This is a genomic window from Mycobacterium sp. NGS56 (assembly GCF_059812425.1).
In genome coordinates this window covers 457882-513731 of the sequence record NZ_JCALCQ010000001.1, presented here as the reverse complement: position 1 = coordinate 513731, position 55850 = coordinate 457882, and the positions used below count along the sequence as shown (strand labels likewise).

54 protein-coding genes, 1 pseudogene and 1 riboswitch (2 of these 56 only partly in view) are annotated in these 55850 nt (G+C 66.2%); of the genes and pseudogenes, 30 read left to right on the top strand and 25 right to left on the bottom strand.

The window, feature by feature from the left end; all coding sequences use genetic code 11:
• Positions 1-860: the 3' portion of a polysaccharide deacetylase family protein gene (locus tag AC5Y4F_RS02385; RefSeq protein WP_499994952.1), read on the top strand. It extends 16 nt beyond the left edge of the window; the window shows 860 of its 876 coding nt (coding positions 17-876); its start codon lies beyond the left edge, outside the window; its stop codon occupies positions 858-860.
• Between the two features lie 153 nt (positions 861-1013).
• Complete coding sequence (locus tag AC5Y4F_RS02380) at positions 1014-2450, top strand: adenylate/guanylate cyclase domain-containing protein (RefSeq protein ID WP_499995753.1); 1437 nt, start codon at positions 1014-1016, stop codon at positions 2448-2450.
• Positions 2451-2466: 16 nt separating this feature from the next.
• Here the strand turns inward: AC5Y4F_RS02380 and AC5Y4F_RS02375 are convergent, their stop codons facing one another.
• Genes AC5Y4F_RS02375 through glpX form a run of 3 tightly spaced genes read right to left on the bottom strand, consistent with a single transcriptional unit; the run spans position 2467 to position 6059 of the window.
• On the bottom strand, positions 2467-3480 hold the full coding sequence (locus tag AC5Y4F_RS02375; protein ID WP_499994950.1) for a hypothetical protein: 1014 nt from the start codon (positions 3478-3480) through the stop codon (positions 2467-2469).
• 53 nt (positions 3481-3533) lie between these two features.
• Positions 3534-4949 carry a class II fumarate hydratase gene (locus AC5Y4F_RS02370; protein WP_499994949.1) on the bottom strand — a complete coding sequence of 472 codons (1416 nt, stop codon included), beginning with the start codon at positions 4947-4949 and terminating at the stop codon, positions 3534-3536.
• Positions 4950-4979: 30 nt separating this feature from the next.
• On the bottom strand, positions 4980-6059 hold the full coding sequence (glpX, locus tag AC5Y4F_RS02365; RefSeq protein WP_197520577.1) for a class II fructose-bisphosphatase: 1080 nt from the start codon (positions 6057-6059) through the stop codon (positions 4980-4982).
• A gap of 55 nt (positions 6060-6114) precedes the next feature.
• On the opposite strand from glpX, the gene AC5Y4F_RS02360 reads away from it, so the two are divergent.
• The 3 genes from AC5Y4F_RS02360 to AC5Y4F_RS02350 are packed head-to-tail and all read left to right on the top strand — an operon-like array spanning position 6115 to position 9211.
• On the top strand, positions 6115-6813 hold the full coding sequence (locus tag AC5Y4F_RS02360; protein WP_499994948.1) for a DUF4245 domain-containing protein: 699 nt from the start codon (positions 6115-6117) through the stop codon (positions 6811-6813).
• 31 nt (positions 6814-6844) lie between these two features.
• Complete coding sequence (locus AC5Y4F_RS02355) at positions 6845-7642, top strand: dienelactone hydrolase family protein (protein WP_067935069.1); 798 nt, start codon at positions 6845-6847, stop codon at positions 7640-7642.
• Between the two features lie 24 nt (positions 7643-7666).
• Positions 7667-9211, top strand: coding sequence for a carboxylesterase/lipase family protein (locus tag AC5Y4F_RS02350; RefSeq protein WP_499994946.1), 1545 nt, complete (start codon positions 7667-7669; stop codon positions 9209-9211).
• 10 nt (positions 9212-9221) lie between these two features.
• Here AC5Y4F_RS02350 and AC5Y4F_RS02345 read toward each other — a convergent pair whose 3' ends face one another.
• Genes AC5Y4F_RS02345 through AC5Y4F_RS02330 form a run of 4 tightly spaced genes read right to left on the bottom strand, consistent with a single transcriptional unit; the run spans position 9222 to position 12503 of the window.
• Complete coding sequence (locus AC5Y4F_RS02345) at positions 9222-10343, bottom strand: 3-beta-hydroxysteroid dehydrogenase (RefSeq protein WP_067935075.1); 1122 nt, start codon at positions 10341-10343, stop codon at positions 9222-9224.
• A gap of 60 nt (positions 10344-10403) precedes the next feature.
• Entirely contained in the window at positions 10404-10673 is a 270-nt protein-coding gene (locus AC5Y4F_RS02340; protein WP_067935078.1) for an exodeoxyribonuclease VII small subunit, read from the bottom strand.
• Positions 10663-11907, bottom strand: a complete 1245-nt coding sequence (gene xseA, locus AC5Y4F_RS02335) for an exodeoxyribonuclease VII large subunit (protein WP_499994942.1) — start codon at positions 11905-11907, stop codon at positions 10663-10665. The genes AC5Y4F_RS02340 and xseA overlap by 11 nt, the downstream gene beginning before the upstream one ends.
• A complete protein-coding gene (locus AC5Y4F_RS02330) occupies positions 11904-12503 on the bottom strand; it encodes a lipid droplet-associated protein (protein ID WP_499994941.1) in 600 nt (199 codons plus the stop codon). The genes xseA and AC5Y4F_RS02330 overlap by 4 nt, the downstream gene beginning before the upstream one ends.
• 89 nt (positions 12504-12592) lie before the next feature.
• Here AC5Y4F_RS02330 and AC5Y4F_RS02325 point away from each other — a divergent pair, with 89 nt between their 5' ends.
• A complete protein-coding gene (locus tag AC5Y4F_RS02325; protein ID WP_067935084.1) occupies positions 12593-13603 on the top strand; it encodes a 4-hydroxy-3-methylbut-2-enyl diphosphate reductase in 1011 nt (336 codons plus the stop codon).
• A gap of 12 nt (positions 13604-13615) precedes the next feature.
• On the opposite strand, the gene AC5Y4F_RS02320 is transcribed toward AC5Y4F_RS02325, so the two are convergent.
• Positions 13616-14812, bottom strand: coding sequence for a DUF6542 domain-containing protein (locus AC5Y4F_RS02320; protein ID WP_197520578.1), 1197 nt, complete (start codon positions 14810-14812; stop codon positions 13616-13618).
• Positions 14813-14954: 142 nt separating this feature from the next.
• On the opposite strand from AC5Y4F_RS02320, the gene ychF reads away from it, so the two are divergent.
• The gene (gene ychF / locus AC5Y4F_RS02315) at positions 14955-16028 is read left to right on the top strand and encodes a redox-regulated ATPase YchF (RefSeq protein ID WP_067935085.1); all 1074 of its coding nucleotides are present in this window, start codon (positions 14955-14957) and stop codon (positions 16026-16028) included.
• Positions 16029-16108: 80 nt separating this feature from the next.
• On the opposite strand, the gene AC5Y4F_RS02310 is transcribed toward ychF, so the two are convergent.
• Entirely contained in the window at positions 16109-16726 is a 618-nt protein-coding gene (locus AC5Y4F_RS02310; RefSeq protein ID WP_499995751.1) for a methyltransferase domain-containing protein, read from the bottom strand.
• Between the two features lie 389 nt (positions 16727-17115).
• Between AC5Y4F_RS02310 and AC5Y4F_RS02305 the strand changes: the two genes are divergently transcribed.
• The 6 genes from AC5Y4F_RS02305 to AC5Y4F_RS02280 all read left to right on the top strand — a co-directional run bounded on the left by AC5Y4F_RS02305 (position 17116) and on the right by AC5Y4F_RS02280 (position 20544).
• Positions 17116-17709 carry a hypothetical protein gene (locus AC5Y4F_RS02305; protein ID WP_499994938.1) on the top strand — a complete coding sequence of 198 codons (594 nt, stop codon included), beginning with the start codon at positions 17116-17118 and terminating at the stop codon, positions 17707-17709.
• Between the two features lie 102 nt (positions 17710-17811).
• Positions 17812-18210: a VOC family protein gene (locus AC5Y4F_RS02300; RefSeq protein ID WP_499994937.1), complete on the top strand. Its 399-nt coding sequence runs from the start codon at positions 17812-17814 to the stop codon at positions 18208-18210.
• A gap of 66 nt (positions 18211-18276) precedes the next feature.
• Positions 18277-18660: an Mtp family mycobacterial-type pilin gene (locus AC5Y4F_RS02295; protein WP_082947630.1), complete on the top strand. Its 384-nt coding sequence runs from the start codon at positions 18277-18279 to the stop codon at positions 18658-18660.
• A gap of 88 nt (positions 18661-18748) precedes the next feature.
• A complete protein-coding gene (locus AC5Y4F_RS02290) occupies positions 18749-19108 on the top strand; it encodes a hypothetical protein (RefSeq protein WP_499994935.1) in 360 nt (119 codons plus the stop codon).
• Between the two features lie 195 nt (positions 19109-19303).
• Positions 19304-19843 (top strand): peptidoglycan endopeptidase, encoded by a 540-nt coding sequence (locus AC5Y4F_RS02285; RefSeq protein WP_499994934.1) that lies wholly within the window; start codon positions 19304-19306, stop codon positions 19841-19843.
• A 377-nt stretch (positions 19844-20220) separates the two neighbouring features.
• Positions 20221-20544, top strand: coding sequence for a putative quinol monooxygenase (locus AC5Y4F_RS02280; RefSeq protein WP_499994932.1), 324 nt, complete (start codon positions 20221-20223; stop codon positions 20542-20544).
• Positions 20545-20551: 7 nt separating this feature from the next.
• Here AC5Y4F_RS02280 and AC5Y4F_RS02275 read toward each other — a convergent pair whose 3' ends face one another.
• Positions 20552-21232: a guanylate cyclase gene (locus AC5Y4F_RS02275; protein ID WP_499994931.1), complete on the bottom strand. Its 681-nt coding sequence runs from the start codon at positions 21230-21232 to the stop codon at positions 20552-20554.
• A gap of 156 nt (positions 21233-21388) precedes the next feature.
• Between AC5Y4F_RS02275 and AC5Y4F_RS02270 the strand changes: the two genes are divergently transcribed.
• Positions 21389-21598 carry a hypothetical protein gene (locus AC5Y4F_RS02270; RefSeq protein WP_082947633.1) on the top strand — a complete coding sequence of 70 codons (210 nt, stop codon included), beginning with the start codon at positions 21389-21391 and terminating at the stop codon, positions 21596-21598.
• On the opposite strand, the gene AC5Y4F_RS02265 is transcribed toward AC5Y4F_RS02270, so the two are convergent.
• Positions 21550-22383, bottom strand: coding sequence for an adenylate/guanylate cyclase domain-containing protein (locus AC5Y4F_RS02265; protein WP_067935098.1), 834 nt, complete (start codon positions 22381-22383; stop codon positions 21550-21552). The genes AC5Y4F_RS02270 and AC5Y4F_RS02265 overlap by 49 nt on opposite strands.
• A 122-nt stretch (positions 22384-22505) precedes the next feature.
• Between AC5Y4F_RS02265 and AC5Y4F_RS02260 the strand changes: the two genes are divergently transcribed.
• Positions 22506-23915 (top strand): glucose-6-phosphate dehydrogenase, encoded by a 1410-nt coding sequence (locus AC5Y4F_RS02260; protein ID WP_067935099.1) that lies wholly within the window; start codon positions 22506-22508, stop codon positions 23913-23915.
• 13 nt (positions 23916-23928) lie between these two features.
• Positions 23929-24951: a phosphogluconate dehydrogenase (NAD(+)-dependent, decarboxylating) gene (gene gnd / locus AC5Y4F_RS02255; protein ID WP_067935103.1), complete on the top strand. Its 1023-nt coding sequence runs from the start codon at positions 23929-23931 to the stop codon at positions 24949-24951.
• 51 nt (positions 24952-25002) lie between these two features.
• On the opposite strand, the gene AC5Y4F_RS02250 is transcribed toward gnd, so the two are convergent.
• On the bottom strand, positions 25003-25866 hold the full coding sequence (locus tag AC5Y4F_RS02250) for an alpha/beta fold hydrolase (protein WP_067935110.1): 864 nt from the start codon (positions 25864-25866) through the stop codon (positions 25003-25005).
• Between the two features lie 122 nt (positions 25867-25988).
• Between AC5Y4F_RS02250 and AC5Y4F_RS02245 the strand changes: the two genes are divergently transcribed.
• From AC5Y4F_RS02245 to AC5Y4F_RS02235, 3 genes are all read left to right on the top strand, one after another.
• Positions 25989-26465, top strand: a complete 477-nt coding sequence (locus AC5Y4F_RS02245; protein WP_067935112.1) for a VOC family protein — start codon at positions 25989-25991, stop codon at positions 26463-26465.
• A 108-nt stretch (positions 26466-26573) separates the two neighbouring features.
• Complete coding sequence (locus AC5Y4F_RS02240) at positions 26574-27482, top strand: alpha/beta fold hydrolase (RefSeq protein WP_067935391.1); 909 nt, start codon at positions 26574-26576, stop codon at positions 27480-27482.
• 31 nt (positions 27483-27513) lie between these two features.
• Positions 27514-28740 carry a WS/DGAT domain-containing protein gene (locus tag AC5Y4F_RS02235; protein WP_067935113.1) on the top strand — a complete coding sequence of 409 codons (1227 nt, stop codon included), beginning with the start codon at positions 27514-27516 and terminating at the stop codon, positions 28738-28740.
• Here AC5Y4F_RS02235 and AC5Y4F_RS02230 read toward each other — a convergent pair whose 3' ends face one another.
• On the bottom strand, positions 28741-29355 hold the full coding sequence (locus AC5Y4F_RS02230; RefSeq protein WP_067935115.1) for a hypothetical protein: 615 nt from the start codon (positions 29353-29355) through the stop codon (positions 28741-28743).
• Positions 29352-29744, bottom strand: a pseudogene (locus AC5Y4F_RS02225) (PEP-utilizing enzyme); the annotation flags it as partial. The pseudogene AC5Y4F_RS02225 and the gene AC5Y4F_RS02230, both read right to left, overlap by 4 nt.
• Before the next feature lie 277 nt (positions 29745-30021).
• Here AC5Y4F_RS02225 and AC5Y4F_RS02220 point away from each other — a divergent pair.
• Entirely contained in the window at positions 30022-30543 is a 522-nt protein-coding gene (locus AC5Y4F_RS02220) for a DoxX family protein (RefSeq protein ID WP_067935120.1), read from the top strand.
• Positions 30544-30669: 126 nt separating this feature from the next.
• On the top strand, positions 30670-31221 hold the full coding sequence (locus tag AC5Y4F_RS02215) for a hypothetical protein (RefSeq protein ID WP_067935123.1): 552 nt from the start codon (positions 30670-30672) through the stop codon (positions 31219-31221).
• A gap of 475 nt (positions 31222-31696) precedes the next feature.
• Here AC5Y4F_RS02215 and AC5Y4F_RS02210 read toward each other — a convergent pair whose 3' ends face one another.
• Together AC5Y4F_RS02210 and AC5Y4F_RS02205 are read right to left on the bottom strand one after the other, a co-directional pair.
• Entirely contained in the window at positions 31697-33061 is a 1365-nt protein-coding gene (locus AC5Y4F_RS02210; protein WP_499994925.1) for an HNH endonuclease signature motif containing protein, read from the bottom strand.
• A gap of 101 nt (positions 33062-33162) precedes the next feature.
• Positions 33163-34527, bottom strand: a complete 1365-nt coding sequence (locus tag AC5Y4F_RS02205) for a flavin monoamine oxidase family protein (RefSeq protein WP_499994924.1) — start codon at positions 34525-34527, stop codon at positions 33163-33165.
• A gap of 294 nt (positions 34528-34821) precedes the next feature.
• Here AC5Y4F_RS02205 and AC5Y4F_RS02200 point away from each other — a divergent pair, with 294 nt between their 5' ends.
• On the top strand, positions 34822-36546 hold the full coding sequence (locus AC5Y4F_RS02200) for a DUF3556 domain-containing protein (protein ID WP_067935398.1): 1725 nt from the start codon (positions 34822-34824) through the stop codon (positions 36544-36546).
• Between the two features lie 22 nt (positions 36547-36568).
• On the opposite strand, the gene metE is transcribed toward AC5Y4F_RS02200, so the two are convergent.
• The 9 genes from metE to AC5Y4F_RS02155 all read right to left on the bottom strand — a co-directional run bounded on the left by metE (position 36569) and on the right by AC5Y4F_RS02155 (position 46841).
• On the bottom strand, positions 36569-38848 hold the full coding sequence (gene metE, locus AC5Y4F_RS02195; protein WP_499994921.1) for a 5-methyltetrahydropteroyltriglutamate--homocysteine S-methyltransferase: 2280 nt from the start codon (positions 38846-38848) through the stop codon (positions 36569-36571).
• A 155-nt stretch (positions 38849-39003) separates the two neighbouring features.
• Positions 39004-39184: riboswitch (cobalamin riboswitch) on the bottom strand.
• 56 nt (positions 39185-39240) lie between these two features.
• Positions 39241-39882: an SDR family oxidoreductase gene (locus AC5Y4F_RS02190; protein WP_499994918.1), complete on the bottom strand. Its 642-nt coding sequence runs from the start codon at positions 39880-39882 to the stop codon at positions 39241-39243.
• Between the two features lie 99 nt (positions 39883-39981).
• Positions 39982-40824: an SDR family oxidoreductase gene (locus AC5Y4F_RS02185; RefSeq protein ID WP_067935145.1), complete on the bottom strand. Its 843-nt coding sequence runs from the start codon at positions 40822-40824 to the stop codon at positions 39982-39984.
• 97 nt (positions 40825-40921) lie between these two features.
• Complete coding sequence (locus tag AC5Y4F_RS02180; protein WP_067935146.1) at positions 40922-42202, bottom strand: TetR/AcrR family transcriptional regulator; 1281 nt, start codon at positions 42200-42202, stop codon at positions 40922-40924.
• A 138-nt stretch (positions 42203-42340) separates the two neighbouring features.
• Positions 42341-42988 (bottom strand): nitroreductase family protein, encoded by a 648-nt coding sequence (locus AC5Y4F_RS02175; protein ID WP_499994912.1) that lies wholly within the window; start codon positions 42986-42988, stop codon positions 42341-42343.
• On the bottom strand, positions 42988-44109 hold the full coding sequence (locus AC5Y4F_RS02170) for an acyl-CoA dehydrogenase family protein (protein ID WP_499994910.1): 1122 nt from the start codon (positions 44107-44109) through the stop codon (positions 42988-42990). Before AC5Y4F_RS02170 ends, AC5Y4F_RS02175 begins: the two co-directional genes overlap by 1 nt.
• Entirely contained in the window at positions 44106-45254 is a 1149-nt protein-coding gene (locus AC5Y4F_RS02165) for an acyl-CoA dehydrogenase family protein (RefSeq protein ID WP_499994909.1), read from the bottom strand. The genes AC5Y4F_RS02170 and AC5Y4F_RS02165 overlap by 4 nt, the downstream gene beginning before the upstream one ends.
• Before the next feature lie 44 nt (positions 45255-45298).
• On the bottom strand, positions 45299-45865 hold the full coding sequence (locus tag AC5Y4F_RS02160; protein ID WP_499994907.1) for a nuclear transport factor 2 family protein: 567 nt from the start codon (positions 45863-45865) through the stop codon (positions 45299-45301).
• A complete protein-coding gene (locus AC5Y4F_RS02155) occupies positions 45858-46841 on the bottom strand; it encodes an SDR family NAD(P)-dependent oxidoreductase (RefSeq protein ID WP_499994905.1) in 984 nt (327 codons plus the stop codon). The genes AC5Y4F_RS02160 and AC5Y4F_RS02155 overlap by 8 nt, the downstream gene beginning before the upstream one ends.
• A 121-nt stretch (positions 46842-46962) precedes the next feature.
• On the opposite strand from AC5Y4F_RS02155, the gene AC5Y4F_RS02150 reads away from it, so the two are divergent.
• The 8 genes from AC5Y4F_RS02150 to AC5Y4F_RS02115 all read left to right on the top strand — a co-directional run.
• Positions 46963-48687, top strand: coding sequence for a nitric oxide reductase activation protein NorD (locus tag AC5Y4F_RS02150; protein ID WP_499995750.1), 1725 nt, complete (start codon positions 46963-46965; stop codon positions 48685-48687).
• Between the two features lie 56 nt (positions 48688-48743).
• The gene (locus AC5Y4F_RS02145) at positions 48744-49610 is read left to right on the top strand and encodes a CbbQ/NirQ/NorQ/GpvN family protein (RefSeq protein WP_067935161.1); all 867 of its coding nucleotides are present in this window, start codon (positions 48744-48746) and stop codon (positions 49608-49610) included.
• Positions 49611-49695: 85 nt separating this feature from the next.
• Entirely contained in the window at positions 49696-50814 is a 1119-nt protein-coding gene (locus tag AC5Y4F_RS02140) for an ABC transporter substrate-binding protein (RefSeq protein ID WP_067935163.1), read from the top strand.
• Between the two features lie 4 nt (positions 50815-50818).
• A complete protein-coding gene (locus AC5Y4F_RS02135) occupies positions 50819-51961 on the top strand; it encodes a spirocyclase AveC family protein (protein WP_499994902.1) in 1143 nt (380 codons plus the stop codon).
• Complete coding sequence (locus AC5Y4F_RS02130; protein ID WP_499994899.1) at positions 51954-52958, top strand: SDR family oxidoreductase; 1005 nt, start codon at positions 51954-51956, stop codon at positions 52956-52958. The genes AC5Y4F_RS02135 and AC5Y4F_RS02130 overlap by 8 nt, the downstream gene beginning before the upstream one ends.
• A gap of 9 nt (positions 52959-52967) precedes the next feature.
• Positions 52968-54185 carry a cytochrome P450 gene (locus AC5Y4F_RS02125; RefSeq protein WP_499994897.1) on the top strand — a complete coding sequence of 406 codons (1218 nt, stop codon included), beginning with the start codon at positions 52968-52970 and terminating at the stop codon, positions 54183-54185.
• Between the two features lie 114 nt (positions 54186-54299).
• A complete protein-coding gene (locus AC5Y4F_RS02120; protein WP_499994895.1) occupies positions 54300-55784 on the top strand; it encodes an aldehyde dehydrogenase family protein in 1485 nt (494 codons plus the stop codon).
• A gap of 33 nt (positions 55785-55817) precedes the next feature.
• A protein-coding gene (locus AC5Y4F_RS02115; protein WP_499994894.1) for a hypothetical protein crosses the window boundary here: on the top strand, positions 55818-55850 show its start. Its footprint extends 195 nt past the window's final position; 33 of the gene's 228 nt are visible here — the first part of the coding sequence; the start codon lies at positions 55818-55820; its stop codon lies off the right edge, out of view.

The following is a 55850-nucleotide window of genomic DNA, read 5'->3' as shown; positions in this document are numbered from 1 at the left end:
ACACCCAAGCCTGGCGCTACTGGCGCACGGTTGTCGGGGTGGCGGCAGCCGTCGCGGTGCTGGTGATCGGCGGGCTTACGGGTCATGTGACACGCGCCGACGACCTCAGCTGCTCGGTCGTCAAGTGCGTCGCCTTGACCTTTGACGACGGGCCGGGGCCGTTCGATGAGCGGCTGCTGCAAATCTTGAAGGAGAACGACGCCAAGGCCACGTTCTTCCTGATCGGCAACAAAGTGGCCGCGAACCCGGCCGGCGCCAGGCGCATTGCCGACGCGGGAATGGAAATCGGCAGCCACACCTGGGAACACCCCAACATGACCACGATCCCACGCGAAGACATCGCCGCCCAGTTCTTTAAGGCCAACGACGCGATCAAGGCCGCGACCGGGCGCACCCCGAACCTGTATCGCCCCGCCGGAGGACTGTCCGACCCGGCGGTGCGCCAGACCGCCGGCCAATTCGGGCTGGCTGAAATCCTCTGGGATGTCATCCCTTTCGACTGGGCGAACGACTCGAACACGGCGGCCACGCGCTACATGTTGATGACTTACCTCAAGCCGGGCTCGGTGGTGCTGTTCCATAACACGTACTCGAGCACCGTCGATCTGGTGTACCAGTTCATCCCGGTGCTCAAGGCCAACGGCTACCGCATGGTGACGGTCAGCGACCTGCTGGGGCCACGCGCCCCCGGCAGCAGCTACGGCGGCCGGGAGAATGGTTCACCCGTCAACGGCCTGCGCGACATCCCACCCGGCGACATCCCCACGCTGCCCAACACACCCTCACCGAAACCGATGCCGAATTTCCCGATCACCGACATCGCCGGGCAGAACTCCGGAGGACCGAACAACGGTGCGTAGCGCAAGTTTCGGGCCACACGCGGCTACCTTTTTATGATCACCGCGGGCTGGCTTCGCGATCGGCTTCCGCCGCCACGGCGCGGCCCGGCGCGGCAGCACGCCACGGGGCAACGAAAGTCCTTTCGTCGGTGGTTGTTTCAATACGGGCTCGATCTGAGCCTGTCCTACGTCCTGGCCGTCGTCGAAGCGGCCGCCATCCTCATCCCCCTGCGCGGCCACACTTCAGTGGGCGCCAACGCCGACTTCGCACGGCAGAACACGGTCCCAGTGGTGCTGCTCATCGTGGTGGGCATCGTCAGCGTGGCGGTGGCCGGCGCCGTCAGCCTGGCTCCCACGGTGCGCTGGTACGTCGCAGGGGACGAACCCACCCCGGAGCAACGCGAAGCCGTGATGAGGCTGGCCGGGCGCCAGTCGGTAATCCTGGTGGCGTCCTGGGCGCTGACCGGCGGGATCTTCATCCTGTTGAATTTGACTGGCGGACCGCAACTTCTGCTGCCCATCGTGCTCGGCGTGTTGCTCGGCGGATCGGCCGCCGCCGGCACCGCCATGCTGATCGCCCAGCGCACCCTGCGGCCCATCATGCGCGCCGCCACGCTGGGCGCCGAACCGCGGCTTGCGGTGCCGAGCGTCTATGCCCGGCTGGTTCTGCTGTGGTTTCTGTGCAGCGCTTTTCCCATCGCGGTCATTGCGACGATGGTGGTTCTCCGCTCGTACGGCTGGCTGATCGAGAAGTCCGCATCGCTGGACGTGCCGATTCTGGTGGTGTCGCTGGCGGCGCTGATCTTGGGACTGCCCACGATGATTCTGACCTCGCGGTCCATCTCGGATCCGGTCGGCGAGGTCGTCGACGCGATGGCCGAGGTCGAGCATGGCCGCATGGACACGTACGTCGGCGCCTATGAGCGTTCCCAGATCGGGCGTCTGCAAACGGGATTCAACCGAATGGTGGCCGGGCTCGCCGAGCGGGACCGGTTACGTGACCTGTTCGGACGCCACGTCGGGGCCGACGTCGCGCAACGCGCGCTCAACGAGGGGGCATCCCTGTCGGGAGACGTCGTCGAAGCGGCGGTGCTTTTCATCGACCTGGTGGAGTCCACCCGGCTCGCGGAAAGCCGCCCTCCGCAAGAGGTCGCGGAGGTGCTCAACGACTTCTTCCGGATCGTCGTGCATGCCGTCGACGAACACCACGGACTGGTGAACAAATTCGCGGGCGATGCCGCGCTGGCCGTCTTCGGGGTGCCGCTGCCGGCGCGCGAGCCGGCATCGTCGGCGTTGGCGACCGCTCGTGCACTTGTCTCCGAATTGCGGCAGCTGCCGGTCGATTTCGGCATCGGCGTCTCAGCGGGGCGGGTCTTCGCCGGCAACATCGGCGCCGAAAACAGGTATGAATACACCGTGATCGGTGACGCCGTCAACGAAGCCGCCCGGCTGGCCGACCTCGCCAAAACCTCCGACCGGCGGATCCTGTGCTCGGCGGGTGCCATCGACGCCGCGGGCGAGGACGAGCGCGCGCACTGGGCCGAATGTTATTCCACGATTCTGCGTGGGCGATCCGAGGCCACCCACGTCTCGGCACCGACGACTAGCTAGCCGGCCCAAACCCGCGTCAGGACTTGGAGACCTTCAGCGCGGCAATGATTTTGCCGACGAGGTCCGCCGAGGCGGTATCACCGATGGGTGTGCTGCCGATGAAGACGGTGACCGGCTTGGTGTCGACGGCGATGATGGTGACCGAGTCGCCCTTGACGTTGCGACTGGGATCGGCGATTGTGACGTCGGCATCGACCCGGACCGCCTTGGTGCCGTCGACGGTGATCGACGACGACTTCGTCGGTCCGAGCGTGGGCTGCGCGTTCGCGTAGCCGGGGCCCGCGACGATGCATTGCATCAACTTCGTGGCTTGGGCCGTGAGGTCCATGCTGGGAACGAAATTGGTGACGCCGACCTCGGCCGTCATCATCCACTGATTGGCCCCGGGCACGTCCTGCGCGACCCCCAGCCCTCCGATCAGGTTCGGGCCCTGGTCGTCGGAGAACACCGTCCACCCGCCCGGCGCCGCGCTGGCCGGGAACGAAAGCTTGCCCGCGGCGATCGAGTCGGTCCGTGGCATCTCGCCGCCGGACACGTTCGGGGTGCAGTCGGTGGCGTTCTGCGCGGAATTCTTCGGCTGTGAGACCGACGTGGAGGTTGTCGAGGGCGCGGTGGCGACCCGCTTGTTGTCATTGCCGCCGCGCATTAGCAGCAGCGTTGCCACCAGCGCGATGACAGCCAGCACAACCAGACCGGCGACGATCAGCCACGGCAGCTTCGAGCCGGGACCTCCCGGCGGCGGGCCCGATGGGTAGGGGCCGCCCGGCCCAAACTGCTGTCCGGGTGGCAGATACTGCTGGTTCGGGTACGGGGTAGCACCGGGCGGGTACGGGTACGGGCCACCCGGCGGGTACGCGTATGGACCACCCTGCGGGTAGGGACCGGTACCGCCCTGCGGGTACGGACCGGGACCACCCTGCGGGTAGGGACCGGGACCGCCCTGCGGCTGGCCCCCCCAATTCGGGTCCTGCCCATACGGATTGCTTCCGTAGGGCCCCTGGCCGTAGGGACCGCCGGGAGGAACCGTCATGCAAAACCACCCTTACTCTCGTCGAGTACCGCCGTCACCGGATGACGGCCGGTTCAGTCTTCGGGTTTGACCTTGGCCATCGCCAACACGTCGAGCCGCCGGTCGAGTTCTTCGATCGACAGCTTGTCGCCGATGAGGCCGCGATCGATCACCGCCTGACGAATCGTCTTGCGCTCCTTGAGCGCCTGTTTGGCCACCGCGGCGGCTTCCTCGTAGCCGATCGCCGAGTTCAGCGGCGTCACGATGGACGGCGACGACTCGGCCAGCTCGCGCAGGCGTTCGACATTGGCGGCCAGTCCGGTGATGCAACGCTCGGCGAACAGCTTCGCCACATTGGTCAGCAGCTTGAAGGACTCGAGGACGTTGCGCGCCATCATCGGGATGTAGACGTTGAGCTCGAACGCGCCGTTGCCGCCGCCCCACGCGACTGCGGCGTCGTTGCCGATCACCTGGGCGGCGACCTGCGTAACGGCCTCGGGGAGAACGGGATTCACCTTGCCGGGCATGATGGAGCTGCCCGGCTGCAGGTCGGGTAGCTGGATCTCGGCCAGGCCGGTCAACGGTCCCGATCCCATCCAGCGAACGTCGTTGGCGATCTTGGTCAGCGACACCGCGATGGTGCGCAGCGCGCCCGACGCCTCGACCAGCCCGTCACGAGCCGCCTGCGCCTCGAACGAGTTTGTTGCCGTGCGCAATTCACTCAGACCGGTGGAGTTGACCAGCGTTTCGACCACCTTAGCGCCGAAGCCGTCGGGAGCGTTCAAACCGGTACCGACCGCGGTGCCGCCGATAGCCAGCTCGCCCAACCGGGGCAGCGTCGCGCGCACCCGCTCGATGCCCGCCTCGACCTGCCGGGCGTATCCGCTGAACTCCTGACCGAGCGTCACCGGGACGGCGTCCATCAGGTGGGTGCGGCCCGATTTGACCACGGTGTGCCACTCGCGCGCCTTGCCGGCCAGGGCGTCGTGCAGCACCTCGAGCGCCGGGATGAGATGACGCACCGCGGCCTCGGTGGCCGCGATGTGGGTTGCGGTCGGGAAGGTGTCATTCGACGACTGCGACATGTTGACGTCGTCGTTGGGGTGCACCGTCACACCGTGGGCGGCCGCGATGCTCGCGATCACCTCGTTGGTGTTCATGTTGGAGCTGGTGCCCGAGCCGGTCTGGAAGACATCGATCGGGAACTGGTCGTCGTGCTGGCCCTCGGCGATCTCGGCGGCCGCGGCGATGATCGCGTCGGCCTTCTCGGGCGCCAGCAACCCCAGGTCCTTGTTGACCTGCGCGCAGGCGCCCTTCAGCAGACCCAACGCGCGGATCTGGGTGCGCTCCAGGCCGCGGCCCGAGATTGGGAAGTTCTCGACCGCGCGCTGAGTTTGGGCGCGCCACAACGCTTTTGCGGGTACGCGGACCTCGCCCATGGTGTCGCGTTCGATGCGGTACTCGGTGTCTTCAGAGCTGTTCGAGGCCATAGAGTGGCTTCCTCGTTCTTCGATCGGTGGTCAGGGCAGGGGATAGGCGGCGGAGGTGTCGCCGGTGAAGTCGATGGCGGAGTACTCGTTGAGTTTTGAAAGCCGGTGGTAGGCCTCGATCATCCGGACGGTTCCCGACTTCGACCGCATGACGATCGACTGGGTGGTGCAGCCGCCCGGGTAGTACTGCACCCCTTTGAGCAGGTCGCCGTTGGTGACCCCGGTGGCACAGAAGAACACGTTGTCGCCGGACACCAGGTCCTCGGTGGTCAACACCTGGTCGAGGTCGTAGCCGGCGTCGATCGCCTTCTGGCGTTCCTTGTCGTCGGTGGGAGCCAGCTGTGCCTGGATGGCACCGCCCATGCACCGGATCGCGGCGGCGGCGATGATGCCTTCGGGCGTGCCGCCGATCCCGGCGAGCATGTCGGTTCCCGAGTGCGGCCGGCACGCCGAGATCGCACCCGCGACGTCGCCGTCGGTGATCAGCCGGATCCGGGCCCCGGTGGCCCGAACGTCCTCGATCAGCTTGCCGTGCCGCGGCCGGTCCAGGATGCACACGGTCATGTCGCGCACCGACAGCGCCTTGACCTTGGCGACGGCCTTGATGTTCTCAGCGATCGGCGCGGTGATGTCGAGCACGTGCGCGGCCTCCGGCCCGACGGCGATCTTGTTCATGTAGAACACCGCCGACGGGTCGAACATCGCTCCGCGGTCGGCCACCGCCAGCACGGAGATGGCGTTCGGCATGCCCTTGCTCATCAGCGTGGTGCCGTCGATCGGGTCCACGGCGAAGTCGCACTCCGCTCCGTCGCCGTTGCCGACCTCCTCGCCGTTGTAGAGCATCGGAGCGTGGTCCTTCTCGCCCTCGCCGATGACGACGACGCCGCGCATCGACACCGTATTGACCAGCTCGCGCATCGCGTCCACGGCCGCCCCGTCGCCGCCCTCTTTGTCGCCGCGGCCGACCCAGCGACCTGCGGCCATGGCACCGGCCTCGGTGACGCGTACCAGTTCCAAAGCCAGGTTGCGGTCCGGAGCCTCACCGCGCGGTCGACCCTGCGCTAAGGCCCGGCCGGTGGTGGCGGTCGAGCGCTCGCCCTCAACTGTCATGGTTGTCGATTGTCCCAGAAGCGGATCGGTCCGCTGGAACTGGGATACTTGGGGGATGACGGAGGAGCCGCCGCTGAACGCCCAGCTTGATGGGAACGTAGCCGGTGCGTCGTCTCCGCAGGCCGGACCGGGTCCCAGGCCGGTGAAACCCCGGCTGTTGCAGGACGGCCGGGACATGTTCTGGTCGCTGATTCCGCTGGTCATCGGCTGTGTCGTGCTCGCAGGCATGCTGGGCATGTGCTCGTTTCAGCTCGGCAGCCATCAGGGCTCCGTCCCGTCTTATGACGCGGGGGCGGCCCTGCGTGCCGACGCGTCCGCGCTCGGTTTTCCCGTCCGCCAACCGCGGCTCCCGGCCGGCTGGCAAGCCAACTCCGGCCACCGCGGTGGCATCCAGGGCGGCCGAAGCGACACCACGAGCGGTCAACGGGTGAACGCGCCCATCTCGGAAGTCGGCTACATCAGTCCGACCGGAATGTATCTGAGCCTGACCCAGAGCAACGCCGACGAGGACAAGCTCGTCAACTCGATTCATCCGTCGGCCTACCCAACCGGAGCGGTCGATGTCGACGGGACCAACTGGGTGGTCTATCAGGGTTCCGGCCAAAACGGTGCGGACGCCGAGCCGGTATGGACGACCAGGCTCAGCGGGCCGGGGGGCGCCACCCAAATTGCGATAACCGGCGCCGGAAACGCCGATCAGTTCCGTACGCTGGCTTCGGCGACGCAATCGCAACCGCCTTTGCCCAGCCGCTAGCTCATCCGCGCGAGCAAGGGATCCTGTCGACATGACTGCACCAGAGGCTGATCTGTCCGGATGGTCGGCGGCATCGTTCAGCGGCGGCGGCTACACCCATGACGTCTACCGCAAGGGCAGCGGCCCCGGGGTGGTGCTCATTCCCGAGATTCCCGGAATCCATCCGGGCGTGCTCGCCCTGGGGAATCACCTGGTGGACAACGGCTTCACCGTCGCCATGCCGTCGCTGTTCGGTGAGCCGGGCAAGGCCAAGACGGCGGGCTACATTGCCGGTACCATCGGGCGGGCTTGTGTGGCAAGGGAATTCGCCGCTTTTGCGCTGAACAAGGAGCGGCCCGTGGCGCTGTTCCTGCGCGCGCTGGCCCGTGATCTCAACGCATCGACACCGGGCAAGGGTGTCGGCGTGATCGGCCAGTGCTTCACCGGCGGGTTCGCTCTGGCCGCCGCGGTCGACGACAGCGTGCTGGCGCCGGTGCTTTCGCAGCCGTCGGTCCCGTTTCCGCTGGGCGCCGCGCGGCGCCGCGACCCCGGCCTGAGCGAAGCAGAACTGGCCACCGTGGCCGATCGGTGCACCAACGATGGCCTGTGCGCCATGGGCTTGCGGTTCAGCGAGGACAAAGCGGTGCCGCGCGAGCGGTTCGTGACGCTCAAGGAGCGCCTGGGCGACGCCTTCGAGGTGATCGACATCGATTCGGGGCCCGGCAATCAACACGGCTTCAGCAAGATGGCGCACTCGGTGCTCACCGACGAGATTCGCGAAGTCGACGGGCATCCCGCCTTCGAAGCCCGCAAGCGTGTGGTCGAGTTCCTCACGCAACGCCTTTTCTAGGTTCCTCGGGAGACTTTGCGGCGCATGGCAATTGACGATCTGGTGGTCGAAACCAACTATGGCCCGGTCCGAGGCTTCGAAGCCGACGGCGTCAAGGCGTGGAAGGGCCTTCGGTACGCGGCCGCGCCCACCGGCGAGCTGCGGTTCCGGGCCCCCCAACCGCCCGCGCGCTGCACCGAGGTTGTCGACGCCACCGCTTTCGGGCCGGCCTGCCCGCAACCGGTATTTCCCAATCTGCCGTTGGATTTGGGCGCGCCGCAGGGCGAAGATTGCCTGCGGCTCAATGTCTGGGCGTCTTCTGACACGAAACCGGGTGACGGCAAACCGGTGATGGTATGGGTGCACGGCGGCGCCTATGTCCTGGGGTCGAGCAGCCAGACGCTCTATGACGGCCGCAGACTTGTCCGCCGCGGCGAGGTCGTCGTGGTCACCGTCAACTATCGGCTCGGGGTGCTTGGCTTTCTCGACCTGTCTGGGTTCGACACCGCGGGACGGCGCTTCGACTCGAACGTGGGGCTGCGTGACGTGCTGGCGGCCCTGGAGTGGGTGCGCGACAACGTCGCTGCCTTCGGTGGCGATCCGCGGCGCGTCACGCTGTTCGGCGAGTCCGCCGGGGCCGGCATCGTCACCACGCTGCTGGCCAGCCCGGCGGCCGAAGGTCTGTTCGCTGGGGCGATTGCGCAAAGCTCGCCGGCCACTTCGGTGTACGACCGCGAACGTGCGGGACGCGTGGCGCGGGCATTCCTCGACCGGCTCGGAATCGCTGCATCGGAATCTCAACGGTTGCTTGATATCCCGATGGGGACGCTGCTGGCGGCGTCGCAGCGGGTGTTCGACGAAGTGCCGGTGCGTAACCCGGGAACGCTGGCGTTCGTCCCGATCGTCGACGGCGAATTGCTGACCGACTACCCGGTCAAGCTTGCGCAAGCGGGCCGCTCGCAGCCGATTCCGTTGATCATCGGCACCAACAAGCACGAGGCAATGCTCTTCCGGTTGCTGAGGTCGCCGTTGATGCCGATCACTCCGAGAGCGATCACGTCGTTATTCGATCAGATTGCCGCCGAACAACCCGATCTGCAGTTGCCCACCGAAGAGGAGATCGTCTCGACGTATTCGAGATTGCGGCGCAGGGCACGGAGTTTGAGCATCGCGACCGACGTCGGCTTCCGGATGCCGTCGGTGTGGCTCGCCGAGGGGCACGCCCGGGTGGCGCCGGTGTATCTGTACCGGTTCGATTACGCCACCCCACTGCTGAAGCTGACGATGGTCCGCGCCGCGCATGCCACCGAATTGCCCTACGTCTGGGGCAATCTCGGTGCGCCCAAGGATCCCACGCTGATGCTGGGCGGCGCCAAGGCCGCCAAGGAGGTGTCCAAGAGGGTGCGGACCCGATGGATCAACTTCGCCGCGCATGCCACGCCCTCGGGCCTGCCCGGTGAGCCGGAATGGACGCCCTATACGGAGAACGACCGTTCCTGTCTGATCATCGATCGCCGTGACGCGCTCGCGCACGATGTCGACGCCAACATCCGTGCGGCCTGGGGCAGCGAGGTGGTGAGCTTTCGCTAGGCGACCGGCATCACTGCCGTCCGCCGGCCGGTGCGGCGGATGCCTTGTCCGCCAGGGCTAGTCGCTTCATATCATGGAACATCTCGACGTAGTACGACAGGCATTCCGACAGTGCCTGCTCGGTGGTGAACAGGGGCTGATACCCGAGATCGCGGGTTGCTTTCGCGATCGAGAAGAAATTGTCCAGATACAGCCGCTCGACGGCGAGCGGTTCGAGCAGCGGCGCCGGTATCCCGAACCGAAAATGCAGCCGCTGCCAACCCGTCATTGCCGCGCGCACGATCGGGCCGTTGACCCGGACCCGCGGCCACTTCTCCCCACAGGCCTCGACCACCGGCCTGGCGAACTCGAACATGTTGATCGGCTCGGCATCGTTGATGAAGTAGGCCTGGCCCGGCGCCGTGCCGCCGGGGGTCAGGTGTTGCGCCGCCAGGATGAAACCGTGAATGAGGTTGTGCACGTAGGAGTTGTCCAACCGGGCCGATTTGCGTCCGATCAGCACCTTGACGTGGTCGGCGATCACGCTTTCGAACAACTTGCGGAACATGGTTTGATCGCCGCGACCCCAAATGCCACTGGGCCGAACCGCACACGTCAAGAGGCCCTCAACACCGTTCTGGCCCAGGACGAATCGCTCGGCGATCACTTTGGTCTCGGTGTACAGGTCGTTGAACCGGTTGGTGTAGGGCAGCGTCTCGTCGCCGCCGGCGATGTTCTGGCCGCCCATGACGACGCTGTTGGACGAGGTGTAGACGAAGCGCTGCACCCCGGCGGCCTGCGCGGCCCGGACCAGGTTCTCGGTGCCCCCGACGTTGACCCCGAAGCTGCGCTGCCGATACTCGTCGGTCACCGACGCACCGCCCATCAGGTCGATGATCGCCGCGGTATGGAAGACGGTGTCGATGCCATCGACCGCTTGGGCGCACACGGTCGTGTCGGTGATGTCACCCTGCAGCACCTCAAGCTGTGGATGCGGTGGCAGCGGGGAGGGTGCACGGTCGAAGGAGCGGACCTCGTGTCCGCGGTCGAGCAAAGTGGACACCAGGTTGGCGCCGACGAATCCGGAGCCCCCGGTGACCAGGACGCGGCCGAGTTCGGCCGTCAGTGATGCATCACCCATGGCCGAAAGCATAACTGAAACGTGTTCCAATTCGGAAAAAAATTTTCAGCCAGGTCCTGGGCTACTCCGAATTCATGCGTCCTCGGCTTCGCCCGCCGCCAGCGTATCCTCGATTCTCTTCCGAGCGCCAGCTAAGTGCTCTTCGCACCGTTTAGCCAGTTGCTCGCCTCTTTCCCACAGTTTCAGCGACTCGTCGAGGTCTAAGCCGCCCTGCTCCAGTATTCGGACGACTTCGATCAGTTCGTCCCGGCACGCTTCGTAAGCCAGGTGACTAATAGGTGTAATAGAGTCATCGTCTTTTGGGGTGGTGAGGTCGTCCCCGTCGTTGGTTTTACGTGCCATCGGTTAGTCCCTCGCTCACCGCGGCCACGGCGCCGTCGGCCACCCGGACCCGTAACCGCGTGCCCGCCGGCGCGTCGTCGACGGACCGGAGCACGCGGTTGTTCGGCCCTATGGCTTGCACGACGGCGTAACCGCGGGCCAGTGTGGCCGCCGGACCCAATGTCGCCAACCGTGCGCGCAGGTGGCCGACACGTTCGGTCTCGGTGGCGGCCAGCCGGGTGATGTCGCGGCGAATCGCCGATCGGGCGCGGTGAACCTCCTCGGCGCGCGCCATCAAAGCCGCTAGTGGCTCCGCCAGCACCGGCCGGCTTCGTATCTGGGCCAGCGCTCGTTGCTCGCGCGAAACCCAGTTGCGCAACGCCTGCTCGCTGCGCCGGCGCAGGTCGTCGATCAGCCGCTGTTCGGCGGCGGTATCGGGCACCACCTTCTTCGCCGCGTCGGTGGGAGTGGCCGCGCGCAAATCGGCGACGAGATCGCACAGCGGGTTGTCAGGTTCGTGGCCGACCGCACTGATCACCGGGGTGAGGCATGCCGCGATGGCCCGGCACAGCGTCTCGTCGGAGAACGGCAGCAGGTCCTCTACGCTGCCGCCGCCGCGGGCGATCACGATGACATCGACCTCGGCGTCGCGATCGAGTTCCCTTAGCGCCTCGACGATCTGGGCGACGGCACCTGCGCCCTGGACCGCGGTGTTGCGCACCGCGAAGCGAACCCCGGACCAGCGCGCGGCCGCCACGGTCGTCACGTCGCGTTCGGCGGCGCTGGCCCGGCCGGTGATCAAACCTATTCTGTTGGGCAAGAACGGGATCGGTCGCTTGAGTCGAGGATCGAAAAGCCCCTCGGCATCCAGCAGCCGGCGCAGCCGATCGATGCGGGCCAGCAGCTCGCCCACCCCGACGGCACGAATCTCGGTGAGACGCAACGAGAATGTGCCACGGCCCGTGTAGAAAGACGGCTTGCCGCGCACCACCACCTGCGTGCCTTCGGCCAGCTTGACCGGCGCGTCGAGCACCAGATCGCGGGGGCAGGTCACGGTCAGCGACATGTCGGCGGCCGGGTCACGCAGCACCATGAACACGGTTTTGGAGTCTGGTCGCATCGAGATTTGGGCAAGCTGGCCCTCGACCCACACGGTGCCGAGCTTGTCGATCCAGCCCGCGACCCGGATGGCCACCGCGCGCACCGGAAACGGGTTCTCGGCGGAATTCGGTTCGGGGGTAACGGCCGGGGTCACTTCGCGTTCGCGCGGGTGATCCTGTTGGCGAGCAGCGTCTGGAACGGTGCACGGCCCTTGGTGGCCTGCTCGTAGGCCAGCAGGGCTTCAAGGTCGTCCACACTCAGCGATTGCAGACGGGCCCGCAGCTGCGCCAACGTCAGCGACGCGTAGTCCAGCTCGGTGACCACCTCGGGTTGCGGAACCGAGGCGTTGCCGGCCGGCTTCTTTGACTGACGGGCGGACTTGGTCAGGGCGCTTGCGTCTTCGTGCGCGTCGGCCACCGAGTACAGCGCGAACCGGCCCTCGGGCCTGCGCTCGCCCTCGCCGCCGTCCTGCACCGGGCTGTAGGCGCCGTCGATCGCGTCGTTCACGTCCTCGTCGAAGGTCGCCCATTCCGGCTTCTCGTCCCGCGGCGGGAAGATCGATTCGAGGGTGCTGTCGCCCTTGATCGCCAGCTCGGCGAGGTTCTGCTGAAAGCGCATGACGATGTGCGCCGCCTGGCTGGCCAGTGTCATCGGGTACATCAGGATGGTTTTCGGCAGCCTGATGGTCTCCTCAACAGCGACTGTTGCCGCGCCGACCAGCAGCCGAACTCCATACGGTGCAGTGCCCATGGGTCCAAGATTGCCCTAAGCGGCGGCTAACTCCAAGCCCACCGGCGCGAGCTGGCAACCCTGTGTCGGCAGTCAGTACCCTGGACGACATGCCGCCGACTATCGACATGGGGATTCCCGGCCGTGTGGGAGGACCAGCGGGATCGGTAGCCAGCGACCCAGGCCGTAAGCGAGTGCTCTTGGCCGAACCGCGTGGGTACTGCGCGGGCGTGGACAGGGCGGTGGAGACCGTGGAACGCGCGCTGGAGAAGCACGGCCCGCCGGTCTACGTGCGTCACGAGATCGTGCACAACCGCCACGTCGTCACCACCTTGGAGAAGGCCGGCGCCGTGTTCGTCGAGGAGACCGACCAGGTCCCCGAGGGGGCCATCGTGGTGTTCTCCGCGCATGGTGTGGCCCCCACCGTGCACGCGGCGGCCGCCGACCGGAACCTGCACACCATCGACGCGACCTGTCCCCTGGTGACCAAGGTTCACAACGAGGCCAGGCGGTTCGCCCGCAACGACTATGACATCCTGCTCATCGGCCACGAGGGCCACGAGGAGGTCGTGGGCACCGCCGGGGAGGCGCCCGACCATGTGCAGCTGGTCGATGGGGTCGCCGCCGTGGACGACGTGACGGTGCGCGACGAGAACAAGGTGGTGTGGCTCTCGCAGACGACTCTGTCGGTCGACGAGACCATGGAGATCGTCGAGCGGCTGCGACAACGGTTCCCCAAGCTGCAGGATCCGCCCAGCGACGATATTTGCTACGCGACCCAGAACCGGCAGGTCGCGGTCAAGGCGATGGCACCGGAGTGTGAGCTGGTGATCGTCGTCGGGTCTCGCAACTCATCGAACTCGGTGCGGCTAGTCGAGGTGGCGCTGGGTGGTGGGGCCGCGGCCGCCCACCTGGTCGACTGGGCCGACGACATCGACCCGGCGTGGCTGGAAGGCGTCACCACGGTGGGCGTCACCTCGGGCGCATCCGTGCCCGAGGTCCTGGTGGAGGGCGTGCTGGCGCGCCTAGCCGAGTGCGGCTTCGACGTCGTGCAGCCGGTCACGACCGCGCAGGAGACCCTGGTGTTCGCGCTGCCGCGCGAGATCCGGTCGGTTCGCTGAGCGCGCAGCGCCTCAGACGTCGTACTCCCAAGAATCCGCCGGCGACCATCCGGGTGTCCGTGAGCGGCTGCGGCGCTCGGTGTGCGGCTCGCGCGGCGGCTCTTGCGGGCCCGCGTCGCGGTAGCGGACCTGGGAGATGGGGTGATGGGTCCCGTTGGAGCCGCTTGACGGGGGCCGCCGGCGCCTCGGCTCATAGGGCGGCTCGTTCGGCTCGCGGCGGTCGTAGCGGCTCCCGTAATTCGTGCCGCTAGGCGGGTCATACCGGTCGCCGTAGGGCTCGAAACCATCGAAACGGCTGCTCCGCGGTGTGGGCCGCTCGTAGGGATTGCGACGCGTGCGCGGTTCGCGACGAGCTTCCCGGGACGATTGGCCACGCGGATCGGGATCGGCATCCGGGCGGGGCCTGCGGCGCGACCGCCGGGGCGGCTCGGTGGCGTCGTAATCGCGCGCCGACGCGGCGCTGCGCCGGGTGCTGCGCCGCGGACGCTCGGGCCGCTCGGGCGGTCCGGACGCCTCGGTCAAAGACTCGCGTGCATGCCGGGAGCGGCTGCGGGCCGAACGCGTGGCGGAGTGAGTGGTGCGTGTCGTGCGGCGGGTTCTCGACGAGGAGCCCGACGTGCGGCCGCGGCGGGAACCGGCACTGTCGTCGGCGTCGGACGCGTCGGCGTCGGACTGCAGCACCGATTGCGCTTTGGCGACGATGCCGTTGAAGAAGGACTTGACGTCGACACTGGCGGCCCCCGGCGTGGCCTCGGACGCGTTCGCCGCGGTGCCTTTTTTGTAAGCGTTTCCGAAATACCAGCGCGCCAGCCCGATCGCCAGCACGCCGCCGGCAGTCCCCAGCATCAGCGGGAAGCGCTCGATCAGCGGGTAGCCGCAGTTGATCAGCAGGTCTTTGAGGCGGCCGACCTTGGCGTCGTGGAACAACCAATAGGCGCCCGGGACCGCCGCGAAGAGGATCAGGGGCGGCTGGATGATCGTGGTGAAGATGCCGTCCTGGCGCACCGCCAGCACGGCCGCCACGCAGCCGACGATATAGAAGCCGGCGAAGACATGGGTCAGTTCCTTGTGACCAGCGTCGATTCCGTAGCCGATAGCAGTTGCGGTCACGGCGATAAGCAGCGCGGCGTACCAGGGGACGCCTGGGATATTTGGGTGGATCGAACGGTGGGCACCCTCCACCGTCGAACTTGCCCGCTGTGCTGACACATGTAGACCGTACCGGGAATGGGCCGAAAGGCCCGTAAATACCTCGTAGGGATAGTGGGCGCGCCATGCCGGGGCGCACGGTCGGCGATGACGAATGGTCCGCGGCGCCGCCGGCCGCCAAGACCCCTAGACTTGGTTTCCCGTGAGCCTGAGCCTGGGAATAGTGGGTTTGCCCAACGTCGGCAAGTCGACCTTGTTCAACGCGCTGACCCGCAACAACGTGGTGGCGGCCAACTATCCGTTCGCGACAATCGAGCCCAACGAGGGCGTCGTGCCGCTGCCCGATCCCCGGCTCGACAAGCTGGCGGAGATGTTCGGTTCCGAGAAGATCGTGCCGGCGCCGGTGACGTTCGTCGACATCGCCGGCATCGTGAAAGGTGCCTCCGAGGGCGCCGGGCTGGGCAACAAGTTCCTGGCCAACATCCGCGAGTGTGACGCGATCTGCCAAGTGGTGCGGGTCTTCTCCGACGACGACGTCGTGCACGTCGATGGCAAGGTCGACCCGGCTTCCGATATCGAGGTGATCGAGACCGAGTTGATCCTGGCGGACATGCAGACCTTGGAGAGGGCCGTCCCGCGGCTGGAGAAAGAGGCCCGCAACATTAAGGACCGCAAGCCCGTACACGAGGCGGCCCTCGCCGCCGAGGCGGTGCTGAACTCGGGTAAGACGCTCTTCGCGGCCGGTGCCGATGTGTCACTACTGCGCGAGCTGAACTTGATGACTACCAAGCCGTTTCTCTACGTGTTCAATGCTGACGAATCCGTGCTGACCGACGATGCCCGCAAGGCCGAGCTGTCCGCGATGGTCGCACCAGCCGACGCGGTGTTCCTCGACGCGAAGATCGAGGCCGAACTGCAGGAGCTGGACGACCTGTCGGCTGCCGAGCTGCTGGAGTCCATCGGCCAAACCGAGCGTGGGCTAGATGCGTTGGCGCGGGCCGGTTTTCATACACTCAAGCTGCAGACCTATCTAACGGCGGGCCCAAAAGAGGCGCGCGCGTGGGTGATTCACCAGGGCGACACCGCACCGAAGGCCGCCGGGGTGATCCACACCGATTTCGAAAAGGGCTTTATCAAGGCCGAAATCGTTTCCTACGACGACCTGGTGGCCGCGGGCTCGATGGCGGCGGCCAAGGCCGCCGGCAAGGTCCGCATGGAGGGTAAGGATTACGTCATGGCCGACGGCGACGTGGTGGAGTTTCGTTTCAACGTCTAGGCCCATCAAAGTCGGGCGGTCCCTTTCGATCGAAGCCGAAAGTCGCCCTCGATCGAGGTCCCGCACTCGGTCGCGACGTTTCACGCGACGGCGTGAGCGATCAGCAGGTGCGGTGCGTTGGCGTCTTCACTGATCTGACGGTGCTCGACTGTAAGGCCGGTGCTGCGCAGCGTGTCGATCACGTCTGGCACCGGACGGAGGTGAAAGCCGTGTCCCGTGAATGGTAGTTTTGCCATCACATTGGGGTCGGCCAGTCCGATGACGAGTCGACCCCGGCTGTTTAACACCCTGGCAAGCTCCGTGAACGCCTTGTCGAGCTCCGCGACGAAGTAGATGGTATTGACCGTAAGGACGCCGTCCAATGCCCCATCGGGGAACGGCAACTGCGTCATGGACCCGGAATACAACGACAGCCGCCCGGTTGCGATGTCGCGGCGGTAGCGCCATGCGGCCTGGCTGAGCATCGTCTCCGACACCTCGACACCATGAACACTGCCCGACGGACCGACACTGTCAAGCAGGAATTTCAGCCCCACTGCGCCACCGAATCCGACATCGGCCACCGCCGATGCTTCACTGGGTTGTAGCGCCCGCGCGGCGGCGCTCACGAAGCGCCGGTTACCCCGATTGAGCGCCGCGCCAACCAGCCGGCCGCGCAAGCCACTCGGATGACCGAGCTGTTTAGCAATACCCGCCATGACCGCGTCCCGGACCCCCACCTCACGACCGTAGAGCACGGATGCTGATGCGGCCCGGCTTTCTAGATGAAGTGGCGGGAGGGTCGGCGACGAGGATGTCCGGTTGGCGGAAGAATATCGTCTATCGTCTCGTGCGTGTGCAGCCAGCAAACGAAGCGCACTCCCGGTAAACGAAAGGGCGACGTTGCCAAGGGATCGTGCCATCGTCTCGACGGCGTAGCTTTGAGTGTGGCAACGGGCTCGCAGGATTGGTTGAAGCCCGTCAAACGCAAGCCGATCTACCCGAGACGCTGCTAGCCAGCGCCCCAGCGGACACTTCCGCCGACAAACGAATCAGTATCGCTTGAGCAATAGGCGTGCCGGCATCCAGACCCTGAAGGGAAGGTCCTGTGGCTGAGGACGCCGATACGTGGCGTTGGGCGATAGCTCAACGCGAGCAATTGCTCAACGTTCTCGCATTCGAGTGCATCGTTTCCGGATTACTCAGGGCGACCGCCGAAGACTTATCGTTCGCTGCGATCCGGTCATCCCTTCGAGCAAGATTGCTGCAACGGCAACTCGGGGGAGTTCCGAAGCAAACGCATAAGAGCAGCCGTGCTGACGGGTCGATGCCGGGGATGGGTGACCGCGCTGAAGCGCCACCAAAAGACCATCCAGTCGAGTCTCTCCCGGTCCCGGCCGCTGGCGACAGCGATGCGGTGCAGTCCGTCGATAACCTGGAAAACCGCCTCAAGGCGCGACAGAGCAAGACGGTCCGTGCACTACTCTTCGCGGCCGACGCGCACAACCGGGCCGCCAAAGTTCACGAGCAAGCGGCTCGCCTGGGGATAGGAGACGCGGCAGCACATCGACAAGCAGCCGACCGACATCGCGCCGCTCAAGCCGAGGCCATCCGCCGCCGCTGGGTGTATCTCACGGCCGCCACCCAAGATCTGATAAGTGATGGCAGCGCCCAGGCATCGCCCACTGACGACGCGGCCTAAGCAGACCGGCCGGCCGACGAACTGGCCGCGGTAGAACTCTTCTCGGGCGCCCTTGTCGGTGGCGGTATTTAGCATTCGGTGCTCAGACACCGAGGAGATCGCATGAAGTTCATTTCGACCCGAATCATCACGTCCGACGTCAGGCGGCTCGTCGGCTTCTACGAGATGGTCACCGGAATCTCTGCGGCGTGGGGAAACGAGTTGTTCGCCGAGATCCCCACCCCGGTCGGCACACTGGCAATCGGCAGCGACGAGACCGTCCCGCTGTTTGGAGACGGCTCCGCCGAAGCGGCAGCCAACCGAAGCGCCATCTTGGAGTTCATCGTCGAGGACGTGGACGCCGAATACGAGCGGCTCCGCCAACACGTGGGCGAAGTGGTGACGCCGCCGACGACGATGCCCTGGGGGAACCGCGCGTTGTTGTTCCGGGATCCGGATGGCAACCTGGTCAACCTGTTCACTCCGGTGACCAAAGAGGCGCGGGCCAAGTTCGGCGTGTGACGGCGCGGCGACGTCCAATCCGAATTGCTACTTGCCGGGATCATCGGCGAGGGAAATTCTTAGGAGATGGCGACTGGAAAGCGGGCGGTGCGGTGGTCAACGAGCGCGATGGTGCGCGGCGCGCTGGCGCTCTCTGCTCTCGGTCTAACCGGCGGCGTTGTCGCACAAGCGGCCCCGGCCCTGCCGCCTACCGGTCACTGGTGCCCGGGTGACCCGTGGAACCCGGCGTGGGGGAAAGTCTCGGACTGGGATTGGAATCAGTGCCACGACTGGCAACACCCGGGCGGCCCGTCCGGCCCGGCGGGGTGGGGGCCCTGGGGACCTCCGCCGGCATGGGCTCCGCCGCAGCCACCACAACCGGCCTGGGCGCCAGGGGCGCAAATGATGTGGAATCCGACCGGCGCCGGTAACTGGGGAATCTGGAACAACGGAGTATGGACTCCGATCTGACCGAAGATCGGTGATTCCCAGGAACTAGGCAGCGAACAGCGGCCTTTGACGGGTCGAAAGGGCTGGCCGCCCCGCGCTAGGGTGAGCTGTGGCCGCCGAGGACCGCCCCGAATCGTTCGCTGGGCTGGAACGGCAGGCTCGCGCGCTCGATCAGCGGGAAGAAGCGCTCGCCCGCCACGAGGCCGACCTCAGGCGACGCGAATTCCAGGCGGGCAGAAGAGACCGGATCGCTGACCAGCGCGAACAAATTGCAGACGACCGCGAACGGGCGGCCGACGACCGAGAGAAGCGCGCGGACGAACGCGAGGGCACGGCCGCGGAGCGCGAACGTGAGCGGCTGCGCCGCGCGGACGAACGGGGGAAGCGTCTGCGGGCCCGGGCGAAGCGGGAGCAGGCCGACGTCGACCGTGAGACGGCGCGAAGCGAACGTGGGAGCGACCCCGCTTAGTCGGGTAATCGCTGGGCAGCGCTGCCGGGAAGCGACAATCTCCGGCATCGCTGAAGCGCGTGTATGTTGCCGCGGAAAATATATCGATGCGTAATCAGTTTGCTTCATGTGCGGCGCAAATCATTGGCTGCCAGGAGAATGACGTGCGCCACAAATTTTGGTTCGCGATAATTGGTATTGCTAACCTCGCTGCCCATGGTCGTTATTGCAACATTGATGTCGTTGATCAGCCAGGTCTCCGGCACGCCGTATATTTCCGGTGGAGATTCTCCCGCCGGTACCGATTGTTCGGGTCTTGCGTCGTGGATTGCGAATGCAGCGACTGACAGGCCCGTTTTTGGTAGTCGATTCAACACAGGAAACGAAGAGGGTGCATTGCTGGCGCGCGGCTTCCAATACGGAACCGCCCCCAATGCAGTAGTCATCGGTTGGAACGGTGGCCACACCGCGGTGACACTGCCGGATGGAACTTCTGTCTCCAGCGGAGAGCGTGGCGGAGTGCACATCGGTGGTGCGGGTGCCTACCAGGCCGGATTCACTCACCACATGTTCCTTCCGGTGGCACCGGACGAAGGCGGGCCGCCCCCGCCGGATGCGCCGCCTCCGCCGGCGCCGGATGCTCCGCCGCCCCTGCCAGATGCTCCGCCTCCGCCGGCGCCGGACCTCCCGCCGCCACCGCCGGCCGTTTTGATCGACGCTCAGGCTCCTGCGGACCCGCCTGCGCCGGGCGTCTGACATACCTTTATTCCGTCAGTGCTGGGAATTGCGAATCTGTAACAAACAGAGCGCGGACTGCACGCAAGAATGGAAAGGTTTTTCTGTGCTGTGGGTCGCGCCGATCCCGACATTCCGCGGAATAGTGAGATACCGCCGCAGACCACTAGATTGTGAGCTACATCACTAACGCGGGAATTATGGTACGGCCTAAGTGTGCCTATGCGTCATTTTGTGACGCATAGGCACACTTTGCTCTAACCTTTACCCAAGCAAACTACGTCCGGCGTGCTGGCCGCTGGAGGCTGCCGCGGCGCCCACCGCGGGCCGGATAGGCTGGCGCTGCCCGCCGAGATCGGGCGGGCGTAACTTAAGCAGCGAACCGAGGCGGGGGCGCAATGATCTTCATCGTCGTCAAGTTCGAGACCAAACCCGAGTGGAGCGACCGCTGGCAAGAACTCGTCGCATCGTTCACCGCGGCGACCCGCGCCGAGGAAGGAAACCTGTGGTTCGAGTGGGCGCGCAGCCTGGACAATCCGGCTGAGTACGTCTTGGTGGAAGCGTTCCGCGACGATGAGGCGGGCGGCATCCACGTCAACAGCGACCATTTCAAGCGGGCGATGCAAGAGCTTCCGCAGGCGCTGAAGTCCACGCCCAAGATCATCAACCAGACCATCGATGCCACGGGCTGGTCGGAGATGGGCGAATTGGCGATCGACTAGCCCTCGGCTAGTCGATCGCAATCTCGATCTCGTCGCCCAGGGCGTAGCCCGGTGTCAGCGGAAGCTTGTCACCGCTCCAGAACGATCCCGGGTCGAAGTAGTTGTAGTACTTCTCCGTGGTGAGCAAACCCATCTCCTCGTAGGTGATTGCCACCGTCTCCGCGCAGTACGCCGCTTCCAGGCCGAGTCGCTGGCGCTCTTTGCGTCGCTCCGTCGACTCGCGAACTTTCGTGTCCACCAAGGGGATTCCTCGCAACCAGTCGTAGGCGTTCGGCAGCCGGCCACGCAGCCACCGGCCGGTCAGGCGCATGGTGGTGGGGAACGCGGTGCCGTCCATCCGGGCGATGACGCGCAGCAGCTTGTTTTCTTGCTCGCGATTGGCCGGTGGAGTGAGCTGGCGTAGCCAGCACCGCTGATGGTAGCGCTGTGACCAATGCAACACGGATTGCGCAAGATCGTTGAGTTGCACGCCACGATGATTCGTTCCCGTCCACAGATCGATAAGCTTGTCACCCAGTTCGGCGTGCCAGATCAACGGCGGCAAGTCGTCGATCGCCACGGTCATGCCGACGTGGTTCACCGGGCTGTTGGTCAACGTTTGGATGGCGCGGTCGGGTCCGGAACCTCCGCGAAACAGCCACAGATCACCGGTCCGGGTCTCTTCGAGCGCTTGGTTCAAGGTGAGCATCGTCGTGTAAGTCCGTTCGCCGCTGCCGCTTTCGCCGATGTTCGTCGCCAATATGACCCCGGCGGTACGTCGAGCATGATGCGTTGCCGTACTTCTCGGGCACACAAGTCAACCACAACCGGGGCATAACGACTCGGCGGCGCATAGCCTGGTTTTATGCGCAATGTGTGGAAGTGGTTGGGACTGGCCGGTGCGGCCGGCGTCGTTGCCGGCGGTGTGCTGGTTGTTCGCGACCAACGCAAACGGCGTGCATACACCCCGGACGAGGTCCGCGATCGCCTGCATCAGCGGTTGGCCGAATACAACGGGGAAGGCGCTCAGCCCGATTCTGGATCGGCCGGGGCCTGGACGGCGAACAACCGATAGGTGCCCGAAAAGCCCTTCAGCTCCACATTGCGGCCGTCGTCGAACCGGATGCCATCGCAATCGGAAAGCGCGTCTCGCACCGGCTGACTCACCAGAATCTGGCCGCCGACCGCCTGTGCGGCGACGCGTGCCGCCATTGCGACGTTGCGGCCGAACAGGTCATCGCCACGACGCACCGAACGTCCCATGTGGATGCCGATCCGCACTCGAATCTCCTCGCGCCGCTTGCGATTCGCATCCCTGCGCAACGCGTCCTGCAGATCGATACCGCACCGCACCGCTTGTTCGGCGCGAGCGAACGCGATCATGAATCCGTCGCCCTGACTCTTCACCACGTGACCGGAGCGTCGCTGCACCAGATCCGAGACCAGCTTGTCGTGCGAGCTGATCAGCTTGACCCAGGCCCGGTCACCGATCTTCTCGTTGAGTTTGGTGGACTCCTCGATGTCGGAGAACAAGATGACCACCCGGCCGTCCGGGGTGACGCGGGCGAGGTCGGGTCGCTCCACTTCGGCCCAGTCCGCCAGATCTTCGATGCTGCTGCGCACCACCGCGCCGAAACCTTCCTTGCGCATCAGGTTGGCGGTGTTCCAGACCCGTTTGACGGCCTCGCGGCCCCCCGACAGCAACTGAGTGCGGGCGTCGGCCCGCTGTCGCATCTCGTCGAGCTCTTGCTGACTACGCACGAGCAACCGCCACAGGACGATCAGCGCGACGCCTTCGATCGCGGCAATTCCGGCCAGGATGTAGACCGTGAGGTGCAGCGCGTCAGCCATGCCGGTCATCCTTTCAAGGCCGGGTCCACCCAGGTTGTCGGCCCTATCGGCAGTGTCTAGTGTTGACTCCGCCAGCCGCGGGTAGTGATCTCAAGTGAGCCCGGATCGGGTGACTTTCGGGAGGAGCGGTTTTGGTCGAGGACGACAGTAACCCATCTGACCTGCTGGTGATCTTCGGAATCACCGGTGATTTGGCGCGGAAGATGACATTCCGGGCGTTGTACCGGCTCGAGCGCCGCGACATGCTGGATCACCCGATCGTGGGTGTGGCCAGTGACGACCTCACGATCGAGCAGCTGCAGGAGCGGGCACGCGACGCCATCAAGGCATCGGGCGAGGCGTTCGACGAGGCCGTGTTCGACCGCCTGGCGAACCGGCTGTCTTACCTGCACGGCGACGTCACCGACGCCGGTCTCTACAAGCAGCTCGCCAAGAAGATCCCTTCGGGTTCCCACCCGCTCTACTACCTGGAAATGCCGCCGGCCTTATTCGCGCCCATCGTGGAGAACCTCGCGAAAGCCGACCTGCTGGAGCGCGCCCGGGTCGCCGTGGAGAAGCCGTTCGGCCATGACCTGGCCTCGGCCCGCGATCTCAACGAGCGCCTGCGCGCTGTGCTCGACGAAGACCAAATCTTGCGTGTGGACCACTTTTTGGGCAAACAGCCCGTCGAAGAATTGCAGTACCTACGGTTCGCCAACCAGGCGCTCGCCAAGCTGTGGGACCGCGACAGCATTTCCGAGATCCACATCACCATGGCCGAGGACTTCGGCATCGAGGACCGCGGGAAGTTCTACGACGCCGTGGGCACACTTCGCGATGTCGTGCAAAACCACCTGCTGCAGGTGCTTGCACTGGTCGCCATGGAGCCCCCGGTGGGCGCGGGGGCCGACGACCTGAATGACAAGAAAGCCGAGGTTTTCCGAGCGATGCCCGCGCTGGACCCGCAACGTTGCGTCCGCGGGCAGTACCGCGGCTACACCGAGGTGGCCGGTGTGGCCAAGGATTCCACCACCGAGACCTATATCGCGTTGCGCACCGAGATCGACAATTGGCGCTGGGCCGGTGTGCCGATCTTTTTGCGGGCCGGAAAGGCGTTGCCGGAGAAGGTAACCGAGGTCCGGATGTTCCTGCACCACGTCCCGGGCTTTTCATTCCTGCCCAACCGGCGGCCGCCCGAGTGCAACCAGATAGTGCTGCGCATCGACCCGGATCCCGGGATGCGGCTGCAGTTGTCCGCCCAGGCCCGCGATTCATGGCACGACGTCCACTTGGATTCGTCGTTCGCCGAAGATCTCGGCGAACCGGTCCGGCCTTACGAGCGGTTGCTCTACGCCGCGTTCAACGGCGATCACCAGTTGTTCGCCCGCGAAGATGCCATCGAGGAGACGTGGCGCATCGTGCAGCCCGTGCTGGATAAGCCGGGACGTATTCACCATTACGACCAGGGCTCGTGGGGACCCGATGCCGCACAAGCGCTGGTGCGCGGCCACCACAGCTGGCACGAGCCGTGGCTGCCGCCTAGCAAGCCGAGCGAACAGTAAGGAGACTGGCACGATGCAGCTTGGGATGATCGGCCTCGGCCGGATGGGCGCGAACATCGTGCGCCGCGTCGCAAAGGGCGGACACGAATGCGTGGTCTACGACCACAACCCCGACGCGGTCAAGGCGATGGCGGGGGAGGAGAAAACCACCGGAGTCGGCTCGCTGCGGGAGCTCGCCGAGAAGCTGACGGCACCGCGGGTCGTCTGGGTCATGGTGCCGGCGGGAACCATCACGACGGGTGTCATCGAGGAACTGGCCAAGACGCTGGAATCGGGCGACATCGTCATCGACGGTGGCAACTCCTACTACCGCGACGACATCCGCCACGCGAAAACCCTGTCGGAGAAGGGCATTCACCTACTCGATTGCGGCACCAGCGGCGGTGTGTGGGGCCGGGAACGCGGTTACTGCCTGATGATCGGCGGCGACGACGAGGCCTTCCTGCACGCCGAACCGATCTTCGCCACCGTCGCACCGGGCGTCGACGCCGCGGCCCGCACGCCGGGTCGCGACGGCGAGGTCGCGCGGTCGGAGCAGGGTTACCTCCACTGCGGACCCTCCGGCGCCGGACACTTCGTCAAGATGGTGCACAACGGCATCGAGTACGGAATGATGGCCTCGCTGGCCGAGGGGCTGAACATCCTGCGCAATGCCGACATCGGCAAGCACATGCAGGAAAGTGACGCCGAAACCGCGCCGCTCGAGCACCCCGAGTTCTACCAGTACGACTTCGACATTCCAGAGGTCGCCGAGGTGTGGCGGCGCGGCAGCGTCATCGGCTCTTGGCTCCTGGACCTGACGGCGATCGCGCTGCACGACTCGCCCGACCTCAAGGAGTTCTCCGGCCGGGTCTCGGACTCCGGGGAGGGCCGGTGGACCGCCATCGCGGCAATCGACGAGGGCGTCCCGTCGCCGGTGCTGACCACCGCGCTGCAGTCCCGCTTCGCCTCGCGTTCACTGGACGACTTCGCCAACAAGGCGCTCTCGGCGATGCGCAAGCAATTCGGCGGGCACGCGGAGAAGCCGGCTAACTAACCGGCGATCGCGAGAGCGGCGGCGCCAGGCGAAGTGGCTCGCCGCGATCAGCTAGCGGCGGTTGACGAATGCGACCACCGCGTCGCTGAATGCGTCGTTGTCGTCACCGGCCGCGGTGTGCCCTGCGTTGGACAGCTCGACGAATTCGGCGCGCGGCACGGTGGCCAGGAAGTGCCGAACGCCTTCGGGGCTCACCACGTCGGACAGCTTGCCGCGGATCAGCAACACCGGGATCCTCAGGTTCTTGGCGGCCTGTTCGAAGCTCTCGGTGCGCAGTTCGGGATCGTCGCCGGGCTTGGTCATGAACGCGGGGTCCCAATGCCAATACCAGCGGCCGTCGCGCAGGCGCAGGTTCTTCTTCAGCCCCTCGGGACTGCGCGGCTTGCTTCGGTAGGGCAGGTAGGAGGCGACGGCGTCGGCGGCCTGCTCCAGCGACTCGAAGCCGTCGAGTCCGCTGATCATGAATTCGCGGATGCGGGCGCTGCCGCCCTTTTCGAATCGGGGGACCACGTCGACGAGCACCAACCGGGTCACCTTCGCGGGACCGGCTCGGTGAGCGGCGAGAATGCCGGTCAGCCCGCCCATGCTGGCCCCGATGATCGTCACGGGCCGCCCGATCGTGTCCAGCACCCGCATGACATCGGCCGTCAGCGTCTCGATTTCATAGTCGCCGTCGGGCGAGCGTGCGCTGTCGCCGTGTCCCCGCGAATCCAGCGCCACCACATGCAGGCCCTCATCGGCCAGTGTCTGGCCGGTGTTTTTCCAGGAAAACCGGTTCTGGCCGCCTCCGTGCAACATCAGAATGCTCGGTCGTCCGGCGCCGTCGGAGCCGCGATTCCACTCGTCCGCGACCAGGGTGAGTCCCTTGACGCCGGCAAACTCAACCGTCTCGGGGCTGCTGCTGACGGTGCTCATGCGAACTGACGTTACATAGGCCGGTTAAGAACTGTGCCGCGGGTGGACGACCCGGTGAGTTTTCGTCGGTCACGGGGTCTATCAAGGGCAGAGACCCACGAGCCGTCAAGGAGGCCCCGGACATGCCATCGATCACCCCGTCGTTGTGGTTCGACGACAACCTGGAGGAGGCCGCCAGGTTCTACACCTCGGTGTTTCCCAACTCCCACATCGAGGGTTTCAACCAGACCACCGACGCCGGGCCCGGCGAACCCGGCACGGTCCTGTCCGGCAGCTTCGTGCTGGACGGCACCCGGTTCATCGGGATCAACGGCGGTCCGCACTTCCAATTCACCGAAGCGGTGTCGTTCACGATCCACTGCAAGGACCAGGACGAGGTCGACTACTACTGGGAGCGGCTGACCGACGGCGGTGAAGAATCGCAATGCGGCTGGCTCAAAGACCGTTTCGGGATGAGCTGGCAAATCGTCCCCGACCGGCTCTACGAACTGATCAGCGATCCCGATCGCACGCGGGCGGCGGCGGCTACCAACGCGATGTATGGCATGCGCAAGATCGTCATCGCCGAGCTGGAGCGAGCCGCCGCGCTGCAACGGTGAAAACCGCTCTCACAGCGTCGGTTTGACTCTGCATCCACCAGCGTCGGTGCGTTGTGGGGCCGCACAGGTTAGGTTGATCCCTGCGGAGACGTCGAGCAGGGAGTGGACATGGCTGAACCAGGCTGGATCGACGTGACCGGCTCTGCGGGGGACCTCAAGGCCCTCACCTGGGGGCCGAAAGACGGTCCGATCGCGCTGTGTCTGCATGGCTTCCCCGACACGCCCTACGGCTGGCGCAAGATCGCCCCCCGACTCGCCGAGGCGGGGTGGCGGGTGGTCGCGCCGTTCATGCGCGGATACGCGCCGTCGTCGATCCCGGTCGACGGCAGCTATCAGGTGGGCGCGCTGATGGACGACGCGCTGCGGGTGCGGTCGGCGGCGGGCGGGACCGAGGACGACGTGATCATCGGCCACGACTGGGGTGCGATCGCCGGAACGGGCCTGGCCGCCATGCCCGACAGTCCGTTCACCAAGGCGGTGATCATGTCGGTTCCGCCATTGGCGGCCTTCGGGCGGCGCGGCGGTGGTGCGGGCGAGCGCGGCAGGCTGGCCGCCCATGTGGCGCGGCAGGTGTTTCGCAGCTGGTACATCATGTACTTCCAATTGCCTTGGCTGCCTGAGCGTTCCGCGTCCTGGGTGGTGCCCCTGTTGTGGCGGCGGTGGTCGCCCGGCTATCGCGCCGACGAGGACTTGCGTCACGTCGACGCCGCGATCGGAGCGCCTGCGAGCTGGCGAGCGGCGCTGGGCCCGTACCGCGCCACCATTCGCAACACCCGACCGTCGGCGCAGTATGCCCGACTGAACGAGTTGTGGACGGAAGAACCCGTGCTGCCGTGCCTGTACCTGCACGGCCGCGACGACGGTTGCATGACACCGGCTTTCGCACGCTGGGCCGAAAAGGTGTTGCCGGCGGGCAGTGAGGTCGGCATCGTCGAACACGCCGGCCACTTCCTACAGCTCGAACAACCCGACAAGGTCGCCGACCTGGTGCTCGGGTTCATCGGCTCACCCGGCTGACGCCGTGGCTCGGGCCGGGTCGGGGCACCGGATGGCTGCCGTCGATGCGCAGTTCTACTGGATGTCGGCCAAGATCCCCAGCGACGAGTTCCTGCTATATGCATTCGACGGTGAACCGGAGGATTACGCGCGTACCATCCTCCAACTCTGCCGCCGGGCCAACGCCGAGCCGGCACTGAGCATGCGAGTGCGGGACCTTGGCCCGTTGCGCTACCCGCAGTGGGTACCGACGGATGTCACGCCGTCGCAGGTGGTGAGCCACGAGCTTGCCGAGCCCAGCTGGGACGGCGTTCTGGCGACTGTCGCCCGCCTTGCCGACGACCAACTCGACGTCCGCCGGGTGGCCTGGCGTCTGCACGTCTTCACCCCGGTGCGGGGCATTCCACGCGTCAGCGCGGCGGGAACCGTCGCGGTGCTGCAGGTCGCACACGCGCTGGCCGACGGCGCCCGCTCCGCGGCGATGGCGGCGTGGCTGTTCGGCCGGCCCGGCGCCGTGCCCGAGGTGCGCGAACCACGGCCGGGTTTTCTGCCCTGGCGAGCCGCCCAGGCGGCTCGCGCCCATCGCCGGCGCGAGCGCGACATCCGCGCGGGTCTGCTGCCGCCCGGCGCCGGGTCGCGTCCGCTGCTGCCGACGAATGCGCGACCCGAGGGCGCCCGCGCGGTACGTACGTTAGTACGACACCGTTCGCAGTTGCCGGGTCCCACTGTCACCGTCGGCGTGCTGGGCGCGGTATCGCAGGCCCTGTCCAATCTGCTTGGTGAGCAATGCGATTCACTGGGTGCCGAGGTTCCGATGGCCAAACCCGGTAATCCGCGGGCGCACAACCACTTCGGCAACGTCGTGGTGGGGCTGTATCCCAACCTCGGGCCAGACGCGCGCGCCGAGCGGATCGCGGCCGATTTGGCCAACGGCCGGTGCCGTTTCCAGCACCCGGCCACCCTGGCCGCCGACCGTGCGTTCGCGGCGGTGCCGGCCGGGCTGCTGCGTTGGGGCATTAGGCAATTCGATGTGCAGGAGCGCGCGACTCAGGTGTCGGGCAACACCGTGGTGTCCAGCGTGAACCGGGGGCCGGCCGATCTGAGCTTCGGCGGTGCCCGGGTGGTGCTGACGTCGGGATACCCGGCGCTGTCGCCGATGATGGGGTTGACCCACGGGGTGCACGGCATCGGTGACACCATCGCGATCAGCGTGCACGCGGCGGCGTCAGCACTGCCCGACATCGATGCCTACCTGGCGCTGATCGACGCGGCGCTGTAGCTATTGCGCATCGCCGGCTCTGGCCGCTTGCTCGCGGGTCAGGCCGGCGGCACCAATCAGCTCTTCGTGCAGCTCGAACCACACCGTGTGGTAGGAGTCGATCAACGGCCGCGTCAGCCAGACTGTCTCGCCCGCCCTCACTTTGTCCAGTGCCGCAGCCAGTTTCGCCGCGTAGGTGCTCAGCCGCGGCAGTTGCGCGGCGGCGGCCGCGATGATCGGCATCGTGCGGGCGTGCACGTCGTCGAGGCGGGCCAACACCGCGCCGTCATAGTCGGCGTCGTCGTGGGCATTGGGAACGCCGTCGGGTCCGCCCTTGAGCTGCCAATCCGTCACCAGACGCTTGAAATCGGCATTGACGGCGCGGAAGTCGTCGTAGGCGGCAGCCATGACGGCCGGGTCGATATCCTCGCGCTCCTCGGCGAGTAACGCCGCGAGCCTTTCGCTGCCGCTAGCGGTGATCCGCAAGGTCGCGCCTTCGGTCAGCAATCCCGCCGCGGTCAACTGCTCGATGACGGGGGTGATGTCGCCAAGGTCCGCGCCCAACGTCGCCGCGAGGTCGGCGGGATTGACCCGGCCCTTGAGCCGAACACCTTGCAGCACCGCCAATTCAGTCATGAACCGGGCCCCGATGTCACGCGAAGCGCGGTGAAAATCACGATCAAGGGCGTCGCCGAAATCACGTCCCCATGCCCGCCGTCCAGCGTGGCGCGCACCGCGGCCTCTGAGTTGTCGTCCAATCGCACGTGCTCGCCGGCGGAGTGTGCACGCAGCGGACTGATCCGCCGGGCGATGTCGGCCAGCTCGCGCAGTTCCGGTGTATCGTCCTCAGCCCACGCGGACAGGCTCAGGTTGCTTTCGCGCACTTCGCCTTCGGCGCCGTCGACAGTGATGTCGTTGCCGGCCAGCGCTGCGGTGACTCCGCGGCCGCAGCCCACCACCGGCACCCGGCCCAGTTCGCGGCTGACCACCGCCGCATGGCTGAACGCGCCGCCGACCTCGATGCCGTGGCCCTTGTTGCCCAGTAGCTCCCGCGGGTGGCTCGACGTGCCGTCCAGCAACACCACGGAGTGCTTGAAAGGCGCGGACCCACGGCCGCTTGACGCATTGCAGTGGGCGCTACCTCGTGCGGTGCCAGCCGTGGTGCACCCCCTCGTGGTGTTGCTACTGATCGGGCCGATGTCGGAACGCCCGCCATGTTCCCACACCGGCCAGCGAATTAAGCGACGTAGCTGCTCGGCGGCTCTTGTCCTGCCACCCACCCCATGATCTAGGTTTACAACTATGACTTCATATGACACGTTCCATGACGTCGGAGTACTGATCCTGCGGCTGGTGTTGGGCGTGACTTTGGCCGCGCATGGCTACAACAAGTTCTTCGGCGGCGGCCGCATCCCGGGCACCGCCCGCTGGTTCGAGAGCATCGGCATGAAGCCCGGCAAGTTCCACGCCACCGTGGCCGCGACCACCGAAATGGCCGCCGGCCTCGGCCTGGCCGCCGGCTTTCTGACCCCGATCCCGGCGGCGGGCTTCGTCTCGCTGATGCTGGTCGCGGCCTGGACGGTGCACCGCGCCAACGGCTTCTTCATCGTCAAGGAGGGCTGGGAATACAACCTGGTGCTGGCGGCCAGCGCCGTGGGCGTGGCTACCCTGGGCGCGGGCAAATTCAGCCTGGACTACCTGGTCTTCGGCAAGAACTGGATGGACGGCTGGCACGGACTTTTGATCTCGCTCGCGCTGGGCTTGGCCGGGGCCATCGGCCAGCTGGCGATCTTCTACCGGCCGCCGGCTAAGCAAGCCGGTTGATCTCACCGGCGGACGTCGATAGCCGTGGTGATGCGCTGCAGCTCAGAGCGCCTATATAAGGGGAGCCGTGCACGACGATGAGTTAAACTCACCGCCGTAGCTCTGTGCGGAGCAAAGGAGACAACCATGGTCCGCCTGCGTTCCCGACTGGCCCGCGCCGGCGGCGCTACCGCCTTGACCGGTCTGATCGCCACTGGGTTAGCCACGACGGCGGCGGCCGACCCCGCCAATAATCCGGCAGACGTGCAGACGCTGATGAACCACCTCTCGGGCGGCTATACCCCCGCCGACTGCCACCCCGCCGGCGCGCACTCCGCCGTGGCGGTGGCTGCGGTCAACTGCGACAACTACAGTCACGATCCCGGCGGCCCCTGGAACGCGGATCACCTGCTGTACGCCAACACCGACGATCTGAACGCCGACTTCCAGCGCAGCCTCGCGGAGGCCCCGCAGACTCCGGCGCAACCGTTCCCGGATGGCACGACGGGGCCCACCGAGTGGAACCGCGGCGGGCACAACGGGTCGGTGGTGTTCCTCGGCTCCGACCGAGATGACGGCGTGTATCTGGTCTGGACAGACATCCCCGCGCGGATGCTCGTGGTCGCCGAGCAGGGCATCGCCCCAGAGAGCACCCAAGCCGCCCTGTACGACTGGTGGCAGGCCGGGGGCGTTCGCTGATTCGAGTTCGCGGGATTGTGGAGGTGGTCGAATGGTCGGGGAGGAAACAGCTACTCGGGGTGCGCCACCGCGCCATAAAGCCGCGCTGCGGCTTTATACATTCAGCAGGGAAAAATTAGGATCGGGTGCCATGGCGAATCGAACGGGCAGAGCCGCAGTGTGCGTTGGTGCCGCCGTGCTTGCACTGGGACTCGGCGGTATCGGCGGTGCAGGTATTCCGCGTACCAATGCCGCCCCCGCGCCGATCGAGGTCGGCCCCGCGCCGATTGCGGCCCCGACGCCCGCATCGCCGGACGGCGTTTGCTGCAACGACGCCGTCCAACCCCAAGCAAGCGGTACGGACTGCATAATCGGCCTGAACTGTGGCCAAATTCGGCCTCGTCCTCGCCGGACGGCGCCGGTGCCCCTTCCTCCGCCTCCTCCGCAGCAATAATCGCGGTGGGCCCTGCCCGCGCTCCGCTTGACCGTGCGGGCTTTACGTCGCATCGTCGCAATCTTCGGCCAGCAACTTTTCGGGGTGATGAAACGTGTTCACCTGGGGCTGGCCGCGGTCGAGGTGCGGCGGCGGGATCCATTCGGTGTCGCCGTTGGCGCGTTTTCGGGTGGACCAGCCCTTCTCCGCCAGTGGGTGATGACCACCGCACGCGAACGTCAGTTCGTCGATGTCGGTGCTGGGTCGCGTGGCATAACTGGTGACGTGGTGGACTTCGCAGTAGTAGCCAGAGACGTCGCAACCCGGATGAGAACACCCACGGTCCTTGGCGTACAGGACAATTCGCTGTCCGGGCGAGGCCAGCCGCTTGGTGTGATACAGCGCCAGCGATTTGCCCTTGTCGAAGATCGCGAGATAGTGATGAGCGTGGCGGGCCAGCCGGATCACGTCCGACATCGGCAGCAGGGTGCCGCCCCCGGTGAGCCCCTTGCCGGTGGTGCGTTCGAGGTCCTCGAGTGTGGTGGTGACGATGATCGATGCCGGTAACCCGTTGTGCTGGCCCAGTTTTCCGCTAGCCAGCACCGCGCGCAGCGCGGCATTGAGGCTGTCGTGGTTGCGCTGGGCGGTGCTGCGGGTGTCGCGTTGCACCGCGTCTTCGGACGGGGCGCCGTCGACGACCGGTATGTCGTCGTCGGGGTTGCACATGCCGGGGGCGGCCAGTTTGGCCAGCACCGCCTCCCAACTGGCTCTGGCTTCGGGTGTCAGCCATCCGCTCAGACGTGACATGCCGTCGGCCTGCTGGTTGCCCAGCACCAGGCCGCGCATGCGCGCCCGGTCGGCATCGGTGTAGCTGCCGTCGGGGTTGAGGCAGTCCATCAGGCGGCGGGCCAGCTTGGCGAGCTGATCGGGCCGAAATTCGGTGGCCTTGGCGGCCAGCTGCTTTTCGGCGTGCTCACAGGTCTCGAGGTCGACGGACTCGGGCAGTTGGTGAAAAAACCGCCGGATCACCGCCACGTGGTCGGCGCCGATAGTCCCGTCGTGCTGGGCCGCCGCCGTGGCGGGCAGCACCGGAGCCAACGGCTCACCGGTAAGCGTACGGCGCGGGCCCAGATCGGCGGCCTCGGCGATGCGCCGTCCGGCCTCGGCCCGGGTGATGTGTAGCCGGTCGGCCAAGGCCCACGGCAACTTTCCGCCCAATTCGGTCGGATCAGCTTGCTCGCCAAGCTGATTGATGAGTTGGTGGCTTGGCGTCTGGAGCCTGCGGGTTACGCATTCGAGCTTCTCCAAGATTGCCAACCGTTCGGGGTTGGTCAGCGCCGCATAGGAATGCTCCTGAAAACGAGCAGCCGCAGCGCACAACGAGTCGGCGTCGACCTGAATCTGCTCGCGGTCGCTAATCGAATGCATGTGCGAATGCTAACCCAGGCCACCGACAATAATCCGACGTGCCGAAACCACTGAAACAAAAGTGGCACAGGTGATCTGGGCGCGTTGCCGCTCTGATTTGGCTACGCGACGGCCGCGGTCTCGGCCTCGGCCACCTCGGACGCGGCGCGCTCGCCGGAGCGAATCGCGCCGTCGATCCACCCGCACATCACCGCCGAGCTTTCGGTGCCTGCCCAATGGATGCGGCCGCAGGCCTCGCGCAGGGTATAGCCAAATTCCGTCAGCACGCCGGGAGGGGCGTGGCCGATCATTCCCCCGCCGGAATAGCGGTCGGTGGTCCAGTTCTGTTCGTGGAATTCCAGTGGCGCTTTGGCTTTGCTGCCGAATCGGTCGACGAGTTCGCCAATGATCACCGCTTTGCGCTCGGCTTCGTCGAGTTCTGTCAGCCGCCGTGCCGCGGGCCCCTCGGTGATGACGCACATGATTCCCGGGTCCTCGGTGTCCGTGCAGGCGTCGATGGTCAGGGTGGCCGGGGAGTTCGGCGCGGCGGATTGGCCGGATAGTCCGTCGGCGCGCCAGAAGGGCTCGTCGTAAATGATCGAGATCTTGACGACCGCGCCGCTCGGCATGCGCTGGTGCAGAAATGCTCGATCCACCGGCAGCATCGGTTCGTACACGATCGATGTGGCGATCGCCAGCGGGATCGCGACAATCGCTCGCCTCGCCCGCACCGTCAGATCGGCCGCGCTGACCGTCACACCGTCGGCGTCCTGGGCAATTTGGCGCACCGGCTGCGACAGGTGGAGGGTGTCGCCCAGCGCGGCCACCATCGGGCGGTGCAGCGCGCCCATCCCACCGACCGGGCGCGCGTCTTGGGAGCCACCCTTGCCCGAAATCGCGAAGGTGAGCCCGCCCGCGGAGGCCGTCTGCAGCAGCCCCCACAGCAACGACGTCTCCGACCCCGCCGAGGTGTAGAGGCCGGCGAAGGCCATGTCCAGCATCTCGGCGGCGTCCTTGGACATGGACTTCTTGTGGATCCATTCCCCAATGCTGATGCGGTCCCACTCCTGGGCCTTCCTCGCGTCCCAAGGGGCTTCGCGCGGAATCTCTTTGCACATCCTCTCGATGGCGGCCAAACCGAACCCAAGGTTGGCGACGGCCCACGGGCTAATCGTCCACGGGATGGTGCCGCCGTAGCGGTGCTTCTTGCCGCCGACGATCATCATGGCGTCGCCGTCGTTGTGCTGCTTATACTCCGGCACGCCGAATTCGTTCATCAGCGCATAAATTCGGTCCTGGCCCGGCCCGATCCAGGCGCCGCCGCGATCGATCCACGTACCGTCCGCCCGGGTCTCGGTGAAAGTGCGGCCACCGACGCGATCGCGCGCCTCCAGCAAGGCCACCGAATGCCCGGCCTGTTTGAGCCGCAACGCGGCCGTCAGCCCCGCGAATCCCGCTCCGACTACGCAGAAATCGACCTCAGACACGGCTGGCTCCTCAACCTCGTCCACCCCAGCAGCAAACTACACCGACCAGGTGCCCGCGGTGGCCGGTTAACACAGATTTCCGCAGGCGTTCGCGTGCGACCCCTTCATGCTGGCGCGTGCGCGGCGAGCGCCTGAAACGCCTTCGCGCACAGGCTGGCTCAGAAGGGTCGCCGGCGACCCCCTTAAGTGCACGCTGGCCCGCCCTCGACGGGATCGGCGCGAAAGCCGCAGGCCAAGATTTCTTCTCCGAGGTTGCGGTACGCGCCCCTAGAACACGTTCTAATGTGTCAAACCATGGGATTTCTGAAGCCCGAGCTGCCGCAGCTCGACATGGCCGAATGGAACAAGGGCACCCGTAGCGACAAGATCCGGCCGATGGCCAAGCACTGGGCAGAGGTCGGCTTCGGCACGCCGTTGGTGCTGCATCTGTTCTATGTCGCCAAGATCCTGCTCTACATCCTGGGCGCGTGGCTGTTCGCATCTGCCACCAACGGCCTCGGCGGATTCACCCGCGTCGCCTCGTGGTGGTCGGAGCCGATCGTGTTCGAGAAGGTCGTGCTCTACACCATGCTCTTCGAGGTGATCGGGCTGGGTTGTGGCTTCGGACCGTTGAACAACCGGTTCTTCCCACCGATGGGCTCGATTCTGTACTGGATGCGCTTCGGCACCATCCGGCTGCCACCGTGGCCGGATCGGATCCCACTCACCAAGGGCACCAAGCGCAAACCGGTCGACGTCGCGCTGTACGGGCTCTTTCTTCTACTGACGCTGGCAGCGCTGTTCGCCGACGGCACCGGACCGATACCCGAATTGGGCACCACGGTCGGGCTGCTGCCCGCGTGGAAGATCGTGCTGATCCTCATGCTGCTGGCGGTGGTTGGGCTGCGCGACAAGGTGATCTTCCTGGCCGCCCGCGGCGAGGTCTACGCGACCCTGGCGGTGACGTTCCTGTTCGCCGCGCCCGACATGATCGTCGGCTCAAAGGTGGTGTTCCTGGTGATCTGGATGGGCGCCGCGACGTCCAAGCTGAACAAACACTTTCCGTTCGTCATCTCCACGATGATGTCCAATAACCCGTTGGTGCGGCCCCGCTGGCTGAAACGGCGATTCTTCGAGAAGTTTCCGGATGATCTGCGGCCCGGACGGCTGTCGCGGTGGCTGGCGCACCTGAGCACCGCCATCGAGATGTTGGTGCCGTTGCCGCTGTTCTTCTGTCACGGCGGGTGGCCCCTCACAGTGGCGGCCGTCGCCATGGTCTGCTTCCACCTCGGAATCCTGGTCTCGATTCCGATGGGCGTGCCGCTGGAGTGGAACGTCTTCATGATCTTCGGTGTGTTGTCGTTGTTCGTCGCGCACAGCCACATCGGGCTGCGCGACCTGAGGCATCCGGTGGTGGTGGCGATCCTGTTTGTCGTCATCGCGGGAATCGTCGTATTGGGCAACATGTTTCCGCGCAAGATCTCGTTCCTACCGGCAATGCGTTATTACGCAGGCAATTGGGACACCACACTGTGGTGTATCAAGGGATCGGCCAACGACAAGATCAGCAGGGGTATCGTGGCGATCGCGAGTATGCCGCAGGCCCAGCTGGAGCGGTTCTACGGCAGCCCGGAGGCGGCCCAAATACCGATCTACATGGGATATGCGTTCCGCGGCTTCAACACTCACGGCCGGGCGCTGTTTACCCTGGCACACCGTGCCATGGCTGGCCAGAACGAGGACGACTTCGTCATCACCGACGGCGAGCGGATCTGCAGCACCGCCATCGGCTGGAACTTCGGCGACGGCCACATGCACAACGAGCAACTGATCACCGCTCTGCAGGAGCGTTGCCACTTCGAGCCCGGCGAGGTCCGAGTGGTTCTGCTCGACGCGCAACCAATTCACAAGCAGACCCAGACATACCGGTTGGTCGACGCGGCGACCGGTGAATTCGAGCACGGCGTCGTCCGGGTGGCCGACATGGTCGTGCGCCAACCGTGGGCCGATGACGTTCCGGTGCAAGTACTCTCGGAGTGAGGCCGGTTGCTCGCGCGCGTGATCACACGCCGGCTCGGACCTCCTGGGCGGCGGCAACCATGTTCTTCAGCGACGCAGTCACCTCGTCGGGGTTGCGGGTCTTCAGCCCGCAGTCGGGGTTGACCCATAGCCGTTCGGCGGGAACAGCCCGCAGCGCCGCGCGCAGCGACTCGGCCATCTCGCCCGTGCTCGGCACCCGCGGCGAGTGGATGTCGTAGACGCCCGGCCCGACACTGTTGGAGAAGCCGATTGAGTTCAGGTCGTCCAACACCTCCATGTGTGAGCGTGCCGCCTCGATGGATGTCACGTCGGCGTCCAGATCGGCGATGGCTCCGATGACCTCACCGAATTCCGAATAGCACAGGTGGGTGTGGATCTGGGTGGAGTCCGCGACTCCGGAGGTGGCCAATCGGAAAGACCCTACGGCCCAACGCAAGTAGTCCGCCTGATCGGCGCGACGCAGCGGTAGCAGCTCACGCAGCGCGGGCTCGTCGACCTGGATGACGGCAATGCCGGCATCCTGCAGATCCACCGTCTCGTCGCGGATCGCCAGCGCCACCTGGTTCGCGGTGTCGGCCAGTGGTTGATCGTCCCGGACGAACGACCACGCCAAAATCGTTACCGGTCCGGTCAGCATGCCCTTGACCGGCTTGTCGGTCAGCGACTGCGCATACTTCGCCCACTCCACCGTCATCGGGTGCCCGCGGATCACGTCGCCGAAGAGCACCGGCGGGCGCACGCACCGGCTGCCGTACGACTGCACCCAGCCGCTCTTGGTGGCGAAGAACCCGTCCAACTGCTCGGCGAAGTACTGCACCATGTCATTGCGCTCCGGTTCGCCGTGCACGAGCACGTCGATCCCGAGGCTCTCCTGCAACTTGATGACGTCGGCGATCTCCTGCTTCATCCGCCTCTGATACTCGGCCTCGTCGATCTCGCCGGCGACCAGTGCGGCGCGCGCCTTGCGGATCTCGACGGTCTGCGGGAACGACCCGATGGTGGTGGTCGGCAGCGGCGGCAGCTGAAGCCGCGCCTCCTGGCTGGCCCGGCGCTGGGCGGCGTCACCCCGGTGCGTACCCGACGCGACGATCGAGTCGATGCGGGCTCGCAGGCGGTCATCGTGCAGGCGCGGGTCATTCTTGCGGGACGCCACCGCGGCGTTGGACGCCGCGATCTCGTCGGCGACCGCGTCGCGGCCCTCATTCAGTGCGCGGGCGAGCGTCACGACCTCGGTGACCTTCTCCCGTCCGAACGCGAGCCAGCTGCGCAGCGCGTCATCGAGGCCGGTCTCGGGCTCCAGCGAGTACGGCACGTGCAGGGTCGAGCACGAGGTCGAGACCGCCACATGGGCCGCCGCGCCCGACAGGGTGGCCAGCTTGTCTAGCGCCGACTCCAGGTCCGTGCGCCAGATGTTGCGCCCGTCCACCACACCGGCTACCACGGTCTTGCCGGCCAATTCGGGCACCGCAAGAAAAGAAGTCACCGCCGGGTCCGGCCCGTAGACCAGATCGACACCGATCGCCTCGACGGGCGTGCGGGCCAGCGCGGCCAGGGAGGCGCCGGGGTCGCCGAAGTAGGTCGCGACGTAGATGGCGGGCCGCTTGCTCAGCTTCCCCAACGCGTTGTAGACCGCTTCGGCCAATGCCGGTGCGTCGGGGGAGATGTCGGTCACCAGCGCCGGCTCGTCGATCTGCACCCACTTCGCGCCGTTGTCGGCCAGCAGTGACAGCAGCTCGGAGTAGATCGGCACCAGTTCCTGCAGGCGTTCGATCGGCGGGCCGCCACCATTGACGGCCTTGCTCAGCAGTAGGAAGGTGATCGGCCCGATGACCACTGGGCGCGCTGGAATGCCAAGACCTCGAGCCTCTTTCAACTCCGAGAGCACCTTGTCCGGGTGCAGCGCGAATGTCGTTGCGGGCTCGATCTCGGGAACGATGTAGTGGTAGTTGGTATCGAACCACTTCGTCATCTCCAGGGGCGCGACGTCTTTGTTGCCGCGCGCCGCGGCGAAGTAGCGGTCCAGGTCGTCGGGAACCTGCGCGGCCCGGGCCGGCAGCGCGCCCAGCATGACCGCGGTATCGAGCACCTGGTCGTAGTAGGAGAAGGTGTTCACCGGGACCGAGTCCAGGCCGGCGTCGGCCAGGTCCTTCCAGGTATCGCGGCGCAGGGTCGCGGCAACCTTTTCCAGATCGGCACGGCTGGTGCGCCCGGCCCAGTAGCCCTCGGTGGCGCGCTTGAGTTCACGCTTGGGACCGATGCGTGGCGAGCCGACTACCGTTGCGGTGAATGCTTGAGGGGTCACGATATTCGTCCTTCAATCGACGTGGTGGTCACCGCCGGCGGACCTGCAGCCGATCCGACAGCGGTGCGTACCCAGGTACCAACCGCAACGGCTGCAGCCTAACGCCCATTCCACGAGGCGATGAGCCGCCGGACGCGGCGCGCCCGGCACAGCTGGCAGGTCTCCGGACTCGCAGGCGTGCACTCCGACGGTGCTCCTAGTGGCCGTCGCTTCCCAGTCGTGGTGACCAGTGCTTGCCAAAATTTCGGACGGCGGTCGTTCCTGCATACCGTTGCGGGACAGTCCCGGATTCCCACCGGGTTCCCTCTCGCGAGGCGTTACTAACGTTCGCCTCGCTCGATGCCCGCGCCGCGGTGGCGGCACAAGCAGACCAGCTGCAAGGGGCAGCTTAGTCAGTTCGCCAACGCCTCCGCGATCGGGATGTCGCCGTTGTTGAATTCAATGATTCGTCGGACGGTCGAATCGTCGGCCAGTGCGGCGGCCGCGACGAGCGCGACGTCGGCGCGCGAGACCTGCCCGTTCGCCTGGCCGACCGCGATCTTGCCGGTCGCCGGATCGAGGGTGAGCCGGCCCGGCCCCAACACCGTCCAATCCAGGCCGCTGGCGCGCAGGTGGGCATCGGCCGCGGCCTTGGCCTGTGCGTAGGCGAAGAACGGATCGTCCTGCGGTACACCATGATCCGGGCCTGCACCAAAGTAGGACACCATGACGAACCGCTTGACGCCCGCCTGTGCGGCGGCGTCGATCACCCGGATCGCGGCATCCCGGTCGACGGCATACGTCCGCTCCGGATTGCCACCGCCCGCCCCGGCTGAAAAGACGACCGCGTCGTGCCCGGCCACCAAATCCGCCAGGGCGTTCGTGTCGAGCCGCTCGATGTCGGAAACCACCGGCTTGGCGCCGGTGGCAGCGACATCATCGGACTGATCGGGATTGCGGAAGACCGAGCTCACGTGGTCGCCGCGCTGGGTCAGGTCGCGAGCCAGCAGCAGTGCGACCTTGCCATGCCCGCCGAAGATGATGACGCGTGCCATGTCTGAAGACGGTAGTGCCACCCGTCAGCGATGTCGCGACCCTCCCTCCGAAGCGGGAGGTGCCCCCTTCGCTCTGCTACGCCGCGCTCGCGATCGCCGTTAAAGCTTCACCCGCCCCATGATCAGGTCGATGATCGGCTTGCCGGGCGGGTACGCGCCGGTCAACGACGCCATCGTATGTCCGTAGTCGACCAGCAGCGTGATGCCGCTGATGCCGAAGGCCGCGGCGCTGTTGAGGAACGCCATCACATCACCCATCTGCTCCGGGGTGTGCACCTTCGATCCGGTCTCGTCGCGGTAGTCCTGGGCGAAGGTCAGCCACAGGTCGGCGTTGGCCTGGGCCAGCGGGGTGTCGGTGGGGCCCGGGCAGATCGCGTTGATCCGAATGCCCTTCTTCAGCAGGGGATAGCCCTGGGTCGCGACGTAGGCGTTGACGACCTTCTTGGAGAAGCCGTAGTGGATGATGCCCTCGGCTTCGTGCGCCTTGACCCATTCCTGGGCCGACGCAAAGTCCGGCGTGGCCAGGAACTCGTTCAGCAAGTCCAGGTCGTTCTCCCAGCCCATGCCGGCGACCGACGAGATGAAGCAGATCGCCGAGCCCGACGGAAGCTGATTGCGCTCCAGCAGGCGCTCGATGAGGTGCCGATGGCCGAGGAAGTTGATCGCCATCAGGTCGGTGGTCCCGTCGGCGATGCCGGCGGCGGAGAACACCGCGTGGATTGGGCCGTCCAGCTGGTCGATGGCGGCGTCGATCGACGCGGTGTCGCGCAGGTCGACCTGAATGGACTTGGCGACGTCGTAGCGCACCGGCGCGTAGTCCATCACGATGACTTCGGCACCAAGCTCGGCCGCTGACTTGGCCGCCGCGGCGCCCATGCCAGTCGCGCCACCGACGACGAGAGCGCGCTTGCCGTCGTAGCGCAACCGATCGACAATGGTCATGGAAATCCCCTTCTCGGATAATGCCAATGCGGTTCTAACTGCTCAACTGTATGGGTAACAGTTATTTGGTTCAATACCGGGTCTGGTCAAACGACGTCTACTTGCCGCGGACGGCGACGCCCCGCAGGACGGTGTCGCGAGCATGCACCAAACCCGCGCGGGTGCCGATGTCGTTGAGGATGTTCTCCGGGATCCACTGCAGGCCGACGACGCAGCGGGACAACATCGCGGTGGACGGCGCGTCGACACGTATCTCGCCTGACCGGATGCCCTCGGAAAGAAGCGTTTTCATCTGCCGCAGCCGCGTGGCGTACAGCCAGCCGGGGTTGGGCGTGTCCGGGGGTGATTGGCGCATCCAGGCCAGCTGGATCCTGAACTCGTCGGAAAACCGGTCGAGCGCATTGACGTTGACCCAGCTCAACGCATCGAGCTTTTCGATCGGGGTGGCATCCGAGCGCAAGACGCTGACCCAGCCCGCCTCGACCTTCCTGCCGAACGATTCCATGATCGATGCGAGGAGTTCGTCCTTGGATCCGATTACGCGATACACAGTTCCGGTGCCCAGACCGGCCGCCGAAGCGATGTCCCTGACGGTGGTGACTTCATACCCTCTGCGACCGAATTCGGCTCGTGCCACCGCCCGGACCAGAGCCGCCTTGTCGTTGGGGTCCGCATCGCTGTCGTCGGACCAGGTCGCGATGACGTCGCTGGCGGCGGTGAAGGCCTTCGACCGGTCCAGTGCGGAATCGGTTGGTGGCCGAGTTGCTAAGCCTTCCAGGATGATTCGGCACAACAGTCCGGCCACCTGGTCGGTGGCGGACTTATGGCGCATGACATCGAGCCCGACCTGCAGCATGGTTTGGCAGATCCGGTCGGCCAGCGTGGGAAGGTCGATTTCGGGTTTGATGTAACCGCTCCACCGAGCGGCGCGCAGCGTCTGCAGCATCGCCTCCTGAATAGCCACGGGCCGTTGCTGCGTCAGCTTGATCAGTTCCGGGTCCGTACTCGGCCCCTCGTAGAACGACATCTGCAACGCGGCGCGGTGTTCGACGGCACAGGTGGCGATCGCCGAGCCCAATTCGATGATCTGCTGGGCGACAGGGCGGGAGTCGGGTTCGTCCAATCTCGCCTGGGCGGTCCGTCCGATGCGCTCCAGGTCGTCCTGGTAGCGGCGGATCAATTCGACGAGGATCGCCTCTTTGGACTCGAAGTGGTGATACAGGCTGCCGGGAAGGATGCCTGCGGCATCGGCGATCTCTTGCAGCGACGTCCGCAATCCCGACGAGGCGATCAACGACGCGGCGGTGGCCAGGATCTCGGCGCGGCGCGTCGGAGAATCAGCTGTGCTGCTGGCCCGCAGTGGCTCGGCCTTCGCCATGGTTAGCGGTGTGCAAATCTGGACGACTGCGCGCCGGCCAACATTCGCATTCGTCCTCTCTCGCCGAACCAAATCTTTGTTAGAGGCTATCAGACTGAGCGCGGTGAATGCGCTGCACAAAGCGGTGAAAGCCCGATTCTAGAGCGCCGGGCCGTCCCAGCGGTCACACGCGACCACTTCCTCGAGCGGCCGCCGGCGCGCCAGTGAGAATGTGCGGCCCGCGCGCAGGCGGCCCACCGGCAAGAGGCACCCCTGAACGTAGGTCGGCGGAATCCCGAGCAGGTTGCGAATTTCCTCTTCGTGATGCAGATGCAGGGTGGTGATGCACGTCCCGTATCCCCGGGTGTGCAAGGCCAGCTGGAAATTCCACACCGGCGGGAAGATCGACCCGTACAACGTGGCCAGATGAAACGATTCATCGCCCTCGATGCGAGGCAGATAGGGTTCATAGCAAGGGATTACCAGCAGCGGCACGCTCGCCATGTTCTGCACCAACCACTCCGTCGACGACATGACCCGGCTCTCCGGAGTCCCCGCGGGCATCAGGTCCGCGATCAGCTGTCCGCCCACCCGCAGCAGGTAGGCGTGGCGATAAAGCTCGGCGATCTTGGTCCGCAGCGCCGGGTCCGAGATCACCAACCAGCGCCATGCCTGGGCATTCGACCCGTTCGCCGCCTGCAGGGCGATTCGCAGGCAGTCGCGGATGTCGTCGAGGTCGACCGGCGCGTTGAGGTCGAGCGATCTGCGTGCCGAAGGGGTCGCGGTGAGCAGGTAGTCGATCTCCATCACTGACGGCCTCTCTTGGCAAGGCGCGCACCGACTTCGGTGAGGTAGGCATCGGGGCCGCCGAGAAAAGAGCTCCAGCTCAGCAGCCGCTTGAGGTACAGGTGAGCGTCGTGCTCCCAGGTGTAGCCGATCCCACCGAACACTTGGATGGCGGTGTCGGCCACGGTGGCCAGTCGCCCGGCGAACGCCTTCGCGCGCAGCGCGGCAAGATGGCGCTCTTCGCCGGATCGACCATCGGCTTCGGGGAATGCGTCGCTGGCCCACAGCGCGTGGATCACCCCGCTGCGGGCGAGCTCGACCGTCTCGAACATGTCCACACACAGATGCTGGACGGCCTGGAAGGAGCCGATCGGCTGACCGAATTGTGCTCTGCGCTTCGCGTATTCGACGGCGAGGTCCATAACGGCGCGCGCGGCGCCGAGCGCATCGGCCGCGGTGGCAATCAGCACGTCGTCGATCACCGCCGCCATGTCGTCCGCCGACGCCGAGGCCAGTCGTTGCGCGGGCGCCGCGCCGAACGTGACGCGGAAACGCTTGCGGGTCGCGTCGATGCCGTGCCCGGCCATGACCGAGACCCCTGCCGATCCGGGCCGCACGACGAAAAGCGCGGTGCCGTCGGTGTCTTCGGCGGCCACCAGCAGGACGTCGGCGGCCGCGGCGTCGGGTACCTCGGCGATCTCGCCGCGTAGGGTGATCGCTTCATCGTTGCGGTGCGCGGTGACCGAGGCGTTCGCTGAATCCGGGTAGCAGACGGCGGCCACGGTGGTGCCGTCCGCGATGCCGCGCAACAACTTAGGTGCGATGTCGTTGTCTTTCAACCGGGTCAGCACGCGCGCGGCGGCCACCGCGGTCGACAACCACGGCCCCGGATACAGCGCGGCGCCCAGCTCTTCGGCAACGATGCCGGCCTCGACCATGGTCATGCCGGCACCCCCGCACTCTTCCGGCACCAGCAGGCCGGTGGTCCCGAGATCGGCGAGACCGCGCCACACAGCCTCGTCGACGCCGGTCGGATCGTCGAGCAGGGACCGGACATGCTGCGAAACCGGTGCCTTCTCAGCGAGAAATCGCCGTGTGGTGTCGCGCAGCGCCACCTGCTCGTCGGTGAGTTCGAGGTTCATGTGTGCGGCAGTCCCAGCACTCGCTGAGCGGTGATGTTCTTGTTGATCTGCGTGGTACCGCCCGCGATGGTCAGCGACCGCGACGTCAGACGGTAGTTAGCCCACGGCGCACCGGCGCCCTGGCTGCCGAGGGCGTCGAAGGCCAGTGCGGCCAAATCCTGGCCGATCTCGCCCCAGACGGTCTTGGCCAAGCTGGCCGACCCGAACGCGTCACCACCATGCAGCGTCGCAGAGATCGACCGCTGACACAGGACCTCGAGATACTTGATGCGGACCGCGATTTCGCCCAGGCGGCGCAGCGTCACCGGATCGTCCAGCGCGCCGGTATTGGCGGCGGCGAGGTCGTTGACCAGCTCTTCGAGCCGGGCCTGCATCTCTGCGTACAGCCTCGCGGCGCCGGCGCGCTCGTGGCTGAGCGTCGTGGTAGCCACCTGCCAGCCAGCATTGAGCGGACCCAGCAACGCGTTGGCCGGCACCCGCACGTCGTGAAAGAACACCTCCGCGAAGTCGGCGTCACCGTTGAGCGTGACCAGCGGGCGGGCTTCGATGCCGGGCAGCGTCATGTCGACGATGAGGCAGGAGATGCCTTTGTGCTTGGGTGCGTCGGGATCGGTGCGCACGTAGAGCTGACACCAGTCGGCCCGATGCCCCAGCGAGGTCCAGATCTTCTGGCCGTTGATGACGAATTGGTCACCGTCTCGGACGGCGCGGGTGCGCAGCGACGCGAGATCGGACCCCGCCTCGGGCTCCGACATTCCCTGGCACCAGATGTCGTCGGCGCGCATCATGCGGGGGAGCAGGGTGCGCTTCTGGGACTCGGTGCCGTACTGCATGATTGCCGGGGCGATATTGTTCAAACCAATCACGTTGAGCGGCATCGGAGCTCGAGCGCGGGTGGTCTCTTCGGTGTAGACCAGCTGCTCGAGCACCGTTGCGCCGCGCCCACCGTACTCGGGCGGCCAGGACACGGCGGCCCATCCCGCATCGGCCATCGTCGCGTTCCATGCCCGCAGCATCTCGAACGCGGCATCGTCGCGGCCGGTGGGCCGGCGCGCCGCCACCAACTCGTCGGTCAGGTTCTGCGAGAGCCAGTCACGCAGCTCGCTGCGGAACTGTTCCACTTCCGCCGGGTATGAAAAGTCCACGTTCCTCTGTCTTCAGCGTCGTAAAGCCCTGACCAAGCCGGACTTTACGGTTGAGCGGATATCTGGTCAATGCCGCCGCCAGCCGCGCGCGAGGCCGCGAGTGGCCGATCGTATGAGGCGTCTGTCCTGTCATGGCGCGGCGTGCGGGTCCCGGGCACCATGGCGAGGACCGCGTCGGTGAGCAGCGATTGCGATTCGGCCACGAACTCCACCAGGCACACCCGATCGACGATGCCCCAACGTCCGTCGCGGCGCTGCAGGCGATCCACGTAACGACCGCCGGAGACCGTCATGTGGTTCGCCGGTGCACGGTCGGTCCCGATGAACAGGTAATAGGTCTCCGTATGGGCCTCGTCGTCGATGTCGGCGGTGTGGTTCAGCAGGTAGTGCTGGTATCGCGTCTGGCTGCCGTGATACGCGAGCGCCCAGTCGATGAAATCGTCTACCTCGCCGACGAATCCGACGTGGTCGTCGATGGCGCCGTCGTGATAGGCCGACCGCAGCAACGCCCGGTCCTGACGGTCGATCCCGCGCGCGTAGCGCTGCATGCAGTCGCAGATCTCCGCACGGTCGGCCAGCCGCTTGACCTGATTGCGCAGTTCGTCATCCACGTTCAGCTCCCTGCGGGTTCGGGAATGCCAACTCGGCGTTGTCCGGCATCGGGCTGACACCGCGCCGGTCACACACTTCCAGCACCTCGTCGACGATCGATGCGGGCACGATGAACTTCTCCGTCGCCGATATCAGCTCGAGATGCGCCGCGATGTCCTCGGCTGTCGGCGGGCTCTCGGCGTCGGCCAGCCAGCCTTCGGTGAGGCCCACGAAGACGCGCGCATAGCGGCCGGCGGCGGCGGAATAGTTGCGGTGGGTGACGGTGCAGGCGGCGCTGGCCAGAAACGTCACCAGCGGCACGACGAGCTCGGGCCGGATGGCTTGGATGAAGCCGGATTCGGCGAGGAACTTCTCGTCGCCGACGGTCTCGGTGACCATCCGCGAGAAGCCGGTGGGCATAACGGAATTGGCGAGTATCCCGTGCGCCTCCCCTTCGATGGCGATGACGTTGGTCAATCCGACCAATCCGGCCTTGGCTGCCGCGTAGTGGGCCTCCATCGGCTGGCCGAAGATCCCGGCGGAGGACGAGATGAACACGAATCGCCCGCCACCGTTGTTCTTCATCACGCGATATGCGGGCTGAGACAGGTAAAAGCCGCCGTCGAGGTGAACGCGCAGCATCCGCGTCCAGTCGTCGTGCGAGAGGTCCTCAAAGGGCACGCTGGCGAAAATGCCGGCGTTGCTGATGACGGAATCAACGCGCCCGAACGAGTCCACCGCCGCATCGATGATCGCCTGACCGCCGGCCGGGTTGTCCACGGAGTCGTACGACGCGATCGCGGTGCCGCCGGCGTCTTTGATCTCGTCGACCACGTCGTCGGCGACGCCTCTATCGGATCCGTCGCCGCGCATCGTGCTGCCGACGTCGTTGACCACCACGGCGGCGCCGCGGCGGGCCAGGTCCAGGGCGTACAGCCGACCGAGTCCCCGACCGGCCCCGGTCACCACCGCCACCTGGCCGGTGAAGTCAATCATCGTGTGCTCCTGGTTCATTGACTGCTGTGCAGCCGGACTTTACGGTGGAACAGATATTTGGTCAACAATCGGGAGGTTGAGCGTGGGAGACGACCGTCCCGACCGATTGCAGGTCCTGGGCATGCTCGCTTCCGCGCTGGCGGGTCAAGCCGTCGCGGTCGCCGGGCTGTCAGGGGGCGAGCCGGCGTGGACCGACGGCCAGACGATTCGCGTCGACGCCGCCGCCGGCCCGCTCGCGCAACTGAAGGCCGTAGCCGTGCAGGCATCGATGATCGCCGCCGGCAGCCTGGAACCCGATGTGGTGGGCGCCTTGGTTCGGCACCGGAAGCTGTCAAAGCGCTACCTGGCCGTGGAGGGCCACCGCGCGTTGGTCGCGAATGCGCATTTGTTGCCAAGTGTTTTGGCTTCGCTGGGCGACCGCGCCATCGCGGGGCGCAGCGATTCACCGCACGCGTCGCTCGCCATCGCCGCCTCACGCGAAGCGCTCGAGGACCCGGCGCCGGAGTTCGGCGCCATCCGTGCGGCAAAAGTGATGGCGGCGTGCGCGCGGGCGGCGAAACAAGACGAACAGGCGAAGGCCGGGCACGTGCCTCGGCGCGATGGCGCAACCGAGCTCGAGGAGCTCGACGACGGCGAGGTGGACGACTCCGACGATCCCGACTTGTTCACCAGCCCGGTTGGCGGGGGTGGATTCATCGGTAAGTGGTTGAAGAAGATGCTCTCGTCGGCGCGCAAGACCGGAAGCGGCGGCGGCCCGCCGGGCGCGGACAGCCCGACTCACCGCACCAACTCCGGCAAGCGCGGCGCGTACGCCGTCGCGTCGCTCGCTTGGGCGCGCGACGACGACGAGGGCGACGCCGATCAGGAGGCGCACACAGCCGCGGACGGCGTGCGGTATCCGGAATGGGACGTCGCGCGTAAGAGCTACCGGCCGGGCTGGTGCACGGTCCGCGAGGTCGAGCCACAGATCCACGCATCGGCCACGCAGGCCATCGACGACGCCGTTGGGGTGCGGCGGCCGCTATCGCGGCTCGGCATGGGTCTGCACCGACGCCACCGGCAGGCGCAGGGCGACGACATCGACATCGATGCCGCCGTGGAAGCCCGGGTCGAGGTGCGGGCCGGATCGGCGCCCGACGAGGCCGTGTACCTCGACAGCCTGCGGCGCAGGCGCGACCTCTCGGTGCTGCTACTGCTCGACGTGTCCGGCTCGGCGGGCGAACCCGGAACGGTCGGGCGCACGGTTCACGAACAACAGCGCGCGGCGGTCGCCAATCTGACCGTGGCGTTGCACGATCTCGGTGACCGTGTCGCGCTGTACGCGTATTACTCGCAGGGCCGGCGCGCGGTGAGCATGGTCCCCGTCAAGCGGTTCGAGGACCAGCTGAACGCTCAGGTCATCAGGCGGCTCAACAGCCTGGAACCGGGCGCGTATTCACGCTTGGGTGCGGCGATCCGTCACGGTGCGGCGACCCTGGAGGCGCGCGGCGGGACGGCACGGCGGTTGCTGGTGGTGCTCTCCGACGGACTGGCGTACGACCACGGATACGAGCGGGCTTACGGCGCCGCGGACGCCCGCCGCGCGCTGACCGAGGCCCGCCGGCGGGGAACCGGCTGCGTATGCCTGACGATCGGCGCCGGGACCGACGTGCAATCGCTGCGCCGGGTGTTCGGCAACACCGCGCACGCGACGATCGCGCAACCCGGCCAGCTCGCCGGTGTCATCGGACCGTTGTTCCGCTCCGCACTCCGGTCGGCGGAGGTCCGTCGCAGGGTGTCGGTGATGCCAAGTCCCAGAACGCAGTTGGCGCCCCAGGGCGCCGGCACCGCCCGACCGGGCACTTGAAAACAAACATCTGTTCCGGCTAGGCTCCAATCGCCGGAAGTAGCAGAAGGGAAGCTATGGCCAACGAGTCCGGGCTTGCTTACTTCAACGGCGGTCTGCCCGACGCGGACGGAAAGGAAGCAGTGCGGCCCTATTACCAAGCGGTCGGCAGCGAAGAGGAGATCTTCAAGGCGGCCTACCGGCAGGGCCTGGCGCTGGTCCTGAAGGGTCCGACGGGGTGCGGCAAGACCCGGTTCGTCGAGGCGATGGCCCACGACTTGGGCCGGCCGTTGATCACCGTCGCCTGCCATGACGACCTCACCACCGCCGACCTGGTGGGGCGCTACCTGCTGCGCGGCGACGAGACCGTGTGGGTGGACGGCCCGTTGACCCACGCGGTGCGCGAGGGTGCGATCTGCTACCTCGACGAAGTGGTGGAAGCCCGGCAGGACACCACAGTGGTGCTGCATCCACTTGCCGACTATCGGCGTCAGCTGCCGATCGAGCGACTCGGCGTCACGCTGGACGCGGCGCCAGGATTCGGCCTCGTCGTGTCGTACAACCCGGGCTATCAGAGCGTGCTGAAGGATCTCAAGGATTCGACACGGCAGCGGATGGTCGCCATCGAATTCGATTTCCCCACCGCAGATATCGAAGAGGGCATCGTCGCGCACGAGGCGGGCGTGGATGGGTCCACCGCCGCCGAACTGGTCCGATTCGGCCAGGCCATCCGCAGACTGGAGACCGGCGGGCTGCGTGAGGTCGCCTCGACGCGGGTGCTGATCGCCGCGGGGAAGCTGGTCGCCGAGGGCCTGAGCATGCGTGACGCGGCGCGCGCCGCGATCGCCGGACCGTTGACCGACGACGTGGCGGTGGGTAAGGCGCTGGGTGAAATGATCGAGATCTACCTGGCGCCGGACGGGTCTGGCCGGTCCGATGATTGACGCTGCATACCGCCCCCGCTAGGGTCTGAACAAATATTAGGTTTTTCGGTTCGGCGTGCGCAAATCGAGTCACCTGGGAGGTCGGATGTCCTACGAGAGCACCGCAGAGCCGATCAAGGTCGGCTACTTGATGGACTTCAAGCTCCCCCCGGGGTTTCCCGAGGAGCTATTCGCCTCCTTCACCCAGACTTTCGACCTGATCTTCGAGGAGGCGGTCGCCCAGGGCGTGATGGACCGCCCCGTGCAGATGATCTATCGCGAGGTGGAGGGGCTGCCCAAGGGTTCGGTCAAGGCGGTGATCGATGCGTATGGCGAACTGGTCGACGAGGGCTGCCTCGTGGTCTTCGGTCCCAACATCACCGATAACTGCGTGCCGTTGCGAGAAGCGATCGAGGAACGGTTCAAGGTGCCCGCGATCAGCGTAACCGGCACCGACGACTGGCTGGGTGAGTGGACATTCGCCTTCCCCCAGGGATCGATGACCGATGAGCCGATCTTTTTGGCCGACCTCATCGCCAAGCGCGGCCTGGCCGAGATCGGTGTGCTGGTCGAACAGAGCCTCATCGGCGAGAGCTACCTGAAGAACCTGCGAAGTGCCTGCCGTCGCAAAGGCATTCGCATCGTGGCGGAAGTTTCAATCGCCCAGACGGCGCAGGACATCAACGCTGCGGTACAGACGCTTCATGAGGCCAAGGCCGAGGCGATCGTGCACCTGGGGTTCGGATTCGGAATTGTGTTCATCAACCCCGCGCTCGAGTCCCTCGGCTGGGACCCGCCCCGGTTCACCACGACCGCGTGGCAGAACGCCTGGGTCAACCCCATCATGTGGAACGCGTTCATGGGCTGGACCGGTGTCGACCAGTACGACGAGGCGAACCGAATCGGTCAGGACTTCCTCGACAACTACGCGAAGAAGTACAACGGCAGCCGCCCCGAGTTCTGCGTGACCGTGGTGAACCGCGACGTCGCCGCGACGCTGGTGCGCGCGTTCAGCGATGCCCATCCGCTCAGCCCGCGCGGCGTCAAGGAGGCCCTGGAGCGGGTCAAGATGATGCCCGCCGCATCTGGTGCTCCCGGCACCCGGGTGTCGTTCGGCAAGTGGACGCGCCGGGCCTGGATGGGTGCCGGGTATCTGGTGGCGCGCACCCTCGATGCCGACGGCGTCAACTCGCATCTGGTCGATCGCTTCGGAGTGGAAGGCTGACTCGATGTCCACCGAACAAACCACATCGCCTGCCGCGCAGGAGGAACCGGCCGTCCCGCAGCGCAAGGGCAGGCGCAGCTGGGGCGGTTGGATCGCCGGCGCGGCGCTGGCGGCCTTCGCGCTGTTCTTCATCGCCAATTGCCGTGTGGCGCTTGACCCACGCATCGCAAACCCCAATGTGGTAGGACGGCCGCGGCCGGTGAAGTTCACGTTCGGGCTGGACTACATCACCTTCCTGGACTGGGCCACGGTCGTGGCGCTGATCGTTTTGTTGATCGTCTTCATCAGGGGCTGGCGCCGCAATCCCGGTAGCCCGGCGATGCTGATGTTCCTGTGTACCACGCTGATCGTGTGGCAGGACCCGATCATGAACTGGGCGCCGTTCGCGGTGTACAACCCCGATCTCGTTCACTGGCCGGAATCCTGGCCGCTGGTGTCGTTGTCACCGACGGTCGAACCGTTCGTGGTCTTCGGTTACGTGATGTTCTACTTCGGGCCCTACTTCCCGGGGGTCTGGATCCTGCGCCGGCTGCAGGCAAAGTACGGGCCCACCAGTTACGTCTCCCGGCACCCGTTGATCTGCCTGGGCGCGATCGTTCTGGTGATCGGGTTCATTTTCGATGCCTTCCTGGAAAACACCCTGATCCACTGGGGCATGTACATCTACTCGCAGGTGATCCCGTGGGGATCGGTGTTCACCGGCACCACCTTCCAGTTCCCGCTGATCTGGGAATCGTTCTCGGTGTGCTTCGTGATGGTGCCGGCCGCGATCCTGTGCTACCGCGACGACACCGGTAAGTCGGTCGCGGAAAAGCTTGCCGCGAAAGCGAAGTTGTTCCCGACGCGTCCGGTGCTGGGCACGTTCCTGGTGATGTTCGTCATCATCAACGTGTCGTACTTCGCTTACGGCACCTGGTTCTGGGTCATCAAGGTCAGCCATGCCGCCACCTCGGTGGCCTGCCCATGGCCGTATCCGGAGGCCAAAGTGTATGACCCGCAAGGGTATTACGAGAAAGCCGGCGCGCAAGGACCGTACTCGGTCGGCATCTGGTCGACCTGGGCCAGCGGGGAGCCCAATGGTCGGCCGCACGTCGAACCGCCGCCGCCCGGGCAGGGCGCCTGTGCAACCCAGGGCGAGAATGGTTGAGCCGCGCACGGTCGTCATCACCGGTGCGTCCCGCGGACTGGGCTTCGCCTCGGCGGTGCGGATGTACCGGGAGGGATGGCGCGTGGTCGCAGCCATGCGCGCGCCCGACCGCGGAATGCCATTGTTGCGTGCGGCGACGCAGTCCGGTGAGGATGACGAACGGTTGATCGGTGTCCAGCTTGACCTGACGGACAGCGCGTCCATCGCCGCGGCCGCCAAAACAATCGAGGAAACCGTGGGCGCACCGTATGCGCTGGTGCACAACGCCGGTATCTCCGCCGCCGGAATGGTCGAGGAGACCGATATGGCGCTGTGGCAGCGAATGCTCGCCACCAGCGTCCTGGGCCCCGTCGCGCTCACCCAGGCTCTGCTGCCGTCGATGCGGGCGGCGGGGGAGGGGCGAATCGTGCTGGTGTCCAGCGCGGCCGGGGTGCGGGGCCAGCCCGCCACCGCACCGTACTCGGCGGCCAAGGGAGCACTGGAGCGGTGGGGCGAATCGATGGCGTGCGAGATCGCTCCGTTCGGCCTCGGGGTCACCGTCCTGGTGGCCGGTACGTATGACACCGAGATCATCACCGACGCCGGCACCACCGACGACCGGAATTTCAACGGCCCGTACGCCCGGCTGCACAACACCATGAACAGCCGCGGGCGCTTCGCGATGAAAATGGCACGCCCCCCGGAGCGGTTCACCGACGGCCTACTCAAGGCGATCGAGGATCGGGGCGCATTCCGCCGCCGAGGTGTCGGACCCGATGCCTCGATGCTGTTGGTGGCCAACAGGATTCTGCCCGCATCGGGCATGCACCACATGTCGCGGCTCGTGCTGGGCATACCACGGCAGGGCTCGATGAGGGGTGGGGTGTGGCCGTTGACGACAAGTCAGAAGGCGATGGTCTTCGTCGCCCGTGTTCTTCCGCAGCCGGTACTGCAGCGCTTGGCCGCGGCAGCGGGGTGGTTCTCGTCGCAAAAGAATGCGGCACCGCAAGGGGATTAAGGGGCAATCATGGAACAACTTTTCGACGACCTCGAGGATTTCGGCGCCTTCGATGACGCGATATCCGGTGACGTGCGTGACCCGTACACCGAATTGGCGCGGCTGCGCCACGAGGAACCGGTGCAGCGACTCGAGACGTCGGGAGCGCTTCCGCACGAGGAAGGGCTGCCAATGTTCATCGTGTATCGCCACGAGGACATCCAGCAGATGCTGCGCGACAACGAGACGTTCTCCTCGGCCGCCGTGATCGCCGCATTCGGCCCGGTGCTGGGCAAAGGCGTGATGCTCGGCATGGACGAGCCAATCCACGGCCGGTTGCGGTCGCTGGTGTCCAAGGCGTTCTCGCAGAAGTCATTGGCGCGCTGGCAGGACGAGTTGGTTGGCCGCGTGGCAAACAGCCTCATCGACAAGTTCGCGCCGAACGGCAAGGCCGATCTGGTCAAGGAATTCACCTTTGACTACCCGAGCCAGATCATCGCCGGACTGCTGGGCCTGCCGGAAGAGGATTACCCGCAGTTCCAGCGGTGGTCGATTTCGCTGCTGAGCTGGCTGATGAACCCCGAACGCGGGCTTGCGGCCTCAGCCGCCCTGTGCGAGTACTTCGCGCCGATACTCCAGGCCCGCCGGGCCGACCCGAAGGACGATCTGATCAGCGCCCTCGGTGCGGCCGAGATCGACGGGGAGCAGCTTGCGGACGAGGAGATCTTCTCGTTCCTTCGGCTGCTGTTGCCGGCGGGCGTCGAGACGACCTACCGCGCACTCGGCAGCCTGCTGTTGGCGCTGTTGTCGGACCCGGCGCAGCTGGATGCCATCCGCGCGGACCGATCGCTGCTGCCCCAGGCGATCGAGGAGGGCGTGCGCTGGGAATCGCCGTTGTTGACCATCACCCGGGTGGCGACTCGCGACACCGAACTCGGTGGCGTGGCGATCCCGGCCGGCGCGACGGTCATGCCGATGCTCGGTTCGGCGAACCGGCAGGAGGATCGCTATCCCGATCCGAATACGTTCGACATCCACCGAGAGGCCCGGGCCCATCTGGGCTGGGGGCATGGCGTCCACGTCTGCCTCGGCATGCACTTGGCGCGGCTTGAGATGCGTACCGCCATCAACCTTCTGCTCGACAGGTTGCCGAACCTGCGGCTGGATCCCGACGGTGACGACCCCCATATCCGCGGCCAGGTCTTCCGGTCACCGACGTCGGTTCCGGTGCTCTTCGACCCCCGATGACCGGCCCTCGCCGAGGCTCCACTTGCCAATCGGCTAGTTTCCAGTAAGGCTCCCCGTAGGGTAACCAGCGCTCTGCGGGCCGCCCCTCTACCGAGTCAGAAGAGAGTGACAGATATGACTGAGGCTGTAAAGGTCCGCTTCGAGCCGAAGATGATGATCGACGGCAAGCTCGTCGACGGACAAGCCGGCACCTTCACCAATATCAACCCGGCGACCGAGGAGTCGCTCGGCGAGGTCGCCGACGGCTCGAAGGAGGATATGCACCGGGCCATCGACGCCGCCCGGCGTGCCTTCGACGAGACCGATTGGTCAACCAACAAGGAGCTGCGCAAGCGCTGCCTGCTGCAGCTGCACGAGGCGATCGAGTCCGAGATCGACGAGCTGCGCGACGAACTCATCCTCGAGGTCGGATCGCCCCGGGCCATCACGTTCGGTCCCCAGCTCGACGCGCCGCTGGAAGACGGGTTGAAGTATCCGGCCCGCCTGATCGACGAGTACGCCTGGGAGACCGACCTCGGCGACAAGGTCGTCAGCCTCACCGGCACGCTGACCACCCGCAAGGTCTGGCGCGAACCGGTGGGCGTGGTCGGAGCGATCGTGCCGTGGAACTTCCCGTTCGAGGTCACCCTCAACAAGCTCGGCCAGGCGCTGGGCACCGGTAACACCGTGGTGCTCAAGCCGGCGCCCAACACGCCGTTCAACGCGACCCGGCTCGGCCGGCTGATCGCCGAGAAGACCGACATCCCGGCCGGCGTCGTCAACGTCGTCACCGCCTCGGACCACTTCGTCGGCGAGGAGCTCACGCTGTCGCCCAAGGTCGACCTGATCTCGTTCACCGGTTCGACGGTGGTCGGCAAGCGGATCATGGAAAAGGGCGCCGCCACCATGAAGCGGCTGTTCCTCGAACTCGGCGGCAAGTCGGCCACCATCGTGTTGGAGGATGCCGACTTCGGGACGGCGTGCATGGTCGGCATCGCGCCGTGCATGCACGCCGGGCAGGGTTGCGCCAATCCGACCCGGTTGCTATTGCCGCGCTCCCGGTATGACGAAGGCGTGGAAATCCTCAAGAACATCTACGAGAACGTCACGTGTGGCGACCCGCAGGATCCCGCGACGCTGTGCGGCCCGGTGATCTCGCAACGGCAGTACGAGCGGGTGATGGGCTACATCAACAAGGGCGTCGAGGAAGGTGCCACCGCGCTGGTCGGCGGTCCCGACGCCCCGACCGGTTTCGACAAGGGGTTCTACGTCCGCCCAACGCTTTTCACCAACGTCGACAACAAGATGACCATCGCGCAGGAGGAGATCTTCGGGCCGGTGCTGTCGGTCATTCCGTTCGACGACGAGGAGGACGCGATCCGGATCGCCAACGACAGCGTGTACGGGTTGGCCGGCAACGTGTTTGCCGGTTCTCTCGAACGTGCGTTGTCGGTGACCCGCCGGATCAGGGCCGGCTTCATGGGCGTCAACGGCGGAGCACCCTATGGCGCCGACACACCATTCGGTGGTTACAAGGAAAGCGGTGTGGGACGCCAGAACGGTGTCGCCGGATTCGACCAGTACACCGAAATCAAGTCGGTCGCCTACCCAGCCGGTTAGCAGCCACCGGTCGACGAGATTGCCGTCAGGGTCGTGATTTTCAGACTGATCGCGACCGTGGCGGCA

What these genes read in the sequence shown, in the direction of transcription:
- AC5Y4F_RS02185 (WP_067935145.1), bottom strand. Translation starts at nt 40,824, where the DNA reads ATGACCATTGTCGATCGGTTGCGCTACGACGGCAAGCGCGCTCTCGTC.
- AC5Y4F_RS02135 (WP_499994902.1), top strand. Translation starts at nt 50,819, where the DNA reads ATGTCCACCGAACAAACCACATCGCCTGCCGCGCAGGAGGAACCGGCC.
- AC5Y4F_RS02245 (WP_067935112.1), top strand. Translation starts at nt 25,989, where the DNA reads ATGCCATCGATCACCCCGTCGTTGTGGTTCGACGACAACCTGGAGGAG.
- AC5Y4F_RS02125 (WP_499994897.1), top strand. Translation starts at nt 52,968, where the DNA reads ATGGAACAACTTTTCGACGACCTCGAGGATTTCGGCGCCTTCGATGAC.
- AC5Y4F_RS02340 (WP_067935078.1), bottom strand. Translation starts at nt 10,673, where the DNA reads ATGGCACGTAAAACCAACGACGGGGACGACCTCACCACCCCAAAAGAC.
- AC5Y4F_RS02200 (WP_067935398.1), top strand. Translation starts at nt 34,822, where the DNA reads ATGGGATTTCTGAAGCCCGAGCTGCCGCAGCTCGACATGGCCGAATGG.
- AC5Y4F_RS02360 (WP_499994948.1), top strand. Translation starts at nt 6,115, where the DNA reads ATGACGGAGGAGCCGCCGCTGAACGCCCAGCTTGATGGGAACGTAGCC.
- AC5Y4F_RS02300 (WP_499994937.1), top strand. Translation starts at nt 17,812, where the DNA reads ATGAAGTTCATTTCGACCCGAATCATCACGTCCGACGTCAGGCGGCTC.
- AC5Y4F_RS02145 (WP_067935161.1), top strand. Translation starts at nt 48,744, where the DNA reads ATGGCCAACGAGTCCGGGCTTGCTTACTTCAACGGCGGTCTGCCCGAC.
- AC5Y4F_RS02275 (WP_499994931.1), bottom strand. Translation starts at nt 21,232, where the DNA reads ATGCTCACCTTGAACCAAGCGCTCGAAGAGACCCGGACCGGTGATCTG.
- AC5Y4F_RS02235 (WP_067935113.1), top strand. Translation starts at nt 27,514, where the DNA reads ATGGCTGCCGTCGATGCGCAGTTCTACTGGATGTCGGCCAAGATCCCC.
- glpX (WP_197520577.1), bottom strand. Translation starts at nt 6,059, where the DNA reads ATGACAGTTGAGGGCGAGCGCTCGACCGCCACCACCGGCCGGGCCTTA.
- AC5Y4F_RS02310 (WP_499995751.1), bottom strand. Translation starts at nt 16,726, where the DNA reads ATGGCGGGTATTGCTAAACAGCTCGGTCATCCGAGTGGCTTGCGCGGC.
- AC5Y4F_RS02240 (WP_067935391.1), top strand. Translation starts at nt 26,574, where the DNA reads ATGGCTGAACCAGGCTGGATCGACGTGACCGGCTCTGCGGGGGACCTC.
- AC5Y4F_RS02150 (WP_499995750.1), top strand. Translation starts at nt 46,963, where the DNA reads ATGCTCGCTTCCGCGCTGGCGGGTCAAGCCGTCGCGGTCGCCGGGCTG.
- AC5Y4F_RS02130 (WP_499994899.1), top strand. Translation starts at nt 51,954, where the DNA reads ATGGTTGAGCCGCGCACGGTCGTCATCACCGGTGCGTCCCGCGGACTG.
- AC5Y4F_RS02285 (WP_499994934.1), top strand. Translation starts at nt 19,304, where the DNA reads ATGGTCGTTATTGCAACATTGATGTCGTTGATCAGCCAGGTCTCCGGC.
- AC5Y4F_RS02265 (WP_067935098.1), bottom strand. Translation starts at nt 22,383, where the DNA reads ATGACCGGCATGGCTGACGCGCTGCACCTCACGGTCTACATCCTGGCC.
- AC5Y4F_RS02210 (WP_499994925.1), bottom strand. Translation starts at nt 33,061, where the DNA reads ATGCATTCGATTAGCGACCGCGAGCAGATTCAGGTCGACGCCGACTCG.
- AC5Y4F_RS02325 (WP_067935084.1), top strand. Translation starts at nt 12,593, where the DNA reads ATGCCGCCGACTATCGACATGGGGATTCCCGGCCGTGTGGGAGGACCA.
- AC5Y4F_RS02230 (WP_067935115.1), bottom strand. Translation starts at nt 29,355, where the DNA reads ATGACTGAATTGGCGGTGCTGCAAGGTGTTCGGCTCAAGGGCCGGGTC.
- AC5Y4F_RS02180 (WP_067935146.1), bottom strand. Translation starts at nt 42,202, where the DNA reads ATGGCGAAGGCCGAGCCACTGCGGGCCAGCAGCACAGCTGATTCTCCG.
- AC5Y4F_RS02370 (WP_499994949.1), bottom strand. Translation starts at nt 4,949, where the DNA reads ATGGCCTCGAACAGCTCTGAAGACACCGAGTACCGCATCGAACGCGAC.
- AC5Y4F_RS02175 (WP_499994912.1), bottom strand. Translation starts at nt 42,988, where the DNA reads ATGGAGATCGACTACCTGCTCACCGCGACCCCTTCGGCACGCAGATCG.
- AC5Y4F_RS02330 (WP_499994941.1), bottom strand. Translation starts at nt 12,503, where the DNA reads ATGGGCACTGCACCGTATGGAGTTCGGCTGCTGGTCGGCGCGGCAACA.
- AC5Y4F_RS02345 (WP_067935075.1), bottom strand. Translation starts at nt 10,343, where the DNA reads ATGCTTTCGGCCATGGGTGATGCATCACTGACGGCCGAACTCGGCCGC.
- AC5Y4F_RS02170 (WP_499994910.1), bottom strand. Translation starts at nt 44,109, where the DNA reads ATGAACCTCGAACTCACCGACGAGCAGGTGGCGCTGCGCGACACCACA.
- AC5Y4F_RS02215 (WP_067935123.1), top strand. Translation starts at nt 30,670, where the DNA reads ATGGTCCGCCTGCGTTCCCGACTGGCCCGCGCCGGCGGCGCTACCGCC.
- AC5Y4F_RS02220 (WP_067935120.1), top strand. Translation starts at nt 30,022, where the DNA reads ATGACTTCATATGACACGTTCCATGACGTCGGAGTACTGATCCTGCGG.
- AC5Y4F_RS02375 (WP_499994950.1), bottom strand. Translation starts at nt 3,480, where the DNA reads ATGACGGTTCCTCCCGGCGGTCCCTACGGCCAGGGGCCCTACGGAAGC.
- AC5Y4F_RS02280 (WP_499994932.1), top strand. Translation starts at nt 20,221, where the DNA reads ATGATCTTCATCGTCGTCAAGTTCGAGACCAAACCCGAGTGGAGCGAC.
- AC5Y4F_RS02250 (WP_067935110.1), bottom strand. Translation starts at nt 25,866, where the DNA reads ATGAGCACCGTCAGCAGCAGCCCCGAGACGGTTGAGTTTGCCGGCGTC.
- AC5Y4F_RS02140 (WP_067935163.1), top strand. Translation starts at nt 49,696, where the DNA reads ATGTCCTACGAGAGCACCGCAGAGCCGATCAAGGTCGGCTACTTGATG.
- AC5Y4F_RS02120 (WP_499994895.1), top strand. Translation starts at nt 54,300, where the DNA reads ATGACTGAGGCTGTAAAGGTCCGCTTCGAGCCGAAGATGATGATCGAC.
- AC5Y4F_RS02190 (WP_499994918.1), bottom strand. Translation starts at nt 39,882, where the DNA reads ATGGCACGCGTCATCATCTTCGGCGGGCATGGCAAGGTCGCACTGCTG.
- AC5Y4F_RS02355 (WP_067935069.1), top strand. Translation starts at nt 6,845, where the DNA reads ATGACTGCACCAGAGGCTGATCTGTCCGGATGGTCGGCGGCATCGTTC.
- AC5Y4F_RS02155 (WP_499994905.1), bottom strand. Translation starts at nt 46,841, where the DNA reads ATGATTGACTTCACCGGCCAGGTGGCGGTGGTGACCGGGGCCGGTCGG.
- AC5Y4F_RS02350 (WP_499994946.1), top strand. Translation starts at nt 7,667, where the DNA reads ATGGCAATTGACGATCTGGTGGTCGAAACCAACTATGGCCCGGTCCGA.
- gnd (WP_067935103.1), top strand. Translation starts at nt 23,929, where the DNA reads ATGCAGCTTGGGATGATCGGCCTCGGCCGGATGGGCGCGAACATCGTG.
- AC5Y4F_RS02270 (WP_082947633.1), top strand. Translation starts at nt 21,389, where the DNA reads ATGCGCAATGTGTGGAAGTGGTTGGGACTGGCCGGTGCGGCCGGCGTC.
- AC5Y4F_RS02295 (WP_082947630.1), top strand. Translation starts at nt 18,277, where the DNA reads ATGGCGACTGGAAAGCGGGCGGTGCGGTGGTCAACGAGCGCGATGGTG.